Origin of the sequence: Streptomyces sp. NPDC059224 (genome assembly GCF_042754285.1) — a bacterium.
Taxonomy (GTDB): Bacteria; Actinomycetota; Actinomycetes; order Streptomycetales; family Streptomycetaceae; genus Streptomyces.
Map to the genome: position 1 here is coordinate 1 of NZ_JBHZAN010000036.1, position 56,534 is coordinate 56,534.

54 protein-coding genes, 1 tRNA gene and 1 pseudogene are annotated in these 56,534 nt (G+C 69.6%); 29 read left to right on the top strand and 27 right to left on the bottom strand.

The features are described 5' to 3' along the window. Window positions 1-71: 71 nt before the first annotated feature. On the bottom strand, window positions 72-539 hold the full coding sequence (locus ACFXI4_RS33820; RefSeq protein ID WP_362728745.1) for a GatB/YqeY domain-containing protein: 468 nt from the start codon (window positions 537-539) through the stop codon (window positions 72-74). Between the two features lie 113 nt (window positions 540-652). Here ACFXI4_RS33820 and ACFXI4_RS33825 point away from each other — a divergent pair, with 113 nt between their 5' ends. The 5 genes from ACFXI4_RS33825 to ACFXI4_RS33845 all read left to right on the top strand — a co-directional run bounded on the left by ACFXI4_RS33825 (window position 653) and on the right by ACFXI4_RS33845 (window position 4,399). Then, window positions 653-1,591: a metallophosphoesterase gene (locus ACFXI4_RS33825; RefSeq protein ID WP_384998156.1), complete on the top strand. Its 939-nt coding sequence runs from the start codon at window positions 653-655 to the stop codon at window positions 1,589-1,591. 55 nt (window positions 1,592-1,646) lie between these two features. Then, a complete protein-coding gene (locus ACFXI4_RS33830; RefSeq protein ID WP_384998159.1) occupies window positions 1,647-2,405 on the top strand; it encodes a Pr6Pr family membrane protein in 759 nt (252 codons plus the stop codon). A gap of 74 nt (window positions 2,406-2,479) precedes the next feature. After that, a tRNA-Pro gene (locus tag ACFXI4_RS33835) sits at window positions 2,480-2,553 on the top strand. 243 nt (window positions 2,554-2,796) lie between these two features. After that, window positions 2,797-3,477 (top strand): DUF488 family protein, encoded by a 681-nt coding sequence (locus ACFXI4_RS33840; protein WP_384998162.1) that lies wholly within the window; start codon window positions 2,797-2,799, stop codon window positions 3,475-3,477. 130 nt (window positions 3,478-3,607) lie between these two features. After that, a complete protein-coding gene (locus ACFXI4_RS33845; protein WP_384998165.1) occupies window positions 3,608-4,399 on the top strand; it encodes a hypothetical protein in 792 nt (263 codons plus the stop codon). A gap of 224 nt (window positions 4,400-4,623) precedes the next feature. Here ACFXI4_RS33845 and ACFXI4_RS33850 read toward each other — a convergent pair whose 3' ends face one another. The 4 genes from ACFXI4_RS33850 to ACFXI4_RS33865 form a co-directional block, all read right to left on the bottom strand. Further along, window positions 4,624-5,499 (bottom strand): DUF4238 domain-containing protein, encoded by an 876-nt coding sequence (locus tag ACFXI4_RS33850; RefSeq protein WP_384998168.1) that lies wholly within the window; start codon window positions 5,497-5,499, stop codon window positions 4,624-4,626. A gap of 289 nt (window positions 5,500-5,788) precedes the next feature. After that, window positions 5,789-7,303 carry a LacI family DNA-binding transcriptional regulator gene (locus ACFXI4_RS33855; protein WP_384998171.1) on the bottom strand — a complete coding sequence of 505 codons (1,515 nt, stop codon included), beginning with the start codon at window positions 7,301-7,303 and terminating at the stop codon, window positions 5,789-5,791. Between the two features lie 32 nt (window positions 7,304-7,335). Continuing rightward, the gene (locus ACFXI4_RS33860; protein ID WP_382283232.1) at window positions 7,336-7,713 is read right to left on the bottom strand and encodes a helix-turn-helix domain-containing protein; all 378 of its coding nucleotides are present in this window, start codon (window positions 7,711-7,713) and stop codon (window positions 7,336-7,338) included. Window positions 7,714-7,838: 125 nt separating this feature from the next. Next, entirely contained in the window at window positions 7,839-8,351 is a 513-nt protein-coding gene (locus tag ACFXI4_RS33865) for a helix-turn-helix domain-containing protein (RefSeq protein WP_384998174.1), read from the bottom strand. Between the two features lie 294 nt (window positions 8,352-8,645). Between ACFXI4_RS33865 and ACFXI4_RS33870 the strand changes: the two genes are divergently transcribed. The 4 genes from ACFXI4_RS33870 (at window position 8,646) to ACFXI4_RS33885 (ending at window position 13,451) form a co-directional block, all read left to right on the top strand. Continuing rightward, window positions 8,646-9,929: a DUF3631 domain-containing protein gene (locus ACFXI4_RS33870; protein ID WP_384998177.1), complete on the top strand. Its 1,284-nt coding sequence runs from the start codon at window positions 8,646-8,648 to the stop codon at window positions 9,927-9,929. A 214-nt stretch (window positions 9,930-10,143) separates the two neighbouring features. After that, window positions 10,144-10,998, top strand: coding sequence for a DUF2637 domain-containing protein (locus ACFXI4_RS33875; protein ID WP_384998180.1), 855 nt, complete (start codon window positions 10,144-10,146; stop codon window positions 10,996-10,998). Between the two features lie 90 nt (window positions 10,999-11,088). Continuing rightward, a complete protein-coding gene (gene mobC / locus ACFXI4_RS33880; RefSeq protein ID WP_384998182.1) occupies window positions 11,089-11,742 on the top strand; it encodes a plasmid mobilization relaxosome protein MobC in 654 nt (217 codons plus the stop codon). Next, on the top strand, window positions 11,739-13,451 hold the full coding sequence (locus tag ACFXI4_RS33885; RefSeq protein ID WP_384998184.1) for a relaxase/mobilization nuclease domain-containing protein: 1,713 nt from the start codon (window positions 11,739-11,741) through the stop codon (window positions 13,449-13,451). Before mobC ends, ACFXI4_RS33885 begins: the two co-directional genes overlap by 4 nt. Here ACFXI4_RS33885 and ACFXI4_RS33890 read toward each other — a convergent pair whose 3' ends face one another. The 5 genes from ACFXI4_RS33890 to ACFXI4_RS33910 all read right to left on the bottom strand — a co-directional run bounded on the left by ACFXI4_RS33890 (window position 13,452) and on the right by ACFXI4_RS33910 (window position 17,542). After that, a complete protein-coding gene (locus tag ACFXI4_RS33890) occupies window positions 13,452-13,997 on the bottom strand; it encodes a flavoprotein (protein ID WP_384998187.1) in 546 nt (181 codons plus the stop codon). It abuts the gene before it with no gap. Window positions 13,998-14,206: 209 nt separating this feature from the next. Next, complete coding sequence (locus tag ACFXI4_RS33895; protein WP_384998190.1) at window positions 14,207-14,758, bottom strand: SMI1/KNR4 family protein; 552 nt, start codon at window positions 14,756-14,758, stop codon at window positions 14,207-14,209. 135 nt (window positions 14,759-14,893) lie between these two features. Beyond that, window positions 14,894-15,367, bottom strand: a complete 474-nt coding sequence (locus tag ACFXI4_RS33900; protein WP_384998193.1) for a hypothetical protein — start codon at window positions 15,365-15,367, stop codon at window positions 14,894-14,896. A 31-nt stretch (window positions 15,368-15,398) separates the two neighbouring features. Beyond that, window positions 15,399-16,067 (bottom strand): hypothetical protein, encoded by a 669-nt coding sequence (locus ACFXI4_RS33905; RefSeq protein ID WP_384998196.1) that lies wholly within the window; start codon window positions 16,065-16,067, stop codon window positions 15,399-15,401. A gap of 203 nt (window positions 16,068-16,270) precedes the next feature. Continuing rightward, window positions 16,271-17,542 (bottom strand): helix-turn-helix domain-containing protein, encoded by a 1,272-nt coding sequence (locus ACFXI4_RS33910; protein WP_384998392.1) that lies wholly within the window; start codon window positions 17,540-17,542, stop codon window positions 16,271-16,273. Between the two features lie 176 nt (window positions 17,543-17,718). On the opposite strand from ACFXI4_RS33910, the gene ACFXI4_RS33915 reads away from it, so the two are divergent. The 8 genes from ACFXI4_RS33915 to ACFXI4_RS33950 all read left to right on the top strand — a co-directional run bounded on the left by ACFXI4_RS33915 (window position 17,719) and on the right by ACFXI4_RS33950 (window position 24,813). Then, entirely contained in the window at window positions 17,719-18,177 is a 459-nt protein-coding gene (locus ACFXI4_RS33915) for an ATP-binding protein (RefSeq protein WP_384998199.1), read from the top strand. Next, the gene (locus tag ACFXI4_RS33920; protein WP_384998202.1) at window positions 18,177-19,493 is read left to right on the top strand and encodes a UDP-N-acetylglucosamine 1-carboxyvinyltransferase; all 1,317 of its coding nucleotides are present in this window, start codon (window positions 18,177-18,179) and stop codon (window positions 19,491-19,493) included. The genes ACFXI4_RS33915 and ACFXI4_RS33920 overlap by 1 nt, the downstream gene beginning before the upstream one ends. Further along, window positions 19,490-20,719 (top strand): bifunctional metallophosphatase/5'-nucleotidase, encoded by a 1,230-nt coding sequence (locus ACFXI4_RS33925; protein ID WP_384998205.1) that lies wholly within the window; start codon window positions 19,490-19,492, stop codon window positions 20,717-20,719. The genes ACFXI4_RS33920 and ACFXI4_RS33925 overlap by 4 nt, the downstream gene beginning before the upstream one ends. Then, a complete protein-coding gene (gene dcd, locus ACFXI4_RS33930) occupies window positions 20,716-21,255 on the top strand; it encodes a dCTP deaminase (RefSeq protein WP_384998208.1) in 540 nt (179 codons plus the stop codon). The genes ACFXI4_RS33925 and dcd overlap by 4 nt, the downstream gene beginning before the upstream one ends. Beyond that, complete coding sequence (locus tag ACFXI4_RS33935) at window positions 21,252-21,788, top strand: deoxycytidine triphosphate deaminase (RefSeq protein ID WP_384998211.1); 537 nt, start codon at window positions 21,252-21,254, stop codon at window positions 21,786-21,788. The genes dcd and ACFXI4_RS33935 overlap by 4 nt, the downstream gene beginning before the upstream one ends. Beyond that, window positions 21,785-22,900 (top strand): glycosyltransferase family 4 protein, encoded by a 1,116-nt coding sequence (locus tag ACFXI4_RS33940; RefSeq protein ID WP_384998214.1) that lies wholly within the window; start codon window positions 21,785-21,787, stop codon window positions 22,898-22,900. Before ACFXI4_RS33935 ends, ACFXI4_RS33940 begins: the two co-directional genes overlap by 4 nt. 93 nt (window positions 22,901-22,993) lie before the next feature. After that, window positions 22,994-24,037 (top strand): serine hydrolase domain-containing protein, encoded by a 1,044-nt coding sequence (locus ACFXI4_RS33945; RefSeq protein ID WP_384998217.1) that lies wholly within the window; start codon window positions 22,994-22,996, stop codon window positions 24,035-24,037. Window positions 24,038-24,534: 497 nt separating this feature from the next. Continuing rightward, window positions 24,535-24,813: a hypothetical protein gene (locus ACFXI4_RS33950; RefSeq protein ID WP_384998220.1), complete on the top strand. Its 279-nt coding sequence runs from the start codon at window positions 24,535-24,537 to the stop codon at window positions 24,811-24,813. 121 nt (window positions 24,814-24,934) lie between these two features. Here ACFXI4_RS33950 and ACFXI4_RS33955 read toward each other — a convergent pair whose 3' ends face one another. Next, the gene (locus ACFXI4_RS33955) at window positions 24,935-25,450 is read right to left on the bottom strand and encodes a hypothetical protein (RefSeq protein WP_384998223.1); all 516 of its coding nucleotides are present in this window, start codon (window positions 25,448-25,450) and stop codon (window positions 24,935-24,937) included. A gap of 133 nt (window positions 25,451-25,583) precedes the next feature. On the opposite strand from ACFXI4_RS33955, the gene ACFXI4_RS33960 reads away from it, so the two are divergent. From ACFXI4_RS33960 to ACFXI4_RS33975, 4 genes are all read left to right on the top strand, one after another. After that, complete coding sequence (locus ACFXI4_RS33960; RefSeq protein WP_384998226.1) at window positions 25,584-26,453, top strand: barstar family protein; 870 nt, start codon at window positions 25,584-25,586, stop codon at window positions 26,451-26,453. Between the two features lie 349 nt (window positions 26,454-26,802). After that, complete coding sequence (locus ACFXI4_RS33965) at window positions 26,803-27,228, top strand: DUF4259 domain-containing protein (protein ID WP_384998229.1); 426 nt, start codon at window positions 26,803-26,805, stop codon at window positions 27,226-27,228. 41 nt (window positions 27,229-27,269) lie between these two features. Further along, complete coding sequence (locus ACFXI4_RS33970; RefSeq protein WP_384998232.1) at window positions 27,270-27,677, top strand: hypothetical protein; 408 nt, start codon at window positions 27,270-27,272, stop codon at window positions 27,675-27,677. A 10-nt stretch (window positions 27,678-27,687) separates the two neighbouring features. Further along, the gene (locus tag ACFXI4_RS33975) at window positions 27,688-28,188 is read left to right on the top strand and encodes a hypothetical protein (RefSeq protein ID WP_384998235.1); all 501 of its coding nucleotides are present in this window, start codon (window positions 27,688-27,690) and stop codon (window positions 28,186-28,188) included. An 833-nt stretch (window positions 28,189-29,021) separates the two neighbouring features. Here ACFXI4_RS33975 and ACFXI4_RS33980 read toward each other — a convergent pair. The 6 genes and pseudogenes from ACFXI4_RS33980 to ACFXI4_RS34005 form a co-directional block, all read right to left on the bottom strand. Next, a pseudogene (locus ACFXI4_RS33980) lies at window positions 29,022-29,330 on the bottom strand (NAD(P)H-dependent oxidoreductase); the annotation flags it as partial. A 123-nt stretch (window positions 29,331-29,453) separates the two neighbouring features. After that, a complete protein-coding gene (locus ACFXI4_RS33985; protein WP_384998238.1) occupies window positions 29,454-30,035 on the bottom strand; it encodes a TerD family protein in 582 nt (193 codons plus the stop codon). 132 nt (window positions 30,036-30,167) lie between these two features. Further along, window positions 30,168-30,908, bottom strand: coding sequence for a class I SAM-dependent methyltransferase (locus ACFXI4_RS33990; protein ID WP_384998241.1), 741 nt, complete (start codon window positions 30,906-30,908; stop codon window positions 30,168-30,170). Beyond that, window positions 30,905-31,393: a hypothetical protein gene (locus ACFXI4_RS33995; RefSeq protein WP_384998244.1), complete on the bottom strand. Its 489-nt coding sequence runs from the start codon at window positions 31,391-31,393 to the stop codon at window positions 30,905-30,907. The genes ACFXI4_RS33990 and ACFXI4_RS33995 overlap by 4 nt, the downstream gene beginning before the upstream one ends. Further along, complete coding sequence (locus tag ACFXI4_RS34000) at window positions 31,390-32,439, bottom strand: hypothetical protein (RefSeq protein ID WP_384998247.1); 1,050 nt, start codon at window positions 32,437-32,439, stop codon at window positions 31,390-31,392. The genes ACFXI4_RS33995 and ACFXI4_RS34000 overlap by 4 nt, the downstream gene beginning before the upstream one ends. A gap of 229 nt (window positions 32,440-32,668) precedes the next feature. Further along, on the bottom strand, window positions 32,669-33,223 hold the full coding sequence (locus ACFXI4_RS34005) for a hypothetical protein (RefSeq protein ID WP_384998250.1): 555 nt from the start codon (window positions 33,221-33,223) through the stop codon (window positions 32,669-32,671). 167 nt (window positions 33,224-33,390) lie between these two features. On the opposite strand from ACFXI4_RS34005, the gene ACFXI4_RS34010 reads away from it, so the two are divergent. From ACFXI4_RS34010 to ACFXI4_RS34025, 4 genes are all read left to right on the top strand, one after another. After that, window positions 33,391-34,272, top strand: coding sequence for a helicase associated domain-containing protein (locus ACFXI4_RS34010; RefSeq protein ID WP_384998253.1), 882 nt, complete (start codon window positions 33,391-33,393; stop codon window positions 34,270-34,272). 2 nt (window positions 34,273-34,274) lie between these two features. Next, window positions 34,275-34,442 carry a hypothetical protein gene (locus ACFXI4_RS34015; protein ID WP_384998256.1) on the top strand — a complete coding sequence of 56 codons (168 nt, stop codon included), beginning with the start codon at window positions 34,275-34,277 and terminating at the stop codon, window positions 34,440-34,442. 740 nt (window positions 34,443-35,182) lie between these two features. Beyond that, a complete protein-coding gene (locus tag ACFXI4_RS34020; RefSeq protein ID WP_384998259.1) occupies window positions 35,183-35,686 on the top strand; it encodes a tetratricopeptide repeat protein in 504 nt (167 codons plus the stop codon). Further along, window positions 35,683-36,957: a glycosyltransferase gene (locus ACFXI4_RS34025; RefSeq protein ID WP_384998262.1), complete on the top strand. Its 1,275-nt coding sequence runs from the start codon at window positions 35,683-35,685 to the stop codon at window positions 36,955-36,957. Before ACFXI4_RS34020 ends, ACFXI4_RS34025 begins: the two co-directional genes overlap by 4 nt. A gap of 108 nt (window positions 36,958-37,065) precedes the next feature. Here the strand turns inward: ACFXI4_RS34025 and ACFXI4_RS34030 are convergent, their stop codons facing one another. The 3 genes from ACFXI4_RS34030 to ACFXI4_RS34040 form a co-directional block, all read right to left on the bottom strand. Then, window positions 37,066-37,743 (bottom strand): SDR family oxidoreductase, encoded by a 678-nt coding sequence (locus ACFXI4_RS34030; protein ID WP_384998265.1) that lies wholly within the window; start codon window positions 37,741-37,743, stop codon window positions 37,066-37,068. Window positions 37,744-37,821: 78 nt separating this feature from the next. Then, complete coding sequence (gene rfbB, locus ACFXI4_RS34035; protein WP_384998268.1) at window positions 37,822-38,796, bottom strand: dTDP-glucose 4,6-dehydratase; 975 nt, start codon at window positions 38,794-38,796, stop codon at window positions 37,822-37,824. Window positions 38,797-39,012: 216 nt separating this feature from the next. Next, entirely contained in the window at window positions 39,013-39,819 is an 807-nt protein-coding gene (locus ACFXI4_RS34040) for a hypothetical protein (RefSeq protein WP_384998271.1), read from the bottom strand. Window positions 39,820-40,531: 712 nt separating this feature from the next. Here ACFXI4_RS34040 and ACFXI4_RS34045 point away from each other — a divergent pair. Continuing rightward, window positions 40,532-40,879, top strand: coding sequence for a hypothetical protein (locus ACFXI4_RS34045; protein ID WP_384998273.1), 348 nt, complete (start codon window positions 40,532-40,534; stop codon window positions 40,877-40,879). A 605-nt stretch (window positions 40,880-41,484) separates the two neighbouring features. Here the strand turns inward: ACFXI4_RS34045 and rfbA are convergent. Then, a complete protein-coding gene (gene rfbA, locus ACFXI4_RS34050) occupies window positions 41,485-42,456 on the bottom strand; it encodes a glucose-1-phosphate thymidylyltransferase RfbA (RefSeq protein ID WP_384998276.1) in 972 nt (323 codons plus the stop codon). A gap of 491 nt (window positions 42,457-42,947) precedes the next feature. Between rfbA and ACFXI4_RS34055 the strand changes: the two genes are divergently transcribed. Then, window positions 42,948-43,499 (top strand): hypothetical protein, encoded by a 552-nt coding sequence (locus tag ACFXI4_RS34055; RefSeq protein ID WP_384998279.1) that lies wholly within the window; start codon window positions 42,948-42,950, stop codon window positions 43,497-43,499. Between the two features lie 1,243 nt (window positions 43,500-44,742). On the opposite strand, the gene ACFXI4_RS34060 is transcribed toward ACFXI4_RS34055, so the two are convergent. After that, window positions 44,743-44,949 carry a hypothetical protein gene (locus ACFXI4_RS34060; protein WP_384998281.1) on the bottom strand — a complete coding sequence of 69 codons (207 nt, stop codon included), beginning with the start codon at window positions 44,947-44,949 and terminating at the stop codon, window positions 44,743-44,745. 154 nt (window positions 44,950-45,103) lie between these two features. Next, window positions 45,104-45,379: a hypothetical protein gene (locus ACFXI4_RS34065; protein WP_384998284.1), complete on the bottom strand. Its 276-nt coding sequence runs from the start codon at window positions 45,377-45,379 to the stop codon at window positions 45,104-45,106. A gap of 291 nt (window positions 45,380-45,670) precedes the next feature. On the opposite strand from ACFXI4_RS34065, the gene ACFXI4_RS34070 reads away from it, so the two are divergent. Then, the gene (locus tag ACFXI4_RS34070) at window positions 45,671-46,738 is read left to right on the top strand and encodes a PucR family transcriptional regulator (protein ID WP_384998286.1); all 1,068 of its coding nucleotides are present in this window, start codon (window positions 45,671-45,673) and stop codon (window positions 46,736-46,738) included. On the opposite strand, the gene ACFXI4_RS34075 is transcribed toward ACFXI4_RS34070, so the two are convergent. The 4 genes from ACFXI4_RS34075 to ACFXI4_RS34090 all read right to left on the bottom strand — a co-directional run bounded on the left by ACFXI4_RS34075 (window position 46,720) and on the right by ACFXI4_RS34090 (window position 55,027). After that, on the bottom strand, window positions 46,720-51,507 hold the full coding sequence (locus ACFXI4_RS34075) for a DNA repair ATPase (protein WP_384998289.1): 4,788 nt from the start codon (window positions 51,505-51,507) through the stop codon (window positions 46,720-46,722). The two genes, ACFXI4_RS34070 and ACFXI4_RS34075, sit on opposite strands and share 19 nt — an antisense overlap. A 112-nt stretch (window positions 51,508-51,619) precedes the next feature. Further along, on the bottom strand, window positions 51,620-53,647 hold the full coding sequence (locus tag ACFXI4_RS34080) for a flotillin family protein (protein WP_384998292.1): 2,028 nt from the start codon (window positions 53,645-53,647) through the stop codon (window positions 51,620-51,622). A gap of 90 nt (window positions 53,648-53,737) precedes the next feature. Continuing rightward, on the bottom strand, window positions 53,738-54,382 hold the full coding sequence (locus tag ACFXI4_RS34085) for a hypothetical protein (RefSeq protein WP_362727145.1): 645 nt from the start codon (window positions 54,380-54,382) through the stop codon (window positions 53,738-53,740). 177 nt (window positions 54,383-54,559) lie between these two features. Next, complete coding sequence (locus ACFXI4_RS34090) at window positions 54,560-55,027, bottom strand: hypothetical protein (RefSeq protein ID WP_384998296.1); 468 nt, start codon at window positions 55,025-55,027, stop codon at window positions 54,560-54,562. A gap of 178 nt (window positions 55,028-55,205) precedes the next feature. On the opposite strand from ACFXI4_RS34090, the gene ACFXI4_RS34095 reads away from it, so the two are divergent. Continuing rightward, window positions 55,206-56,102, top strand: coding sequence for a hypothetical protein (locus ACFXI4_RS34095; protein WP_384998299.1), 897 nt, complete (start codon window positions 55,206-55,208; stop codon window positions 56,100-56,102). Window positions 56,103-56,534: the final 432 nt, after the last annotated feature.

Below are 56,534 nucleotides of genomic sequence, written 5' to 3' on the forward strand. Positions count from 1 at the left end.
CCTCGTGACAGAGGTGCGGCCCCGCCGTCGTACCGCCCGAGGCCTCCGGTGCTCCCCGGTGGCTCCCGGTGTCAGCCCTGGAGCCGCTGCTTCACCGCGGCGGCGACGCGGCCGCCCTCGGCCAGCCCGGCCACCTTCGGGTTCACGATCTTCATCACGGCGCCCATGGCCCGCGGCCCCTCGGCACCCGCCGCCTTCGCCTCCTCGACGGCCGCGGCGACGATCCCCGCCAGCTCCTCGTCGGTGAGCTGCTTGGGCAGGTACTCGTCGAGGAGCTCGCCCTCCGCCTTCTCCCGCTCGGCGCTCTCGGTGCGGCCGCCCTGGGCGAAGGCCTCGGCCGCCTCCCGGCGCTTCTTCGCCTCCTTGGCGATCACCTTGAGCACCTCGTCGTCGGAGAGCTCGCGCTTCTCCTTGCCTGCGACCTCCTCCTTGGTGATCGCGGCGAGCGTCAGCCGGAGCGTCGAGGAGCGGAGCTCGTCGCGTGCCTTGATCGCGGAGTTGAGGTCGTCGTGCAGCTTCGACTTGAGCGTGGTGGTCATGGGTCCGATTGTCGCAGGTGCCCCGTGCGGATGGCCCGCCGTTTTACCCGCCCCGGCCGCCGGTGGCCGGCGGCCGGTCATGAGCCCCGCCGCGGGTCTGACACGATGGTCGTATGCGCGCTCGATACGGAGTACCCCTGGGAATCGCGGCGTTCGGCGCCGCCGGTGTGTTGTACGCGGCCGGTTTCGAGGTCCGTTCCTTCCGCCTGCGCCGGGTGACGGTCCCGGTCCTCCCGCCGGGGATGCGTCCGCTGCGCATCCTCCAGGTCTCCGACATCCACATGGTCAGCGGGCAGCGAAAGAAGCAGCGCTGGCTGCAGTCGCTGGCGGGCCTGCGCCCGGACTTCGTGATCAACACCGGCGACAACCTGTCCGACCCGGAGGGTATCCCCGAGGTCCTGGACGCGCTCGGCCCCCTGATGGACTTCCCCGGCGCGTACGTCTTCGGATCCAACGACTACTACGGTCCCAAGCCCCGCAACCCCGCCCGCTATTTGCTGGAGAAGGTGAACGGCAAGCACGGCCTCAACGGCAATCCGCCGGTGGTCGGCGCGATCCACCTGCCGTGGGAGGACCTGCGGGACGCGTTCGACGGGGCGGGCTGGCTGAACCTGACGAACACCCGCGGCGTCCTGAAGGTCGACGGCGTCTCGGTGGAGCTGACGGGGCTGGACGACCCGCACATCAAGCGCGACCGGTACGTGCAGGTGGCGGGCGGGCCGTCCGGTACGGCGGACTTCTCGATGGGCGTGGTCCACGCCCCGTACCTGCGCGTCCTGGACGCCTTCACGGCCGACGGCTACCCCCTGGTCCTGGCCGGCCACACGCACGGCGGCCAGATCTGCGTCCCCTTCTACGGCGCCCTGGTCACCAACTGCGACCTGGACGCGGACCGCGTGAAGGGCCTCTCCCGGCACACGGCGGAGGGCCGCACCTCGTACCTCCACGTCTCGGCGGGCTGTGGCACCAACCGCTACACCCCGGTCCGCTTCGCCTGCCCGCCGGAGGCGACGCTGCTGACGCTGGTGGGCCGGGAGCAGCCGTTGCCGTAACCCACACGGCGTAGAACAACATGCCGCACATGCCCCTTGTTCATACTTTGGGGGCATGACGGCTCCCATACCCCGGGACATCCCGGACCTCCCCGCGGTCCCGGGCACGCCCGTGCTGCTGCCCGGCTACGTTCCGGCGACGGCGGTGGTGGCCCCCACCCGTCGCCCCCTGACCGCGGTGTTCCGCCTCCTGACGGCCGCGGTGGCGGCGGCGGGCGTGGCCCTGGAGCTGCTGCTGGGCAGCCCGGCCCAGGTCATGAGCTACTTCGGCACCCAGGCGGCGGCGATTCTCACCCTGGTCAGCCTGGCCTCGGCGCGGCGCGCCTGGCAGGCGTCCCGCCCGCTGCCCTCGTCCCTGACGGGCGCGGCGCTGCTCTACATCGTGATCTCGGGCCTCGTCTACCACCTGCTCCTGGGCCACACCACACCCCCCTTCTCCATGACGGGCTCGGCCCACCCGCCGGTGGCCTGGCACGGCCAGTGGCTGGCCCTCCAGCTCCTCTACACGGCGGCACCCCTGGCGGCCCTCGTGGACTGGCTGATCCTCACGCCGCCGAGCCGTCTCCACCTGCGCCAGACCGCGGGCTGGATGCTCTACCCCCTCGCCTACCTGGCGTTCTTCCTCACCCGAGCGGAGCTGTCACTGCCCGGCACACCGGGCCGCTACCTCTACCCCTTCCTGGACGCCGAGCAGCACGGCTACCGCGGCGCCCTCGCCAACGCCCTCCTCCTCGGCCTGGCCTGCTACGCCCTCGCGGTCCTCCTGGTGGCCCTGGACCACGCCCGCCCGAACCCGGTCGGCCGCCGCCCCTAAACCGGATTTCGTCTCCGGCCACCGGTGGGCTAAAGTAAACGACGTCGCCGCAGCAAGCAGGACAGCGGCGACATCGGGGTGTAGCGCAGCTTGGCAGCGCGCTTCGTTCGGGACGAAGAGGTCGTGGGTTCAAATCCCGCCACCCCGACAGTGAAGTACCAGGTCAGGGGCCTGATCCGCAGTGCGGGTCGGGCCCCTGATTGGTTCCTGGAGATCGCTTGGGAGAAATCTGGGAGAAGATCTTGATCGGCCTCTCCCAGGAGCAGTCTCCAGTGCCGCAGGATGAGCGGCGCTCAAGCGCCCTCGGACCTGCGCGTTCGCGAATCCAGGGCTCGTAGCTGACCAGGAACACCGCGGCGGGCCGCCCCAACGGTCGTTAGGAACACCGCACATGGCAGGTCATCGCTCAGCGCCTCCCCACGACCACGCCTGTGCACTAGCCCGGCGGGTGCGGGCGTTGCGGGAGAACCGCGGGTGGACACGTGAACGGCTGGCCAAGGAAGCAGGCATCGCCGTTGGAACGCTGAGCCGTCTGGAGAGCGAGGGAGCAATCCAGCCAGGTTTCTTCACCGTGGGCGCGGTGGCCGAGGCTCTTGCGGTCTCCCTCGATGATCTTTTCCGGGCGGCCCATGTCCCGCCCGGTCTCTGGTCAGCCGGATACGAAGGGCGGGACATCGAATCGTTCGTCGCCTCGCTCCTCGACAGCCGCATCGGTGTCGTGGCGGATGTACGGCTCACACCGATCAGCCGCAAGAAGGGCTTCAGCAAGACCCGCCTCGGGGAGGCTCTGGCCGAAGCTGGCATCGAGTACACGCACCTACGTGGCCTGGGCAATCCGAAGGACAATCGAGAGCCCTTCTGGGACGGCCGCGTGGAAGTAGGGTGCGCGCGCTTCCGTGGCCTGCTGCGGTCCGAAGAGGCCCAGGCCGACCTTGACCGGCTCACGGAGCACGCCCAAGCGTCCCGGGTCGCGGTGCTGTGCTTCGAGAAGGATGAGAGTCGCTGTCACCGGCAGGTTGTCTTGGAGGCGGTCAGCAGCCGGGTCCAGGTGCCAGTGAATCCCTTGGCCTGACTTCACCCCCGACTTTCGCACGCGCCCTTGCCTGCGCTACTTGCCTCCCTTCCAATCAGATCGGGGAGATCGACGGAGGGGGCAGGTCATGGCGTCATCGGCATTCGGGAGACGGCAGCGCGCACGGATCATGATCACGGTCAAGACGTATCCGGAGCTTTCCAACAAGTACCGCGAGACCAGTTGCGTGGCTGGTATACGCCTCGACCAGGGCAAGCCGCAGCACGTGCGGCTCTTCCCTGTGCCCTTCCGACTCCTGAGCGAGGCTGCTCAGTTCTCCAAGTACTCGATCATCGAAGTCGACGTTGAACCGCACCGTACGGAGCGTGACTCCCGCCCGGAGAGTCTTCGACCCGACCTCGACACATTGGAGATCGTGGGTGAAGTACCTTCCGACGACGGCTGGAAGAAGCGGTACCGGTACGTGGAGCCACTGGTCGTCCCGTCGCTCTGCGCCATCAAGCGGGATCAGGAGAAGCGCGGAACGTCCCTTGGCATTTTCCGACCCGCCGAGATCACCCGCTTCCGGCTGGAGCCGGCGGAGCCATGGTCCGTCTCCAAAGCCGCGCTGGCCGACCAACTCGACCTATTCGAACAGGAGCTGAACCCTCTGGAGTGGGTGCCACTCGACCTCCGCTACAGCTTCCGCTGTGCCGATGACGACTGCCCGACCCACGACATGGGGCTGAAGGATTGGGAAGCCGGCCAGTCGTACCGCAACTTCCTCCGCAAGTACGGGGAGAAGGGGGTGCGAGATGCTCTGCGTGAAAGGTGGTACGAGCGGATGTGCGCTCCAAATCGGGCTGTTCACTTCTTCGTCGGCAACATCTCGGCCCACCCCAAGACCTTCATGCTGCTGGCCGTGTTCTACCCGGAGCGGAGAGTCGTCGACTACGTGCAGCACAGCCTGTTCGACGAATGACGCATTCTGCGGGAAAGAGACCCACGCAGCGTCAGCGGACGCTAGCCCTCTAGCGCGCACACCAACACGAATTGCAGCGCCTGAGATCAGGGTTACACCGACAGGACTACCGGGCTGGTTGATCACTATCGCCCGAATCCACCAGCGTTCTCGGCCCGCACGCTGGGCGGACGGGCCATCTGCCGGCGAGGGGACAGCACAAGCCCCTCTATGGATTGTGACACTCATTCCGCGATCGACGGCGTGTTAGGATCTACCCCCATTGTCTTCAAAAACTCCCGTTCAAAAGAAAAGGACTTTCGACTAGAGACTATGAACCGAGAGGCCATGAAGACTTGTGCAGAATTTTCACTCTGCACCATACCCTCGGTCATCAGCACCGGCGAAATTTGACAGTCAAATCGAGAGACATTCGAGTCGCGCCATACACCTTCATCGGGATAGCAGTACATGATCACATCTGGGGCGAGTGGGTATACCACATAGGCATCTCTGCCGAGATTCCCCGGTTTCACCCAAGCCCGACTGTCAGACGTCCTGAAAGCCAATGGATTGTCCGACGTGACGAAAGGAACCGACGTCAAATTCAAGGCGAAAAGCCATGTACATCGACTCATGCGATCAGCATAGGCGGAGACGAGCTCGTCATCCCATAGCACCGCAGCATGGAGGGCTCTAGCGTCCTCTTCAGATTCGGCTTGGTACCCGCGCAATGCCGAAAAGGCTACCAATATCGCGCGAGCGTCGGCCGTCCGCAGAGACTGGAGAGCCAGGAATAAGCTGATTGCTTCTCGGTTTTCTTCAGGCATGGGCAGCGAATCGCCCGGATGCCCGCACCGAACCCAGTCGAGCCATTGACCTGTAATGGCGGCCGCTTGGCCCTCCAGGTCCGCAAACTGCTTTTCCATTTCCATCGGACTATGGCCATGATCAACCAACTGAGGAAGCGTATAGAAGTTCGATTCTGCAGCCACTGCCTTCGGTTGAGTTCGGAACACCCTATCGTTAGTCCTGTCCCAGACCCATAGGCGTTCTGCCGAGTCAGTAAACCGACGCAAGTAGAATTGCGGAACATAATGGTGAAGCTTTGGATCAGCCACGCCGCTCCCCCTCGGCCCGTCGACGCAAGTCAGCACGATGGTAGGAGCCGCGTCCGGCGTACGGCAACGCCATATGACCTGCCGTAGGGAGCGCTGAGAAATAGGGGGGCAATGGGTGAGCCCGAGCGGCCTCAATGGACCCACGTCACGCACTCTCGAAGGGAGACGAGCACGATGTCGGAGTTGTGCGTCAGTGGCTGCTGCGGTCACTTCTGGCGGTGACCGCAGCAGCCTTGCGTGGGAGCCTTTGACACGCTCCCATGCCACCGTTACTAGACCGCCTGCGCCACTACGTGGTGGTGAAGCGGTCCCGCAAAAGCTGGTTGAGGACCCGGACCGGCGAGGTAGGCGACATGGCGAGCCGAGCGTCGAGCGCCGCTTCCCACTGCTCCGTCAGGCCGAGGATGAGGCGCCTACGCATGCCAGTGGTGACGTGGGCGTAACGCGCGGAGACTGAGCCATCGATGTGGCCCATGCGGTCGTCCATGAGCACCTTCTCGGTGCCGAGGTCCTCCATCATCGTGCGGTGGGTGTGGCGGAGGCCGTGGGGTGTCAGGCCCGTGGCGATCGGGAGCCAGCAGGCATCAGCCCGAGCAGCAGCGCCGCGGCCTCGGGCCGGTACGCCGGGCCACGGCTCGCCGAGGATCGGTACCGGGCGGGCCTCCTGCGGGGCCTTCTTCGGGTACCAGCCGGAGACCGCCGGGGTGAACAGCCAGGTGGCGAAGCCGTTTCGGCGCCAGTGGGCCGCGTGCTCCGACGTGGTGCCGCCTCGTACGAACCCGAGCTCTGCGACGGAGAGTTCGACCCGGACTCGGGTGTCCTCGCGTACACGGTCCGGATGGTTAAGGACGTTCGAGACCGTGCCCGTAGAGACTCCGGCGCGGCGAGCGACGTCGACGAGCTTTGCCCCATGGTGGCTGCCGGTGCGGGCCGCGCCCTGGCCCCGGAAAACGTACGTCCTGTCGTGGCACGCGCAGGGCGTCGGCTTCGTACGGGCGATGTGGTTGAAGACCAGGGCGGACAGCCAGTCCATCGAGTCGATGGTGCGGTAACTGTCGTCCTTGGGCGGGCAGCGCACCAGCTCGCCGGTGTCGAGCTCGTACAGCTGCCACTCGACGCGGAAGGCGTCAGGTCGGACAAAATCCGTTTCCAGGCCGACAATTTCGCCCCAGCGCTTGCCCGTGTAGCCCTTGAGGACCGTGGCGACGAACTCGTCGTCGCGACCGGACAGCAGGGCCGCCCGCTCGGCAGTCAGCAGGATGCCGAGCGCGTCGGTGACGACCTTCTCCGGGCCTCGGTCGCGGGAGCGGCCGGCGCGCTTGCCACGTCCGCGCCTCCTGGCCGCAGGATTCGACGTGAGCAGGCCCTCGTCGATCGCGTCCTCGAAGATCAGGTGGAGTGTCGAGCGCCAGGTTTTGACGCTGGAGGCCGCGTACGAGGCCCGTTCCTTCTTCTCCCAGGCTTCGACATCCGTGCGGAGGATGCCTACGAGCGCCTTTTCCTCGAAGTCGGGGAGCAGGTGCTCCTCAATGTGGCGCTTGTAGTTCTGCATCGTCGAGGCGGCCAAGTCCTGGGCGGCGTACCAGCGGCTCGCGTAGTCGCCGAAGGTCTCCTGCCCGAGGCTCGGGTCGCGCCACTGACCGCGCCGAATGGTCACCTCTTCCGCGTCTGCGGCCTGCTTGGCCTCGCGCTTGGTGGCAAACTTGACCACGACGCCTGCTGAATTGGCGACGGTGCCGTACTTGCCGTCCTCGATCTTGTATCGGCCACGCCAGTAGCCGCTGCGCTTCTCCGCGTACCCCACGGATTTCCCTCCCTGCTGTCGTGTGGGGTGCGTTAAGCAGCGGTTCCGAACTGGGACTTGGACATCCGACGTGGCGGGCGGGCCTTGAGACGGACCGTGGGGGCAGCCGTCTCGGGCTGCTGCTGGCTGCGGGGCTTCCGGGTCGACACCGGGACGAAGCCAGAGCGCTGGGGCGTCGGGGCCGGACGCTCTTCGTGCATGCGGATGATCTCGGCAAGGTGCTCGTCCGAGAAGCGGTAGGCGCGGCCGACGCGGGTGAACGGGATGAGCCGTCGGCGGGCGCGATCCTTGACCCACCATGTGGAGCAACCGAGTACGGCGGCGACTTCCTCGGGGACGTAGAGGCGTGGCAGCTCGGCCTCGGCATGTGGAGTCGGTGCAGAGGCAGGGGTTATCGCGGGTTGGCGCACGGGGTGGGTCCTCTTCTCGCGGGCATGGGCGCGGCAACGCCGACCCGCCGGTCGATCGCTAGGGATGGGGGTGAGGTGCCCGTGCTGGGGGTTTGCGGGCCCAGGACGGGAACGGGAGCCGAGGGCTATGCCTCGGCGGCAGGGTCGGCGTCGCCGCCACCCGGCGGAGGTCCGTGCATCTTCAGCATAGTCTTGCCGGCCTCTTCGGCCATGGCGTTGGAAACTATGACATCGGCTTCCTCACGCACGTCGGGGTGCTCGGCGAGGTAGGCGTCGAGGGCCTCGCGCGCCTTGGTGAAGGCCATGTTGGCGCGCTGGGTCGCGCGGAACGCGTCGAGGATCTCGTCGATGAGCTCCATGGCGCGGGCCTTGGCAGCCAACTGCGGGGGGCCGACGAGGTTGCGCAGGTCGAGGCCGAAGACCTCGGCGAAGCCGATGGTCTCGTCGAGGTTGATGCGGCGCTTGCCGTTTTCGATCCGCCAGACCGCGGACGGGTTCATCTCGAAGCCGGCCTCGTTCATGCGGTCGGACAGGGCGTTGGTGCTCCAGCCGCGCGCCTCGCGTTCCAGCTTGATGCGCACCGCGACGTTGCCCTCGCCACTGAGCAGAACGCCCTGCGGCGGGTCTTCATCCGCCATGGCCGCCTCCTTCCGTTCGTAGCGGCGCCCTGCCATTTGCAAGGACCCCATAACAGTAACATGCCCACTGCGAGACGCAGAGCACTTCTGCGATCTGCAATTCGTGTGGCATAGTGGTGGCACCCACCCCGCCAACCCCAGGAGTCCCGCACGACCGCACGTGACATGAAAGAAGCCCCCGGCGATGCCGGGGGCTCAAGCGCAAACCTCTCAACCGCCATCCCTAGCGATCAACCTGCGGACACCGGGATTGCCGTCCCATATGGCCCGCAAGCAGAGGAGCTGATTCCCAGTATGACCGATCCCCAGCCGAGTACGCCATCCCTTCGCGACGACGCCACCCCGCCATGGCCGCCGGTTGCCGTACCCGGCCAACCGGCCGGCTCTGCCACGCCTCCCGCCAACGAGGGCCCCGACGGCGATCCCGAAACTGTGCCCGCGTCCGAGGGAGCGCAGATCCTGGACGATCTGCGGGCGCAGATCGAGCGGTACGTGGCGATGCCGAGCGAGGAGGCCGTGACGGCGGTGGCGCTGTGGGTCGCGGCGACGCATCTGCAGCGTGCGTGGCAGCACGCGCCGCGGCTGGCGATCGTCGCTCCGGAGAAGCGGTGCGGGAAGTCCAGGCTGCTGGACGTGGTGACCGAGACGGTCCACAAGCGTCTGATCACGGTGAACGCCAGTGCGGCGGCGATCTTCCGGTCGATCGACGGGGACGACCCGCCGACCCTACTGGTCGACGAGGCCGACACCATGTTCGCCACCGGCAAGGCGGCGGAGAAGAACGAGGAGGTGCGCGGCCTGATCAACGCCGGGCACCAGCGTGGCCGGCCGACGCTGCGGGTGTCCGGGCCGGAGCACGACGTGCACGAGTTCGCGACCTTCGCCATGGCGGCGCTGGCCGGGATCGGCGACCTGCCCGACACGATCATGGACCGGGCGGTGGTCATCCGGATGCGCCGTCGCGCAGTCGGCGAGAAGGTGGCGTCCTTCCGCACCGGCCGGGACACCCCGGCCCTGCACGCGATCCGCGAACGCCTGCGCGCCTGGCTCCACCCACTCCACGCGCAGGCCCTGGAGATGGAGCCGCCGATGCCGGTCGAGGACCGCGCGGCGGACACCTGGGAGCCCTTGGTCGTCGTCGCCGATCTCGCGGGAGGCGACTGGCCGGCGCTCGCCCGTTCCGCCTGCCGCTCCATGACCGACTACGAGACAGGCCAGAACCAGGAGGGCGATCTGCGTACCCGCCTCCTGGTCCACATCCGCAGCGCCTTCACCGCCATCGGTGACCCTGCCCTGCTGAGCACCAGGCACCTGCTGGAGGCGCTCAACGCGGACAAGGAAGGTCCCTGGGCGGAGTACAAGGGCAGTGACAAGGGCCTGACTCCGCGATACCTGCAACTGCTGTTGAAGCCCTACGGCATCAACGCGACCAACCGCCGTTTCCCCGGCGGCGCCCAGGCCAGGGGCTACGCGCGCACCCAGTTCCTCGACACCTGGGCCCGGTACTGCCCCGAGCCGGAGCCTGCCACCGAGCCCGCCCAGGCGGCTGGCGAGCCGCTGTCCGACACCGCAGCCTGACCCGTCTCCACCCGCATCACCCGTCCCTGCGCAGGTCAGCCCAGGGACGGGTGAGCAGCCCGCGACGAGTCGTCCCGCATCTTCACGCCCACCCGTACCTGCTCTGAGCAGGCATGCGACGGGTGTTACGAGTCCCAGCACCCCACGGCGGCCACCCCACCCTGCCCCCTGCTGCACCGTGGCCGCCGCCCCGAACCATCTGGAGCGCCTCCGCTTGTCCGCCCGCATCGCCGCCCTGCGCGGCACCGAACTGATCCGTCTCGGTATCGCCCTGCTCGCCGTGTTCGCCTTCGCCCTCTCCTACGACGCCCTGCGGCAGATGGGCGTCGCCATCCACATCCGCGGCCTTCTGACCTACGCCTTCCCGCTCGTGATCGACGGGTTCATCGCCGTCGGCGTCGGCGCCCTGCTCATGCTGCGCACCGCGCCCTGGTACTCCCGGCTGTACGTGTGGCTGCTCGTCGGTGCGGCCACTATGACGAGCATCTGGGCCAACGCCATCCACGCTGTCCGCCTCAACCAGCAGGCCCGCCAAGGCAACGGACTCCGTCTCGACGACCTCACCGTCGGCGGCCTGTCCGCCATCGCCCCGCTCGCCCTGGCCGGCGCGGTCCACCTCTACATCGTCATCCACCACCACCCCGCACCCGACCCGTCCGGCCCTCAAGCCACCGACGGCTCCGAGATGCCCGCCCCTCAGCTTGCCGACCTGGAGCGAATTACATCCGGCGGCGTCGGCGGTGCGCACCTCGACGTGAGGGAGCCAACTGGCGCCCAGGTGGCTGACCGTCCGAACGATGTGGCTCCGACAACGGACGTTGTGGCTCGCTCCGCCGAGCCACAACAGCCCGAGCCGGACGATGTCGATCCCGAACGGCTCGCCCTCGCCCGCAGCGCACCTCTCGGGCGCCAGGGTCGAGCCTCCCGACGCCATATCGAGGACACCTTCCGAGACGGCGGGCTCACCATCGGCCGCAAGGAAGCAGAGCGGCTGAAGGACCTCGTCCAAGCCGAGCGGGACGACGCTGAGCAGCAGGCAGACCGCACGGTCAGCGCCGACGCCGCCTGATCCCACGTCCCCCGTGTCCTCGCGTACAGCGACGCGAGGACACGGGGCACGCAGCCGACCCCCTTCACCAGCACGTTCGGAGCCCCACCCATGCACGAACAGCACCACGAACTCCCCACCACGCAGCAGCAGATGACCACCCACCTGAACAGCGCAGCAAGGTATCCCGCTGGACCGTCCACGGGCCGGTCCAGCGGGGAAGCCTCCGCCCCGGGTGCGGCGGAGGCACTCGGGCACCAGGGGGTGCCCGAGGAGGAACAGCCGGTCGGCGCCGTCGCGCACCCGCCGCTCCCGCGCGCCGCCGAGGCCGCCGCCCTGCACCGTGTCGCCCGACGCCGTCGGCGCGATCCGAACGGTCAGCGCAAGCAACGTGTCGACGCCCGCTACAGCGTCGACGAGAAGGCCGACATCCTGCGCGTGGCCCGGTCGCTGAACATCGCCGGCGCCCACTACGTCGGCGCCGTCGTCATGGCTCACGTCCACGGCGACCTGGCCCTGCCCGGCCAGCGCACCGCGCTCGACGACTACATCGACGAGCTGACCGCCCTGCGTGGCGAGGTCGCCCGGATCGGCCACAACGTCAACCAGATCGCCAAGAAGCTCAATTCCGGCGGACATCCACACCCTGGGGACAGCAAGCTTCTCGCCCACACCGAGCAGACCCTGGCATCGGTCGGCGCCACCGTCCGCCACATCTCCGCCGCCACGAACCAGGCCGTGTCCACCACGAAGGTCCCCCGGTGATCGCGAAGATCAGCGGCGGCAAGGACACCGCGGGCCTGATCCGCTATCTGTTTGACACCGCCAGGGCCAAGGACCACACCGACCCCCACCTCGTCGCCTCCTGGGACGGCTTCGCCCCCGACCCCGGCCGCGCCGACGACATCGACGCCACGAGGAAGCTCCTCGTGGCGGATCTCGACCTCCACGTCAAGCAGGCCAGGCGCCTGGGCCGTGCCCCCGAGCGCCACGTGTGGCACTGCTCGGTCCGCGCCGCGCCCGAAGACCGCATCCTCGACGACGAGGAGTGGGCCGGCATCGCCCGCCAGATCGTCGCCGCCACCGGCATCGCGCCCGAAGGCGACCCGGACGGCTGCCGCTGGGTCGCCGTGCGCCACGCCCCCGACCACATCCACATCGCCGCCACCAAGGTCCGCGCCGACCTGCGCACCGCCCGCCACTGGAACGACTACCTCACCGCCGACCGCGAACTCGCCGCCATCGAGAAGGAACACGGCCTCTTCCAGGTCGTCCGCGGGGACCGCACGGCCGCCAAGCGACCCACCCGTGCCGAACAGGAGAAGGCCCGCCGCGCTGGCCACGACAAGACCGCCCCCGAACGCCTGCGCGCCCTCGTCCGCACCGCCGTGGCCGCCGCAACCGGCATGGAGGAGTTCATTCAGTTCCTCAGCCACACCGAGGGCGTGCTCGCCGAGGTCGTGTACTTCCCCTCCGGCGACGTACGCGGCTACAAGGTCGCCCTCGCCGACGGCGCCGACGCACCGATCTGGTACTCGGGTTCCAAGCTCGCCCCGGACCTCTCCTTTCCCAAGATCCAAGAACGCCTGACCAACACCGCCTCGCAGCCCACCATCCAGCCGGGCGTGCGCCGGAGCAACCCCTGGCACCAGGCCACCGCCGCCACCGAACGCATACCCCACCATCTCGCCCAGGACGACGACCAAGCCTCCCAGGCCCATCTCGCCGCCTTCGGTGAAGCCCTCGACGCCCTCCCCCTCCTCGCTCCCCACTCCCTGAAGTCCCAACTCCGCGAAGCGGCGTTCCTGTTCGAGCGCGCTACCCGCTCCCGCATCCACGCCGAACACCACCGCGCCCGCACCCTGCGCGGCGCCGTCCGCGCCATGCTCCGCGAGCCCGCACCCCAGGACGGCACCACGCTGGCGATGCTCCTCGACGCCGCGATCCTCGTCGTCATCGCCGCCTCGCACTGGCACCAGCTCCGCCACCACGACCAGCAGGTCGCCGCAGCCCAGCGGGCACTGCTCCACCTGCAGACCGCCTACGAGCAAGCCGCACCCGCTCCCCTGGCCGCGCTCGCCCAGCACCGGCCACCAGCGGCGACCACAGACCGACACATCCGCCGCCTCCACGAGACGCTGCCCGAGCACGCCGAGCAGATCATCGAGGACCCCGCCTTCGACGCCCTCAGCGCCGCCCTCGCCCACGCGGAAGCAGCAGGCCACAACCCGGACGATCTCCTACGCCAGGCGACCGACCAGCGCGCCCTCCACGACGCCCACCACCCCGCACGGGTACTGACCTGGCGCGTCCAGCGCCTCAGCGAGCGGCCGGCCCCGAGCGCACGAGCCCGCGCAGCACAAGCCCGCAGCACAGTGACCCAGCGGACCACGCCCCAGCACCCCACCACCCCGGCCCCCGAAACGACCGCCGCGATCACAGCCCCGCAGCAACCACGCCCACGGCAGCGCTGATCACGACCGCGCGGACACCCTGGGAGCAAGCAACTCCAGCACTTCCTCCCAGCGGTACCGGTCGGCCCCGCCCCCGGCCTTCGGCGGGTGAGGCTCGTACGAGCCGACCAGGACGCCCATCTCCCGCAGCCGCTCAAGGCTCTGCAGGTAAGCGGGATGGGCGGCCTGGGCGGAGTTCAGGTACGGCAGCACGGCCACCGGGACACCCATGGCCGGCGCCTCGCACAGGATGCCCAGCGCGAGATTGTCGGAGATCCCCGCAGCCCACTTGTTGACCGTGTTGAACGTGGCCGGAGCGACCGCGATCACGTCCGCGGGGCGCGTCGGACGCGGTTCGCCAGGTGCCCGCCAGGCCGATCGGACGGGACGGCCGGTCTGCGTCTCGATCGCCTCCACGTCCAGGAAGCCGAGCCCGTCCGGGGTGGCGATGACAGCCACATCCCAGTGCCGTTCCTGCGCCGCGGTAATCAGCCGACCGACGTCGGCGGCGACCCCGGCCGCGCAGACCACGATCTGAAGCACGGGTTCATCAGACTGATCGTTCACTGAACGCTTCCTTTCGGGTGCAAGATCAATGCAGTCAACGCGGTGGGCTCGCAGGAGTCCGCGCGACTGAGCGATTACCTTGGCCAGCCAAGCGCTCGCACCGACAAACAGTCAGGTCTGGCTCCCGCCGCCTGCGGTACGGCTCAGCACTGCGTGGAGCGGTCTGCGCCGAAGGACGGCAGGTTGGCCCCGGACGGCGTGAAGTGCGCTTACGGGCTCTCCAGCCACTCGGTGTACCAGGCGCGGAAGCCGGCACTCAGCGGCACGAAACCTCCCCAATCCGGATCAATCTGCCAAATCTCGCCCGCTCGCGGTCCGTTCAGGACCAGGCGGGTGAAGACGCCGCAGCCCTGTTCGGACAGCGTGAGCGTGCCTCGAGTCAGTGCGTCGACCGTTGCGCCGACTCGGCCGGGGAGGGGATCGGTGAGAGGGAACGGCTCGGCGAGTCGGCCCGCGAGTCGGTCTTCCTGCCACTCGCCGTCCACGGCCCACTCCCCGCCGGCCTCCGGTCGGGGGACGGTCAACGGCAACAATCCGTAACTGGGACCGGCGGGGCCGTTGCCCACCTCCGCGACGAAGGACCGGTACTCCATCGGCAGATGGACACCGTGGGATTCCTCGAACGCTCGGATCTCTGCCTCCGGGAGCCGCGGTATCAGCTCGTACCGGTGCGTGTCCGCCCCGAAACGCTCCCGCCCGGGATCCCGTGCCGCCTTCTCCTGTATCCGTGCGCGTACGTCGCCCTCGTCCCAGCTGGTCATCCAGCGACAGTAGCAACGGCATCCGCTCCCTGGTCCGCCGCGCCTTCGCGCTACGCGGCTTTCGATGGCGGGCAGCTTGACCGCCGACCAGGGCACTCGGACTTGGTTCCTGCGGAGTAGTGGACAGGCCAACCATCAGTCCCAGAACTTGAAGAGTGTCGCGCCAAGGGTCTCCGGCTGCCAGTACCTGATCTGCTTCCGCTCGGCTGCAGACAGGGCGGTGCTGTCCGCCCCCGTCAGCGGTGACAGAAGAAGCGACGCACCCAAGACGGTGAAGCCGAACTCGCCGAGGGCGACCGCCCAGGCCGGGGGCTCCTGGAACTCCGCGGTGTACCACTGGCGCCGGTCCCCCACGAAGGCGATCAGCAGGTACTGGGCGTGGAACAGTCCGAAATGTGTGCCGTCTCGATCGTTGATCGTGCCGGTGTGAAAATTCTGCGGGTACTGCTTCTCCGTAAAGTCCCTGACCTGCCCACGAGCGGCCCGGGCTGCGGCGTACCAGGCGGCACGGCACGCCCTGGAATCGGTCTCCGGCACGGGTGGGTCGCTGAGGCTACGAAACCCCGTCGAGCCGCGCTGCAAGCAGAAAACAGTCTGCGAACCGTCCATCTTCACCCCCGTCCTGAACAGGCCCTGGCTCCTACTTTGGCTGCGGATAGCCGATCTCGGCGATGTCCTGAGCCAGGTCTTTCAGGCTGACCTCAGGGTTCAGCAGCGACACAAGCTTCTGACTCAGCGGCCGCAGGGCAACCACATGGCTCACCGCCGCCAGGTCCACGGAGACCTCGTAATAGTCCTCGGCGAAGCGCTGGAACGCCTCCGGCGTGCGGTCGACCAGGAGCTCGAACAGGCTCGTCGCCCCATCGGGATCGACAGCACTCTCGGGGAACTCGATCACGCCGTGACACCACCGATCATCCGTCGCGCCCCGCCACAAGCAGGCTGTCACGACCGGTACGCCGTCCTCATCGGTGAACGCCGGCTCCTCGACGAAGGATTTGAAGAGCTCGGGGACTTCGTCGATCACTCCCGGCCACGGCTCGCCATCGTTGCCGTACGGACTCATCGGAGACTCATGGCAGAAGCCGCGCACATAGACCCCGGCCGTCGAGAACACGATGGAGTACTCGTCCCCCGACCCGTTGCGCATCGAGGCCATCTCCTCGCCGTCGGCCCAACCAGCGTTGAAGGAGTAGTACCGGCCTTCCCAATCCGGACTCAAGATCGCATCGAGCATCGCCAGTGAACGGCACAGGTCCCGCAGGTCGGCGATGGAGGGGAGGTGGCGGGCCACGTCATAGACAGTCACGTGCTCATCCAACCCGATGCCACCGACACCGCCCGGAGACCGGAGCCACCCGACGAGCCCCCACCCGCTGCTACGGTCGCGTCCACTGCCCTCCCGTTCTCCGCCGTTCAGGACCTTGCTCTACGGGTGTAGCCGACCGACACCGACGGCGAATCCGGCCGCGCAGACCACGATCTGGAGAAGCGCCGTGTCGTGCTGATCGCTCACGCGGGCACTCCCAGTTGGCGGCTGAAGTGGTGCAGCTCGGGCAGTGCCCCGCGGCGGTCGCGGGCTGCCATGTCGGCGACCAGTTCACGTACGGCCGGGCGGCGGACGTCCTGTGCCGCGCAGCTCTCGGCGATGCGCAGCGCCTGGTAGCCGTCGGCGAGTCTGCCCTGCTGGCTGTAGGCGCGGGCGGCGTCCACCCAGAGCGCGGCCCGGCGCTCGGGTACGGGGATGTGCCGTCGCATGAGGGGACGGGCGGTGTGCAGGGCGATGCCTGCGTCGCCGAAGGAGACGGCCGCGCTGACCTCGTGCAGGGCGACGTTGGTGGGGCTGAAGTTGGCCCAGGCGTCCGGCTGGTCGAAGGCGACGTAGCGTGCCACCTCCTTGGCTTCGTGGAGGAAGTCCTGGGTGCTGTCGCGGTCACCGTTTCTGCTGGCGGCAGTGGCCCCGCGGAGCAACAGCAGGCCGACCGCCGCCAGATACCGGGGCGACCGCTGATCGTAGGAGCCACCGAGCTGGTCGGCGGTGTGGCGGATCAGGTTCACGGCCTGGGCCGTGTGCTTCTCCCGCAGAAGAACGTGTGCGTGGACGCGGACACTGGCGGCGAGCACGACGGGGTCTGCGGACCGTTCCGCCTCGGCCATGGCGCGGCCGGCCGCGAGCCAGGCGTTGCCCTGGTCCGCTCGCTTCAACAGCAGGCTCACCGACGTCTGGTAGGCGGTTGCCAGCAGTCCGGACGCCTCCGCCGAGCCGGACGAGCCGGCGGCGGCCTGGCGCAGGTCGGCGATCAGACCCGGCAGGGTCTGCTCCAGCTCCGTGTAGTCGCACACCCCGAACAACCGGCGAACGGCCCGGACCCGGTCCCGTAGTACATCGATACCGAGGGCCTGACCGGTGGCGGCGGGAAGCGTACCCGGCAACAGGGCCTGGATCAGGTCGAGATGTGCTGCGGTCGGCGACGGTGGAGTCGCGAGCGCGGCAACGCTCGCGGCAAGGAAGGTACGGCGGTGCATGTCCTCGGTTCCGGGTTCGGCGAAGCTCGCGGCGGGGGTGGCGGCAAGGCCGAGACGGTGCGGTGAAATGTCCAGCGCGGCGGCGATCTCGCGCAGCACGCGCACGTCCTCCGTGCCTCTGCCGCTCTCCAGGCGGCTCACTTTCGACTGGTGATAACCCAGCGCGGCAGCGACGTCCTTCTGCGAACGCCGCTGTAACACGCGTGTCTGACGGATCACTTCGCCGATCCGTCTCGCTTCACTCTGTGCGTCGGCCATCTGTGCCACGGCCCCTCCTGCCGCCGCCGATCCTGCCTGCTCAACCGAGCGTAGCCGAGCGGTGATCGGCCGCGATGCAGCTCCCGCATAAGTCATGCAGCACCGGCACACGCCGTGGCCGCGCCTGCCTCCGGTGCGGTTGCGTGAAGCAGCCGCACCGAACCAGGAGACAGCTTGTGACAGTGCACCAGTTCGCTCTCTCCGTACCCGCCACCCCGACCGCGGTCACCGCCGTCCGGCACCAGGCTGCGGACGCGATGGAGGGCTGGGATGCGGGACTCACCACCGGGGTGGTGCACACCGCCAAGGTCGTGATCAGCGAGTTGGTCACCAACGCGGTCCGGCACGCCGGCGCTGATCCGGTCTCGCTGACCGTCCGCCTCGACGAGGCCGCGTTGCGGATCGAGGTCTGCGACGTCTGCCCGGTGCTGCCCCGGACCGGTCTGCCGGATCCGTACAGCGAAAGCGGCAGGGGGCTGTTCCTCGTCGCCGTTCTCACGGACCGGTACGGCGCCGAGCCGACGGAGGTCGGCAAACGCTGCTGGGCCGAGATCGACGTGAACACCGGCATCGGCGTGACCACCGGCGCGGATCCGGAGATCTCCTTCCCTTTCCCTTCGCAGAGGAGTTGCTGATGACGATGACCCGCGCCCCTGGAACGGCCGCCGAAGTGATCGCCGTACGCCCCGGCCCGCCGCTCGCGGGCACGGTGGCCGTCGACGGCTCCAAGAACGCGGCCCTCCCCCTGCTGGCCGCAGCAGCAGCCCTCAACCGTCCGGTGAGGCTGAGCAACGTCCCGGCCAACACGGACATCCGCATCATGCTGACGCTGCTGCAGCAGTCAGGCTGGCACGTCGCGCAGCCCGTCGACGAGTCGGCCTCTGTCGTGATCCTGCCCGCCAAGGCCGGGCACTTCCCTCCCGACCTTGCTCAGGCCGCCCGTATCCGGGCCTCGTACTACCTGGTGTCCTCCCTCCTCGCTCGGCATGGCGAGGCGCGACTGCCGTGGCCGGGCGGCTGCAGGATCGGCGCACGCGGAATGGAACTGCACTTCAAGGTGTACGAGGCGTTCGGCGACCGCAGCGTCGTGGACGACACCGGCTACCGCGTCAAGGCCGCGGCGCCCCGCACCGGCACGGTTTCCCTGGTACTGCCGTTCCGCTCGCGCGGTGCGACAGTGGCCGCCCTGCTCAGGGCCGTCACGACCGGACGGCCTCTCCGGCTGGGCGAACCCAACCTCTCGCCGGAAGTGCTGTACGTGCTGGAAGCGCTCCGCGCGGCGGGCTGGGAGAGCCGGGCCGGCGAACGCCTGCTCATCCTCTCGCCGCCTTCCTCGACGCCGAACGACATCGCGTGGACGGTGCCGGGCGACAAGGTCGAAGCCGGGACGCTGGCCTGCGCAGTCGCCGCCACTGGCGGAAGCGCACACATCGAGGGCGCACGTGCCGACGACCTCGCCCCTCTCGTGGCCGCTCTGCTCCAGCTGGGTATCTGCGCCGGAAGCGAGGCGAACGCCCTGACCGTGAGCGCCCAGGACGGCCGCGAGACCGGCCGCCCCCTGCGGGCCGTCGCCTCGCTCAGCCCCGGCGGCCTGGACGCCGACTTCGAACCACCGCTCATGGCACTGGCCCTCCGCCGCCCAGGCACCCACCTGTTCGCCGACGCGATCAACCCCGGCCGCCACAGCAATCTGCTCCCTCAGCTGTCGCGCCTCGGCGCGGCCATCCAGGAGGTCTCCCCCACCGAGTGCCGCCTGACGGGTCCCCAGCGACTGACCGGGACGGGAGTCGAGGCCACCGACATCCGCACCGGCTCCGCCCTCATGGTCGCCGGCCTCACCGCCCGAGGCGTCACCACCCTTGGCGGCCTCGACCAGCTCCGCCGCGGACACGCCGACCTCCCCGGCAAGCTCCACGCCCTGGGCGCCGACATCTGCGAGGTCACTCCATGACCGGAACCGGTACCCGCGCCCTGCGCCAGATCGTGGCCACCACCGACGTCCACTCCACCCTGGACAACGCCGCGCCCTTCCTGACCCACCTCCACGCTCTCCGCCGCACCTCACTCGTCGTCGACTGCGGCGACTTCTTCGAAGGTTCCGGCTACTACGCCCTCGCCGGCGGCGCGATCGAGCGCGAGATCCTGCTCAAGCTGTATGACGTGCTGGCCCCCGGCAACCACGGCTGGCCCCACCACTTCGAACCCGAGCTCCACCGGATCACCGTCTGCGCAAACGCGGTCCACACCGAAACCGGCGACGCGCTCTTCCACCGCCTGCACATCGCCGACATCGGCGACCGTCGTGTCGCGGTGACCGCCGTGATCGGGCAACAGGCGTTCCACTCGATCCCCGCCGCGCAGCGAGCCGGCCACCGCGTCACCGACCCCGTTCAGTCCCTGCGCGAGCTGATGCTCGCCTTCCACCACGAGGTGGACGGCTGGGTCCTGCTCAGCCATTCCGGGTTCGAGGAGGACCGCCAGATCGCCTCGGCCTGCCCGTTCCTCGACGTGGTCTTCGCCGGACACTGTCACAGCGACCAGTACGGACCCTTCCGCGTTGGGGACACCCTTGTGGTCAAGGGCCGCGAACTCGCTGACGGCTACGCGCTCGCCACGCCTGTCGGCGCGGGCTGGGGTGCAGGCACCACCCGTTTCCCGGACCGCACGCCAGGCGCTGTTCCCCTGGACCTCGCGGAGGTGACGGGACTCATCGACGAAGTCCGGGAGCGACTGCGTGCGGTGCTCGGTCCGGTCCGTACGGCCTTCCGTCATCAGACGCTCGACCGGCGCGACGTGCTCCACGACCTCACCGCCCGCCTGCACACAGCGCTCGGCGCAGACACGGTCGTCCTCAACGAGACCGCACTGCGCAACGTCCCTCTCGGCGACACCCTCACCCTGGGCGACCTGCTCTCCATCGAGCCGTTCGCCAACCAGCTGGTCCACGCCCACGTCCCGGAACCGAACCGCCGCGACCTCCCCGGACTGCTGAACCGTCTGGCCGCCCAGGCAGGCCCGCTCGTCACCGCCCCCGATCCCCTGCCCGACGCCGTCACCACCGTGCTGACCACCGACTACCTCGCCGACACCTACCTAGGCGGACGCACTCAGGAAGCCGGCCTGCGCATGGACCAGGCCCTCCAGCACGTCCTCACCACGGACGGAGGCAACGCGTGATCCTCACCGGCCCCGAGATCGAGGCAGCGGCCCACGACGGCCGAGTCCGCATCGCCCCCTTCGCCGCCGACCAGGTCAACCCCAACAGCTACAACGTCCGTCTCGGCCCCACCCTGCTCACGTACACCGACAAGGCTCTGGACGCCCACCGCCCCAACCCCACCCGCGAAACCACCATCGACCCGGACGGCCACGTCCTCCAGCCCGACGAGCTCTACCTCGGCCACACCCTCGAAGAAGTCGGCTCCGACACCTACGTCCCACTGCTCTTCGGCCGCTCCTCCGTCGGCCGCCTCGGCCTGTTTGTCGAGATCACCGCCCCCATCGGCGACATCGGCTTCCACGGCCAGTGGACCCTCATGCTCGCCCCGACCCGCCCGCTACGGGTGTACGCGGGCATGAAGATCGGACAGATCATGTTCTTCGTCTCCACCGGCCCCATCGACCTCTACCGCGGCAAGTACCAGGCCGCCACCGGCCCACAGCCCTCGGCCTACTGGCGCGACGTCGCGGGACTTCGGGCGGTTGCCTCGTGATCCTCACCGGCCCCGCCATCGCCTCCGCCGTCCAATCCGGCGACATCACGATCGACCCGTACAACCCCGGTCGCCTCTCCGCCAACGCCTACGACTGGCGCCTCGGCGACACCCTCCGCATCTGCGTCGGCGACCTCGACGCCGCCACCCCCACCGCGTTCACCGAGCAGCCCATCCCCGCCACCGGCCTGGTCCTGCATCCCAGAGCGCTCTACCTCGGCGTCACGCTGGAGAGGACCGGCTCGGAGACGTACGCCCAGATGCTCAACGGCGACCGCACCATCGGATCCCTCGGCATCTGGGTCCACGTCTCGGCCCCGCTCGGGCACCAGGGCCACGCCATCCGCTGGACGCTGGAGATCCGCGCGGCCCGGCCCGTGCGGGTCTATGCGGGGATGACCTTCGGCAAGCTCGTCTTCCTGAGCCCCTTCGGCGCCCCGGCCAGCTACCAGCAGCAACGCGCCAAGTACGCGGCGACGGACGGCATCGACATCTCCCGCCTCTACGAGGAGATGCCCGGGGGAATCCAGTGATCCCCCGTCAGGCCGACGGGCCGCTCGCGGCGACCTTCCTCGACCTGCCCGCCGAAAGCCCAGGCGGCAGCGTCGAACTCTTCCTCGACCTCTACACTGGCGACCACCCGCTCATCCCCGCCCGCGCGTTCATGCTGGGACCATCCCGCCCCGGACACCACGTACCTGCCGGGCTCGGCCTGCTGGCCGTTGCCGGAAAGTGCCTGGAAGGGCCGGCCTTCGCCCGCTACGTCGCAACCCTGCGAACGGCTCTCGCAACAGCGATCGACCCAGCCCAGATCAGCGTCCTGCACCTGCAGCACCTCACCTTCGGCGCCACCCCCGCCCTGATCCGCGCCCTGCCTCGACACCCCCGCATCGCCCTGGTCCACGGCACGGACCTGATCTTCGCCGAAACACACCGCGACCAGCTCCAGATCCTGCGCGAGACCGCCCGAGCCGCAGACGTCATCGTGGTGCCCACGGGCGCCATGGCTGACCATCTCCTCACACTGGCCCCGCAGACCGACCAACGCAAGATCAACCACATCCCGTGGGGCATACCCGACCACCTGCTCACCGACCCGCCGGCCCGCCCCACCCGCACGTCGACCAGTCACCTACGACTGCTGTACGCGGGACGCCTGACCGCGGAGAAGGGAGCCGAGAACCTGATCAAGAGCCTGGCGCCCGCGCGGGGCGTCGAGCTCAGCATCGCCGCCCCCAGAGCACAGTTCCATGCCCTGGCCCCACTGCTTCAACGGGCCGGCCTGCGGGCCCGCTACCTCGGCTGGCTCCGCCGCCCACAACTGTGGAGGGCGTTCACGGAACACGACGTTCTGGTCATGCCGTCCACCACGTTGGAGGCGATGGGCCTGGTTGCCCTGGAGGCCCAAGCCTGCGGACTGCCCGTCCTCTACCAACCCGTACCGGGCCTCAGCGAAGCCCTCGGCACCACCGGCGTGGCCACCGACTTCACCCACTCAGCAACTCTGGTTCGCGAGCTCGACCGGCTACGCACCTCCCGTGGCCTGCTGTCCGCCGTACGGCGAGCAGGCTCCGCGAACGCGGCACGCTACCCGCTCTCGGCGACGGCACAAGCCCTGACCGACCTCGGCCGCCAACTCGCGTGAACTGCCTTCCCGGTAGCCTGCCGCGCCGCTGCCCGGCCCACTCCGTCAACGTCACTACGCTCACCGGGGGATAGCCCGGCGAAGAGGGAGACCATGGCCTACGACAGCGACCGCATCGAAGCCCTGCTCGATCAAGGCGTCCGCGACAAGGTGTATCCAGGCGCCGTATGGGCCGTCGGCGACGCCACCGGCATCCGCGCCCAGGGGACGTGCGGCGTCCTCGACCCCGACGAGCCGGAAGTGCCGATGCGCACCGATACCGTCTTCGACGCCGCCAGCCTCACCAAGATCCTCGCCGTGTGGTCGTCCATCGGCGCCCTATGGGAAGACGGCGCCCTCGACCTCGACCAGCCGCTCGGCACCTTCTGGCCCGAGGTCACCGGCCACCCCCTCGACGCAGTGACCGCCCGCCAACTGCTCACGCACACCGCCGGTCTCCCCCTACGGGCCCAACTGAAAAACCTCTACGGCACCGACCCGGACGAAATCCGCCGAGGCGTGCTGCACGAGCAGCTCCACCGGCCACCAGGCGAAGCAGTCGAGTACACCGACCGGGCCGCCCTCATCCTCGGCTACCTCGCCGAAGACCTCTCCGGCCGGCCCTTGGACCAGCTGGCCACCACCCGCGTCTGGCGCCCCCTGGGCATGCATACCACCCGCTTCGGCCCACTCCCCGCCGAGATCGCGGCCCGCTGCGCCCCGACCGAACTCGACCAGGACACCGACGCTCATCTCAAGGGAACCGCCCACGACTTCTCCGCACGCCTACTGGACGGCGTCTGCGGCATCGCCGGCGCCTTCACCGTCCTCGATGACCTCGCTGCCTTCTTGCGCTACATGCTGGACACCGGCACCGCACCGGAACGACACGGCTTCGGCTCCGGTTGGACCGCAACGTCACTGACCGTGCAGACCGGCGACTTGACACCTGTGCGCGGCCTGTTCTGGCACACCGCTCCCGAAACCGCCCCGGCCAACGACGTGTGGGTCCACTATGGCTTCACCGGCACCGGCATGTGGATCTCACCCCAACAGAGTCGATGGACGGTGCTGCTGACCAACAAGCTCTACTACACCCGCGATCGACAGCCTCTGACCGATATTCGCAACGCCTTCTGCGGACTCGCCTTCAGCTGAGAGCCGCGTCCAGAAGGTCGCCGCATGCGCGTTGCCCCACCAGGCGCCAGGGCGTTGCGCTCCCTGTCCCGAGTCGGGACAGGAGGCTTGTCCCGACTCGGGACAGGTTCGTGGCCCGTGGTCGCTCTCTGTCGTACCTCGGCCCCGTCGGCGCATTCTTCCCTGCGGGTCCGTGGCGGCCTGCACGAGGCGCTCCGATCCGCCGTCGACGCACCCCCGCTCCACGATGCGCCGATAGACGGCGGACGTGCTGGGAGCCAAGGAGAAGCAGCAGGTGCGACCCCAGTGGCACTTCGAGGTTGGCCGCGGGACCGACGAGTGGTGGAGCGCCTGACCTCTGCGGGACCTCCTCCGAGTGGCACCACCCGCTGAGGCCGGTCCGGGAGGTGCTGTGAACACCGGGTGAGCTGCACGGCTCGGAGAACGTACGGCTCGTCGTCTGGTTCGATTGACCAGCAAGCTATCGGAGGCCGACAGCGGTGGGTCAGGATGAGCCGATGACGAGATGGTTCCGCAGCTACTGGGACGAAGAGAACACCTGGTTCTACTTCGAGGTCAGCGACGACGGATGGGTGAACCGTCAGGTCGAACTCGAAGGACCCGCGCTACGCCCCATCGTGGCCGCGTCGGCCGAAGATGACGACACCCGCTACGGCTTCACTGCGGAGTCACCCGTCAACGATTGGGAAGGGCACGTCGAGGAACCGCTGACCCGCCCGGACTTCGAAGAAGTCTGGGCCGAAGCTCGGCGGCACCTCACGGCACCCGAAGCCTGACATGCCAACCGCTGGCATTCTGACCGGCTGAGCCGCGAACAACTTCGCAGGAAACCTGAGCTCCTGCACCTGCACGACTGTTCTTGAGTTCGCTCGGGAATGGTTGACGAGATCCCGCCGATCACGATGATCGGTCGGGATCTTTGTCGCTTCCGGGGGCTGTTCGACAATCGTGTCCGCCGCCAAGGCCCATGACGTTCAGCACGGGCTCCTCACCCTCGGGGATCTCGAAGGTGAAATTCGCCCCTGTCGGGATCGCCACGAGCGAGCACTGATCTCCGAAGGTCAGCGACGGATAGGGCTCCCAGGAACAGCCGGCCTTGTCCAAGGCAGACACGACGTCCGCGTAGGTGAGCCCTGCCGGGAACGTCTCCGTCCCCTCGGCAACCGACGGGGGGAGTTCCACGACTTCGCGCCAGGTCTGGACGCAGATGAGAGTCACCTTGCTGCAGCGGCAGACACTCAGCTCAAGATCTCCATAGGCGAAGAGCCTCGGCCACTTCCTGTTCCGGCTCATCGTTCCGATGTCCCATGGCTCGCCGAGAGCCGCGGTCACATCGCTCCAGTCGGCTCCGCTGAACACCGAGCCCAGCTGGCCCGTCTTCGCCATGTCGGCCAGGACATCGAGAATCTTCACGAGGCGGAGCCTGACAGGTGCCCTGACCAGCAGTCCAGCGGATTCAGGCGGTCAGCCTGCTGCGACCCGTTCGGCCTGGGTAGTAGCCGCACTCGATCGTCTTACGACCATTCCCCCGCCGTAGGCTCAGCGCATGCCGACCGAGAACCACCCCCAAAACGCTGTAAAACACTGGCAGGACTGCACGGACGTGTACGACTTCCTGGACCGGATCCGTCTCCGGCCCGGCATGTGGGTGCCCGGCGGCTCACTCCGTGATCTGCAGACAATGCTGATCGGCTACCAGGTAGCCCTCGGTGTGCACTCCATCGATGACCCCTGCGATTTCTGGCCCGGTGGAGCCTTCAGCCAGTGGCTCGGAACACGTCTCGGCGACACCAGCGCACTCGGTTGGGCAGCCGACATCGAGCGCAACACCCCCGACGGCTCAACTCCCGTCGAAGAGTTCTTCCGCCTGCTCGACACCTATCGAAGCGATGCGGCATGGTCCGCCGCGACGACTCGGCATCCTGGCATCGAGTACATGATCAACACCTTCGTCACCCTCTTCTGGCGCAAGAGCCTCTTCACACAGGCGGCGGACCGTCTTGAGGAAAGCAACTTCCGCGTCATCCGTCTGGAAGCCGGCCAGTGGAGCACGGAACAGGACATGCACCGCGCCATCGCCGCGGCCCTGGACTTTCCCGACTACTACGGGCACAACCTGGACGCGCTCAACGACTGCCTCGGCGACGTGGTCTGCTACGGCGGCTACGACGACGCTCCCGAAGGCGCCGGACTGGTCCTTGCCTTCACCGATTACGACCACTTTGCGGGGATCTGCCCCAGGGCGGCACAGGTTGTGCTGGACATCATCGCCGACCAGGCCCGCCAGGCAGCCGTACTTCGGCGCCGTCTGATCTGCCTGATCCAGAGCAACGACCCTCAGATCCGGTTCGAGCCCATCGGCGCCACGAGCGTCCTCTGGAACAATGACGAAGCACTCGACGCCCGTCGCCGCTGAGTAGGAAGCTCCCTCGAATACAGGAGCAATGGCATCGGGGACGGTGTCAGCACGGCCGTACCAGTGCTCCTCCTCGCGCATCCAACCCTTCACCACAGTGCTCATCACGGCAGCCGTCCCCGGCGCTCACACCGTTGCCGTGGCCCGTCATGAGGCGGTGACGGCAACTGACAGCCGAAGGACGCTGGGTCCGCCGACAAGACCGGGAAGGCTAGCCGCCAATCCGGGAAGCGCTCTTGCTCTCATCTGGGCTTCATCAGAGGCACTCGTGGACATCGCCCGGCCCGCGCGGACGTTGTCAGTGGCCTCTGCCAGGATGCCTCGGTCAACACCACGATCTGGAGAGACCATGGGCACTTGGGACGTCGGCCCGTTCGACAATGACACCGCAGCGGACTTCTGCGGCGACCTCGACGAGGCAGCCGCAGACGAACGAGAGGGCATGATCCGCAGCGCTCTCACCCGCGTGATCGATACCGAGAACTACATCGAAGCACCCGAATCCGACGTCGCGGTGGCCGCAGCTGCCCTCGTTGCCGCGCAATGCCCACAGGGCCCGGCCACCGACTCCGTCTATGGGCCGGAAGAGCCCCTTCCTGACCTCGCCGGCCTGAGGAACCTCGCCCACCAGGCACTCGACCGTGTCATGACCGAGCCATCCGAACTGCTCGAACTCTGGGACGGAACCCAGGGCGGCGTTTGGCGCGCAGAGATCCACCGGCTGCAGAACGTGCTCCTGCCGCAACCTCTCGGAGCACAGCTCCGACTGGCCTGAACAGTCTGCTGACACCGTTCACCCACCACTGGAAGGACGCCATGAGCTGGGACGTGCTCTTGCTCCGCCTGCCCGACGACATCACCTCGGTCCAGCAACTCCCCGATGCATACGAGCCGGCTCCGCTCGGCCGCTTGGGCGATGTCCTCGCGACCATCACGCGGGCCGTCCCCGAAGCCGATCTTTCCGACCCCACCTGGGGGGAGATCCTCGGGCCCACCTGGTCGATGGAACTCAACATCGGATCAGACGACCCCGTGGACTCGATCATGCTCCACATCCGCGGCTCCGGCGACGATGTTCTCACGGCCGTCTTCAGCCTCGCCGAAGCCCTGCACTGCGAGGTCCTCGACTGCGCGGAAGGAGACGTCATCACTCCACAACAGACATCAGGCTGGCACGCCTTCCAGCAGTACCGCGACCAGGCACTCGGCCCAACAGTCCGGTAGAACGGCCGACATGACGGTCTTCTACTGTGCGAAGTGCGGTGCTCAGCTGACCCGCGACCTTCAGGAGCTCCAGGAAGTCCCCGACGCCCGCGTAGCCGACGCAGACCGCGACCACGAAACCCGGTTGGCACCTTCGACCGTGCCTTTGGGGTCCTATGCCATCGACCTCAAGCCATGGGGCGCACCATTTGTGCGACCGTCGGCGCACGCCCCCGAGCTTGATGGATCCGACAATCGCGCTCTTCTTATGCCGCCCGAGCTGGACGGAGCGGTCTCCACCGGCCCCAGGAACTCGGTGATCGTGCATCCGAAGGACGTGCCGAGCCTCCGTCTGGCCCGCGTGACGGGTACACACCGCGGGTGCTGCGGACCGTTGGGAACGGGAGGCCGCAACATGGCGTGCGCCTGCGGCGCACGCGTAGCAACCCTTGCCGCAGACTGTCTCGGGCCCCATGAACTGCACCTCGACCCCATCCGTGTGTACGCCTACAACACCGAACCCAAGGCGTGACCTCAGATCCCTCGTCACCCTCGGCCTCACCCCCTGCGGCACTGACTCCCGTGCTGGCCCAAGGGCCAGTCGCCCGGCAGAAACGGGGAACGATCACCGTCCGACTGGGGAACGATCTTCAGCTCGCTCCGCAACCCCAGGCCAGGCTGATTCGTGAACACCCCCTGCACCTGCACGCAAACTTGCTCGTGCAATGAAACCCAAGAGCGAGATCACGTCCCGAGAGCACCTAAGGTTGGGAGAAATCTGGGAGATGATCTTCGATCAGAGGCCCACCGAGGCCACTCGAGACCAAGTCACTCCAAGCCCCTGACCAGCACCGACACCCATTCACCCTGGTGAGGATCTTGGTCGAACCTCATTCGGGACGAAGAGGTCGTGGGTTCAAATCCCGCCACCCCGACGCTGGTCAGAGGCCAGGTAGTAAATTTACTACCTGGCCTTTGTCGTACCCGGGGGGCCAAACAATCGAGCGTCCGGCCTCTTCCCGGTAGAGGAGTTGTTCGGCAGGTGCGGCAGCGGTGGTCATGCGGCGCGGTTCCGGGAGCGGTGGCCCCGTTCCTGTCAGGTCCACTACCTCCGCTGGCTGCCTTATCAGGGGCATGATCGAGGTAGCGGAGAGGGGTAGCGGCAGCGGGTCTGATGCATGCCGGTTGGATGGGGGCGTGCCGAAGAGCGATGACTACGAGAGAACCAGCGTCAGACTGACCACGTGGGGATGCCTTGCTGGATTCGTGCTGGCTCTCGCCGTTCCAGTGGGGATCTTCACTGCTGTCGTGCTCTTCGGGATGCCGACCCCGTAGGCCGCTGCCGACCTCGGCCGTCGGGGCGCGGACCCTGCCGTAATAGGCGTACTGGCCGGCGTCGTTGAGCAGGCTGGAGCAGGCGTAGAGGCGTTCGATCACCCGCTTCATCACGGAGCTGTTGTCGCCCAGCCAGATCGGGCCGGCGAGCACGAGGACGTCGGCCGCCAGGTCCTGCCGGTACAGGTCCGGCCAGGCGTCCGTCTCCCAGCCGTGTTCCGTCATGTCGGGCCAGACCCCGGTGGCGATGTCGTGGTCCACCGCCCGGACGACGTCGACTCGCACCCCCTGCGCGTCCATGACGGCGGTGCTGCGGTCGATCAGGCGTTGCGTGCCGCTCGCGCCAGCGGCACCCGGTTGCTCGTCACGAACGCGGACGAACCCGCCCGGTCGATCCTGGATCAGCTGGGTATCGCCCGCGTACTGGCAACCCGGCCGGCCGGCGGAACCTGATCGGCGCGGTCAGACCGGACGCCCTCCGGCCGGGCGGTCCTCCGGGGTGTGGCCGCTGCGAGGCCGGGGCACGCTGCCCATCTCCAGGGTGAAGGGCACCGGGTCGCTGTCGGATCCCCGGACCATCGCGTGCATCTCCCACACGCCGGAGCCGTCTCGGACGAACTCGGCCACGGTGGTGGCGGTGGAGTCGGCGACCTGCGTGAAGTCGTCCGCCAGCAGTTCGGTGTAGTGCTGGACGACCAGCACCCCGGCGTTGTGGATGTCGGCGAAGGTCCGGCGGCCGCCGTCCTGGTGGATGACCACCCCCACCACGACCCGTCCGTAGGCGGCCGCGAGGCGGTCGAACTCCAGCACCATCACCTCGACGTAGCCGAAGCCCTGGCCGGTCTGACTGTGCCGGGTCATGTTGATGGTGCCGTCGGGTGACCGGCTGTCGTAGTGGACGATGTACTCCGGCCGCCCGTGGGAATCGTCTGCGGAATAGGTCGCGGCGACGATGTCGAGATGCCGGGGCGGTTCCCCGAAGGGACTCGGGTCCCATTTCAACCGCACCTCGACCTTGCCGAGTCCCCCGCCGACGCTGCTCACCGGATGTCGCCTCCCGCACCGGACCACTGGGAACCCAGTCGGCCCCCACCCGTGAAGTATGGCCTGTGACCAGCGACTTGATGCTTCCTTGACGCCTTTCTCGAGGAGCGGTGTGAAGGGGTGGGACATGGCTCACCCGTGACATGACGTCGGACGACCGCCGTCCTGCTGTCCCGCGCCACCGGGGGGCCACGTCAGGGTGGTCGCAGGATGGTCCCTGGTGGGTGAGAGGGCGGCAAAGCAGCGGTGTCCGCTCGTCCACTGGTCCGTGACGGTGAGGGCGACGTCGGCGGTGATCCTTTGGAGCGCCGGTCGTCCGAGCCGCGCCCAGGGAAAAGCTGGACCGCCCTGGCCGTGCACGTTCTCGAACCGGGCGGTGCACTGCTCCTCCACGTCATGGGGGTCGACCTCGACGACGAGGCACCCGGTGGGGACGATCAGGTCGCCGCAGCGACGCAGCAGGCCACGTGGGTCGCCTCCGATGCCGATGTTGCCGTCGATGAGCAGCACCGTCCGCCAGCTTCTCTCGGCCGGCAGCCGCTCGAAGACCGACCGGTGCAGTGCGAGCCCGCCCAGGGCGGTGGTCAGGGCGACCGCACGAGGTGTGATGTCGACACCGAGGGCGAAGACTCCCTGGCGCAGGAGCGCTCTGCACATGCGGCCCGGCCCGCAGCCGATGTCGAGAACCGGGCCCGCGCAGCGTTCCAGCACGGTCCTGTCGGCCCCCGTGGGCTGTTCGTGCCAGCGGTGGACCGGCACCCGGATGCGGCGCCCGTCGTCCAGCCGCAGGTAGACCGGTTCCCGGCCGGGCCGCAGGGCGAGGGCGTAGGGGTCCTCCTCGGCGTCGTACAGCTCCTCCTCGTCGGTTGTCACGCGACTGTTCCGTGTCCGGCCGGGAGTCGGCCCTCGTCGTCGCCGGGCCGGTGCGTACGGCGCAGTCGGACGGCCAGGGCGACCGCGGAGGCCGCGAAGAGCACGCCGGTGATCGCCGGCCGCCGGCCGGGGGAGACGCCGTCGGACAGACCGGTTCCACCGGGGTAGGGCGCCGCCAGACGGAGGAGGAGCGGGAACCAGACCAGCAGGAGCGGACCGGACAGGAACGCGGGAACCCGCGGGTGGTTGATCCACCGCACCACCGGTCTGTCGGCGGCGTCGGCTCGGTGCCGCAGTACGGAGAGGGCCGACAGGTCGGCCAGCGAGTACAGGGGCAGCGGGATGAGGCCGTGGAGGACGGCCGCGCCGGCGAACCAGATCGCCACCGCCCGGGGCTGGACGGCGAACAACCGCACCATGGCGTAGCCGGTCAGGACGAGCAGGTGCAGAGGTCCTGAGCCGTACCAGCGGACGAATCGTGTCATGGCCACGTCCTGAAGGTGAGCCGATGGACCCACTCGGTGTTGTTCACGCCTGGCTGCTGGGACATCGCCAGGAGCTGCTCGCGGGTGAGGATCCACGGCGCTCCGCGTCCGTGCACCTCCAGCCGCCGGGCAGGTCCGGCGAGGGCGGGGGTGATGCCGGCCTTCGCCGCCGCCTTGTTGATCCGGAAGGCGTTCGGGCCGCTGCCGGGGTCGCGGGTGTGCGGCGCGAGCAGCACGGCGGCGCGCAGCCGCCCGCCGATGCTCTGCCCTGCGGTCGCGACCCGGAGCAGCAGTGATCCCGCACTCATCATGCCGCGTGCGCCGCGGCGGGTCATCGTCGGCAGCGCGGGGGCGGCCGCCACCAGGCCGTCGGGGTCGGGCGGTTCGGGCACGGTGCGGGCGAGGTCGGTGCGCAGTTCGGTCCGCAGGCTGCGCGAGCGCAGGGTCCGCGTCAACCGGCCGAGTCTCAGGCACACGTGGACGGCGAAGGCGGCGATGAACACCCAGGCGCCGTAGAGGTGCAGACGGTAGAACGGGCCCGGGAAGACGTAGTACAGCTCGATGTTGAGGATGCCGGTGACGAACTCGAAGATGACGCCGCCGACCAGCATCAGCAGGGACAGCCGCTGCAGGCCGTGGGCGACGGAGCGGGCCGGCAGCCATGCGAACAGCTTCGGGATCACCGACCACAGCTTGGCAAGCGGCACCGGGACGAGGACCACGCCCAAGGTCACGTGCACGCTCTGGAGCAGCCGGTAGGGCCAGGAGGGATGTGTGGGCGAGGCGAAGAGGCAGAAGCCCAGGACGCCCTTGTCGGGGGTCTCGTCGTTGAGGGTGCTCAGGTCGGAATTGCAGGCGGCGCAGGAGAGCATTCCGGTGATGAACAGCACCGGAACACCCATCAGTAGGACCAGGCCGAACACCGAGGTCAGCCAGGGTCCGCGGATCGGGCCGCGCCGGAATCCGGGGCGGAACGGCCCCGGAGGCGGCGGCAGCCGGCCGACACGCTGTGCCGTCGCACGAGCCCGGGCACGACCCGCGGCCACGCCGGCGACCGTGGCGACACGTACGCGCTTCAGCCGCTTCAGCCGCTTCAGCTCCGACCTCTCGTCCGGTCTCCTTCGCCGCGGCCCATCGGCCGGGGCCGGACCCGACGGCCGTCCGCCACCTGTCATCGGCCGTCGCCTCCAGTCTTCGAGCCGCATGCGCAAAGGGACGGCCCTGAATGCCGTGACCCGTGCCGGAACAGACAGGACACCTACAAGCTGGCACAGCTCAGGCGGGCTGTCCGGGCCCGGGGTGCCAACGGGTGTCCGTCTCCAGCCGAACGGCGGAACCACCGCCTCGCTGACCTCCGGGCACCCGCGACTCGTGGCCGGGCAGCGGCTCGGAGACGTCGTCGGCTTGAGGGAGATCCCGGAGGGGATCCCGGTCCGCTTCTCCCCTACCTGAGTGGCAGTGCGGTCGCCGGTGTCCGTGGCGGCGCGTCACCCCGAGGAGCAGACCGGGCGTGTGGACCACGACGTGCCGCCTGCGCCCGTTGATCAGCTTTCCGCCGTCGAAGCGACGGCTGTCGGAGCCGACGGCCACGTCCGCCTTGACGGACCGCGAGTCGACCGCGCCGGCCGTGTGCTCCGTGTCGCGCCCCTCCCTCGCGCGGATTCCTGCGCGCGGACGGTCACGGCACTCCTTGACGGGCCAATGGTCGCGCCGGCGGCGGAAGAACGCGTGGACACGGTCCCACGGCGGGCAGTCGGCGGGCATCGCCGGCCGCTTGATGCCGTTGTCGACGAGATGGCCGATCACGTCCTCGACCGGTAGCAGTAACACTTGCAAAGGCCCTCGGAGCTCTGCGGGCCCACGACACGCACACGCTCGAGGCCCTCGCCGACCCCAACGTCCCCGACGTTCGCCTGCGGGTTGAACCGGACGACGACGGTGGGCAGTTGCCCGAAGACACCCCCGGCCAGAGGCACGATGAGGAGGACTCCGCGCGTGTGAGCGAGCGAGCGGCTGGAGTGCTGCGGCTCCTGGGGGAACGCGATCCGGCCGTCGTCGCCCAGTTCGTCAGGTTGGCGGTCATCGACTCCGGGGGCACCTGCTGGCGGCGCGGCATCGAAGCCGCCACGCGGTGGCGGCTCGAGACCGGCGGCCCCGAACTGCGGGTGCCCTACACCTTTGTCACACCCGCATACTGGCAGGGGATCGGCAACCACCCCTTGGGAGTACGGGCCGCAGATGAGCGCCGCTCCTGTGCCGCGGGAACGCTGCAGCCGGAGCGTGTGGCCGGACTCCGGGCGCTGGGCGTGGTGTGGCCGGTGCACGACACCGCGTGGGAAGAGGGCCTGATCGTGGCCCGCGCATACGCGGCCGCGTCCGGCTGGATGCCGCTCCCGCCGACCTCCGCAGTGTGGAAGGGCTGCCCGATCGGGACATGGGTCGAGAACCAGCGCGCCGCCGCCCGCAAGGCACGGGAGAACACCGAACGACGCGCAGCGGGTGAGACCGTCTTCTACGCCGGGGAACTGCCACAGGACCGGCTGGGGGCCTGTACGCGATCGATCCAGGGTGTGCCCCTCCTGGGACGTCGGCCGGCAACGCTGCTTTTGTGCCTCGCCCATGCCGACGTGAAGGCCGGCGGGACACTGTCGGCGCCCGCAGACCAGGTCATCGTCCAGGGCGAGGAGCTGGGAGCCTGGGCAGCCGCGCAGCGGCACGGTTGGGACAGACTCCTCCCCGCCCAGCAATGGCTGCCGAGCAACGCACTTGGAGTGGAGCCGGCGGCCGGGGAAAAGCGGTCCGCGGGCCGCTCCCGGAGCACCGCGTGGGCGCGGAACATCGCTGCCGCCCGGCAGTTCGGTCCCGCCAGGGGTATCTGACCGTGCCCCGCACGCACATCGAGGACGTCGAGGGCGACCCCGTGAAACCGGGCGCGTTCATCAGCAACGTCCGCCGCCGCGCCACGAGGCTGAGTGCCCAGCGACGCGCCCACCTCGACGAACTCGGGATGAAGTGGTGGCCGGATTCAGCATCCAGGGGTGATCCATGAGCCGCCGCGCAATCCCCACCGCGGCGGCGGGCGGCGAGGCGGGGGAACTCTCGCCACCGGGCAGCGATCTGTGCCCAGGAACCCCCGGAAGAGCTCGCCCACGTCGGCCCGGCCAAAGCCCCCTGCCGGCCTCTTCCTTGACGTGCGCGTCCAGGACCGCGTCCTGGGCTCCCTGGCGACGGCCTGGTTCACGGGGCGCGTGACTCCTCGTCCGCAGCGTGCACGGCGCCCCCGGCGCCGACACGGATATCAAACAGCGGTGAGCGTGATGCGCGACGATTGTTGCATTTACTGCAACTCGAAGTCACTATCACGCCGATGGATGGCGCGCGCCGCAACTGATCACCCCTGGACAGGCGTTGACGCTCGCCCTCGACGCTCGCCCCGATTCCTCACCCATCCCCTTCGCCTCGCCGGGCTTTGATGCCTGCATTCGGGTGGACTGCACGCCGCAAATACCTGCCGAACGGCCGCACCCTCACAAAGAACTCGTAACGTCAGCGGAAATGACGGTGGTTCGGACTCCGGCACCGTCGGCACCGCCGTGGTCTTTTCGGTGTCGACCACCTGCCCGGGATCAGCCACATCCTTGATCCTTCACTATTTATGCGAGATGTGAAAAAATGAAACGCAGGCGATTGTGGGCGGGGATCGGCGGTGCGGCGGCGATTGCGGCCGGGGTGATCACCTGGGCGGTTCAGTCCCACTCCGCAACAGCACCTGAATCCGAGTCCAATTTGGTGACCAAACGGACTCAGGATGCCAATACGCTTTTCCAGGCCGCCCTGCTGCAGGAGAAGTACCAGGACCTCCAAGGTGCAGCCAGAACCTATCAGCGGGTGCTGGAGCTCGAACCCAACAACAAGCTGGCCTGGTACAACCTGGGCGTCCTCGCGCAACGGGACGGCAGGACGGCCGTGGCTCGTGACGCCTACGACAAGGCGCTGAAGATCGACCCGAAGTACGCCTCGGCCCTCTACAACGAGGCGGTCCTGCTGAAGGCGAGCGACACCGACCACGCCGTCAGACTCCTGAAGCGCGCCATCGCCGCCAGTCCCCGGGCCGCCACGGCCCACCTCCAGCTGGGCTGGATCCTGACGCAGAAGAAGCACGACGACGAGGCCGAGGACGAGTTCCGCAGCGCCGTCGCGGCCGACCCCTCGCTGTACTCCCAGGTCCCGGAACAGTTCCAGGACGACGTAACCCCCACTCCGACTTCGAGTCAGGCAGGTACCAACGGATGACATCGACCGCGACGCCCAGGTTCTCCGTCTTCACCCCCAGCCACCAGCCCCGCTTCCTCGACGAGTGCCTCAAGTCCCTTCAGGCGCAGACCTGTGCGGACTGGGAGTGGATCGTCGTGCTCAACAACGGCGCCCGGTGGCGACCCGAACGGCACGACGAACGGGTCCGGATCGAGATCGCGGACAGCATCCGCGGCGTCGGGGCGGCGAAGCGCAGGGCCTGCGAACTCGCGCGCGGTGAGATCCTCGTCGAACTCGACCACGACGACCTCCTGGCGAAGGCATGCCTTGCGGAACTGGCCAAGGCGTTCGACGCGCATCCCGAGGCCGTCCTCGTGTACAGCAACACCGCGCAGATCACCGAGGACGGCAAGCGGGACGAGAGCCGCTTCAACGAGGCGCACGGCTGGAAGTACGAGGATGTCCGCGTCGACGGCCGCAAGCTGCTCCAGTCGCTCGCCATGGACCCGACGCCGCACAACGTCTCCTACATCTGGTACGCGCCGAACCACGTGCGGGCATTCCGTAAGGAGAGCTACGAGAAGGCCGGCGGGTACGACGCCACGCGTACGGTGCTGGACGACCAGGACCTGATGTGCCGGCTGTTCCACCTCGGCGACTTCCACCGCATCCCCCGCTGTCTGTACCTGCAGCGGATGCACCCCGCGAACACCCAGCGCGACCCGGAGATCAACGCACACATCCAGCGCGAGACGGTCGCCCTGTACGACAAGTACATCGAGGCCAACGCGCTGGCCTGGACGCACCGGCGTGAACTGCTCGCACTGGACCTCGGCGCGGCGCACCGCAAGCCGCCCGGCTACCTCGGCGTGGACCAGTACCCCGGTGAGGGCGTTGACATCGTCGCGACCCTGCCCGGAAAACTCGACCTTCCCGACAACTCGGTCGGTCTGCTGCGGGCGGTGGACTTCCTCGAGCACGTGCCGGCGAAAGTGCCGCTGATCAACGAGCTGTACCGGCTGCTGGCACCCGGCGGCATGCTCCTCACCATGACGCCCAGCTCCGACGGCCGCGGCGCGTACCAGGACCCGACCCACCTCGCTTACTACAACGAGAACTCGTTCTGGTACTACACGGACAACCAGTACCGCGCCTTCGTGCCCGAGATCGAGGCCAGGTTCCAGTCGTCACGTCTGGTCACCTACTTCCCCACCGAGTGGCACTCCCGGAACAACATCTCCTATGTCGTCGCCAACCTCATCGCGATGAAGGACGGCGCCGAGCGGTGCGGAGGACCGCTGCTGGTCTGACGCCGGTGCACGCGAAAAGGCGCCCTGCGGACCGTCAGGTCCGCAGGGCGCCTTTCCTTTCTCTCCGTCCGGGAGTCGCTCGGCAATCAGGCCGGCGGCCGTGGGCCGTTACTGCGCGTCGCTTCGGCCGGAGCGGCGAAGGGGTGCTCGGCGAGGGCCGCGGCCGGCTGGTCGTCCCATCGCGCGAGGCCGGCGAGTGCGCAACGGGCCCGGTCGCCGTGGCCCAAGACCCCGAACGCCGGGCGGGCCGCACGGCGCGGAACGCCTCCGAGCCGACGGGCGGAGCCGTTCCGGGGCGAGGCCCGCGAGGCGGAAGGTCTCCCGCGCCAGGCCGTACCACGTGGTGCGGCCGTCCGCCGTGCCGTGGTGGATGCCCGCAGGCGTCCGCCCGGCCAGGGCCGCACGGCCGAGCGCGGCCAGCTGCCGGGCGAGCGCGCGGGACCAGGTGGGCCGGCCGTGCTGGTCGGCCACCACGTCCGCCAGCTTGCTGCGCCCGTAGGCGTTGACAGGACCTGCCGGCGCGTCCTCGGAGCAGGACTCACGGCTGTCGTCCGGGAACACGTGGTCGGTGGAGACGTGCAGCAGGAGCGCACCGCTGTCCGCACAGGCCAGCGCCAGGTGGCGGACAGCGGTGCCGTTCACGGCCGTGGCCGCCGCCCCGGACCGCTCGGCGCCGTCGACGTCCGTCCAGGCGGCACAGCCGACGACCACACGATGGCCCCTGACGAGCGCGCGGACGGCGGTCGGGTCGGTGATGTTCAGCTCGGCACGACCCGCATCAGTCACCACGGCGTCCGGACGGGCGGCGAGTCCGGCCGGCCTGTCCTGCCCGTCCGCGGGCGCCGGTCACCAGCCATCCGGTGCTCACCGCGGCCCCGCGCTCTCCTTGAGCGGCGCCCACCAGGAGCGGTTTTCGCGGTACCAGGAGACCGTGGCGGCCAGGCCCGCGGCGAAGTCCACTTGCGGCTCGTACCCGAGCTCTTCGCGGATCTTGCCGTCGTCCAGCGAGTAGCGCAGGTCGTGGCCCTTCCGGTCGGCCACCTGCTCGACCCGGTCCCAGCCCGCGCCGACCGCGTCCAGCAACAGACCGGTGAGCTTGTGGTTGCTCAGCTCGGTCCCGCCGCCGATGTGATAGACGTCCCCGGCCCTGCCGCCCTGCAGGACCAGGTCGATGCCCCGGCAGTGGTCGGATACGTGCAGCCAGTCGCGGATGTTGCGGCCGTCGCCGTACAGAGGGACCTGCTTCCCGTCGAGCAGGTTGGTGATGAAGAGCGGGATGACCTTCTCGGGGAACTGGTAGGGCCCGTAGTTGTTGGTGCACCGGGTGACGACGACGTCCAGGCCGTGGGTCCGGTGGTAGGCGAGCGCCAGCATGTCGGAGCCGGCCTTCGACGCGGAGTACGGGGAGTTCGGCGCGAGCGGCCACGTCTCGGGCCAGGAGCCCTCGCCGATGGAGCCGTACACCTCGTCGGTGGAGACGTGGACGAAGCGGCCGACGCGGTGTCGGTGGGCCGCGTCCAGGAGCACCTGGGTGCCCACCACGTTCGTACGGACGAACGGGCCCGCACCGTGGATGGACCGGTCCACATGCGACTCGGCGGCGAAATGGACCACCGCGTCCTGGGCCGCCATCACCTGGTCGACCACGTCCGGGTCACAGATGTCGCCCTGGAAAAACGTGAAACCCGGGTGCCCCGCCACGGGAGCCAGGTTGGCCTCGACCCCTGAGTACGTGAGTTTGTCGAGGACGGTGATCCGTGTCCCCGGCTCGGACTTCAGCCGTCGGCGGACGTACTCCGAACCGATGAATCCGGCGCCGCCGGTCACGAGAATGCGCATGGCTGTCTGTCTTTCTCGCCGTCCGGAGTGCGGCGCGTTCCTGGCAAGCCGGACCGGCTGAGGTCGGTGTCGTAGGACTCGGCGTCGAGCGCGGGGCGGCGCCGGAAACGGGGGCGGAACGCGCCGGCGCCCCGAGGCCGAAGCCTTGGGGCACCGAAGCTCGTCCGAACCGGGGTGGGCGGTGGTACGCGTGTACCACCGCTCACCTTGCGGTGGTCACGGACTGCAGATCACGTACGCCGTGAGCGTCGAGCCGTCGTTGCTGGTGGCCTGCCATCCCGTGGCGGGGGAGCCACCGATCGGGGCACTCTGGCTCGCGGCGGAGGTGGCCGTGGCGTCCTGATATCCACCGCCGAGAGCCGACTGGCCGACAGGGCAGGTGGCGGTCGACTGTGCTCCCTGGGCTCCGGTCACGACGGTGGTGCTGACCGCTCCCTGGGCGCCTTGCGTACCCTGAGGGCCCTGCGAACCGGTGGCACCGGTGCCACCCTGCGGGCCCGTGGGGCCAGTGGCACCCGTGGTGCCGGTGGCACCCTGAGAACCCTGCGGGCCGGTGGCGCCGGTCAGGCCGGTCGCACCCGTGGCACCCTGCGCGCCGGTGGGGCCAGTCGCACCCGTGGCACCCGTGGCGCCCGTGGTGCCCTGGAAGCCCTGCGGACCCTGGACACCCGGGTCGCCCTGCGAGCCCTGAGGACCAGTGGCCCCGGTCTCACCCTGGAAGCCCTGGAAGCCCTGGAAGCCCTGGGAACCCTGCGAGCCCTGCGAACCCTGCGAGCCCTGAGGACCAGTGTCCCCCGTCGCACCCTGGAAGCCCTGGAAGCCCTGCGTACCCTGGAAGCCCTGGGAACCCTGGACACCCGTGTCACCCTGCGGGCCCTGAGGACCAATGTCCCCCGTCGCACCCTGGAAGCCCTGGAAGCCCTGGAAGCCCTGCGAACCCTGGACACCCGTGGCACCCTGCGAGCCCTGAGGGCCGGTGGCCCCGGTCAGACCGGTCGACCCCGTGGCACCCTGCGGGCCCATGGGACCAGTCGCACCCGTGGCACCGGTGGCTCCCGTGTCACCCTGCGAGCCCTGAGGACCAGTGGCCCCGGTCAGGCCGGTCGACCCCGTGGCACCCTGCGAGCCCTGAGGGCCGGTGGCCCCGGTCAGACCGGTCGACCCTGTGACACCCTGCGGGCCCATGGGACCAGTCGCACCCGTGGCACCGGTGGCTCCCGTGTCACCCTGCGAACCCTGAGGACCAGTGGCCCCGTTGTTGCCCTGGAAGCCCTGCGGACCCTGGACACCCGTGTCACCCTGCGAGCCCTGAGGGCCAGTGTCCCCGGTGTTGCCCTGGAAGCCCTGGAAGCCCTGGGAACCCTGGGAACCCTGGGAACCAGTAGCCCCGGTGTCGCCCTGGAAACCCTGGAAGCCCTGGGAACCCTGGGAACCCTGGGAACCAGTAGCCCCGGTGTCGCCCTGGAAGCCCTGCGAACCCTGGGAACCCTGCGAACCAGTAGCCCCGGTGTCGCCCTGGAAGCCCTGCGAACCCTGAGAGCCCTGCGAACCCTGAGAACCAGTGGCCCCGGTGTTGCCCTGCGAGCCCTGAGAGCCCTGCGAACCCTGAGGACCAGTGGCCCCGGTGCTGCCCTGGACACCCTGCGAGCCCTGGACACCCTGTGGGCCCTGCGGGCCCTGCGGGCCCCTGTCGCCACGCTGCCCTTGCGGCCCACGGTCATGATCCTGGGAGCTCGTGCCCGACTTCAGCTGCCCCTTGCCGTGGTCGGCGCTCACGGCACCGTTCGGGCCGGGCAGCCCCGCACTGCTGCTCGTGCCGGACCGATGGATCGCATCGGTGATGGCCGCGGCGCTCGGAGCAATATTGAGCACGACGGCAAGCGCGCCCACCGAAACCAGGGTTGCGGATTTCACGCGCGAACTTCGCATTGTTCTGCGGCTCACTGAGAACCTTCCTCGCGAAACTTGGGAAATGGCCACGCCGTATACGCGTGCATCGAGCGCGCTCACCAAACGGCGGCCATCGACAGCGCCATTGTTCACTTCGGGCGATGAAGTAAACAGGAATGAGACCCCGACATAGCCCAACATCACCCGGGTGGCCGCAACGAGTCGAATTAGTTCAAGGCGTCATAAATTCCGACTCGATGCGCCCCGTTGGCCGCGGGACTTCCGCGATACACCCTGCCGACCTCGAACGAAGTCGGCACGCCCGGGTGTCGTCGGGCCAGGCACCGCCGGCGACAGGACGAGTGGACCGGCCCCGAACTCCCGCTGCGGCACGTACCCTTCCAAACCCTGAGCGGCGACGGCGGAACTGACCTCCAGCGCCATGAAGACGTGGCCCCGGACGTTCCGGGAGGCACGCGTAGCGGTACGTGGTGCCGTCCAGCCGGACCGCTCCCATTTCCCGGAGCGGGGGAAACCAATACGGATGTCTACCACGACCTCCAGTACGGCGCCGCCGACGCATGTCACATCCTTGGCCCGTCCCAGCGGAACAACGCGTAGCGAATATCGCGGCGATAACCGCAGGCGGTGAGCACCGCAGGCGTGTCGACCCAGGTCCCTTCAACCCCCACCGGTCACACGAAAACAACGTCCTGCCGTGCAACCTTTCCCACCACACTCACCAACCGCGCCTTCGGGACACCCGCCGCGCGACTTCGGTCAGGAGAGGGGATGCCGTCAGACAGAACCCACGGCCCGGTGCGCGGCATGTGGACCGGTGCGCAGCATCTTCTCGCCGCGCGGTCCGGTGTCCCCGCTGCCTCGTGGGGATACCACGAGATACCGGGATTCCTCCAGCAGACCCAGCAGGTAATCGCCGTATCCGCTCGCGAGCAGCGGCCGGGCCAGCTCCCGGAGCCGGCCGTCGTCGATCAGTCCGGCCCGCCAGGCCGCCTCCTCGACACAGCCGACCTTGAAGCCCTGGCGCTGCTCGATCACCCGGACGAACTCCGACGCCTCGACCATGGAGGAGAAGGTCCCCGTGTCCAGCCAGGCGGTGCCCCGGTCGAGCCGGGTGACGCTCAGTTCCCCGGACTCCAGATAGACACGGTTGAGGTCGGTGATCTCCAACTCGCCCCTGGCGCTGGGCCTGAGGCCGTGCGCGAACTCCACCCCCCGGCTGTCGTAGAAATACAGGCCGGGCACGGCGTACCGCGACTTCGGGCGGGCCGGTTTCTCCTCGAGGGACAGTACCCGTCCCTCCTCGTCGAACTCCACGACACCGTAGGCCGAGGGGTTGGCGACCTGGTAGGCGAAGACTCTTCCGCCTTTCAGGTCGCCGTAGCAGGACAGCTGTGTGCCCAGTCCGGTGCCGTGGAAGATGTTGTCGCCCAGGATCAGCGCAACCGGCTCGCCGCCGATGAAGTCAGCCCCGAGGACGAGGGCATGGGCGATTCCCTTCGGGCGCTCCTGTGCCACGTATTCCAGCCGCAGGCCCAGCTGGCCGCCGTCGCCGAGCAACCGGCGGAACTGATCCTGATCTTGCGGGGTGGTGACGATCAGGATCTCCCGAATGCCCGCCATCAGCAGTGTGGAGAGCGGGTAGTAGACCATCGGTTTGTCGAAGACCGGCAGGAGTTGTTTGGACACCGAGCGGGTCAACGGCCACAGTCTCGAGCCGGTGCCTCCGGCCAGCAGAATTCCGCGCACGGCATCACCATAGGCGAACTGCCCGCAGATGCACCTTTTCTGCCACGCGTGGCGCACCGGCCGATGTCTTCGGCGACACGAGCGGGGCCCTTTCGCGGCTGCTGTCACGGCGGCCGGCCGAGGCGAAGATCCTCGAACCGGAAGTCTCCGCCCACCCGGACGCGGCGAACGCGGCGGCACCGCCACCGAGGAAGGACACCCCCGTCCGGGAACCGAGGGGCGCCGGCCACCGAGAGCACGCCCAGCACCAGACCGCGGACCCACTCGGCCCGGACAAGTGGTGGCCCCCACCCGGCGCGACTGCGGCACTCGCTTGATCCACCCAGGCAGCCCCGTGCTCTCAACAGGTGATGATTCCGATATATGACTTATCGCAAGACTGTGCTGGTAATGATCGGCTATGTCCGAGTGTGCAACCTCTGCTCGGCAGAGCTCCCCTAGGCGAACCGCCGGGTCGGCGTCGCACACCCTCAGAGAATGGAGACACGCGAATGAAGTACGGTTCGAGAGCCCTGTTCGCGGTGACCGGAGTGGTCGCCGCCGGGGCACTCTTCGCCTCGCCCGCGGTCGCCCAGAACGCCACTCACGCGGCGGCTGGAGCCAAGTACTCCACTCCCGGAGTCTCGTCCGGGAAGTCGGCGAACCAGAGCGGCCTCAAGAAGGGGCCGGTCGGTACACGCTGCCGCGAGGACGAGCGTGGCTTCGACACCGACATCGTGACCCTCGGAACCTTCGCGAACACCGAGTTCCGCCTGGCGACGAACGGCAAGGGGAAGGCTTTCCTCAACGACAGCCGCACCCCTGGGGTATGGGCGGACATCGATGCCGTCGCCAACGCCCCGAAGTGCGTGATCGACGCCTCCGTGTCCGTCACCGACAGCAGTGCGCCCAACCCCAACAAGCTCTTCCTCAATGTGGAAACCGACAAGGGGGCGATCTACGAGGCCGTATGCAACATCACCGCGACTCCGTTCAGCGCGTCGAACCTGGGAGCCAGCTGCGGCGCAGGCTTCACTGAACTTCCGGGGACCCCGCTGCCATAACACACCCGTGCCGACCCCGGTTCTTCCGCCCCGGGGTCGGCACACACGATCTGCACGATCTTGGACACGGCGCCCGTGACGCTGTCCCGTCACAGGGAGTCGAGGCCGTTGCGGCAACGCGCCACGTACCATTCTGCGGGCCCTGCTTCACCGACGATCGCGGCTCCGGTGGGAGCCCGGCAGAAGTGGGCGACCTGTTCAGCCATGGCAGGGAACGCCACATTGTTTCAGGCCGAGGGAATCCTGACGGCACCGGAGTGACATGCGCCGAACGTCGCCAGGGGCGGAGCATGCCTGCAGTCGACCCTTCTGCGGGCGCCGCCAGAATTCCAACCGCCCTGTGAGGGCACCATGGCAGCTCAATGGCCGTCATCTGCGAAGTGATCAAGACTGCAGAACGGCGTCTACGCGCCGCGCCCCGAGATCTGACCGAAGCGGCTCACCAGCCGCTCGTACCGACGAAAAGATCCCCCTACAGAGATCTTTTCCGGAAACCCGATACGACTTTTCGCTTCACTCTATTTTATTCTCCCTGTCATATGGCTTTCAGACAGGCCGGCCGCCGGGTCTTCAGCGGTATGCGACACCAGAGAGCGCAACCAATGGGGTTCCTCGGATGTACAGGCAGGCGCCACGAAGTCTGTACCATGGCGTGTCGTGAGGATTGCCCTGGAGTCACCCCGCACACACGCGGTGGAAATGTCGTATCTGCAGTATGTCCTTGAAGGGGACCGGGTCGAGAGAAGGAGGCTGGAGAAGGAATATCCGAATCTCTCCGCCGGCATTGCCGCGCTAGGACTGAAAGCGGTGGACGAGGTCGCGCTCCCCGCCGCTCGGCAAAACGCAGACGTCCGCAAAGAGAAGAGCATCCTAAATTCGCGTCAGATTCTCACCACGCGGAAGCGCGTACCCCCTCGGATGTTTACTCGGTTGCAGACTCGAATGCTGGCCCTCCTGGTGCTGCGCCTTATCAGTTCGAAACACACTGCCATTGGTTCCTCTCGTAGAGAAGAACGACTATTCGACAGAGCCCAACGCGCTCAGAGGCTTCGAGACCTGGCCGGAAAGTGATTGCCGGTGCGGGACACGCCACCTCTGGATCCGTCATCTTGGGCTCGGACAGGTTTTGGGATGACCTGTCCCAGGCGGGCCCGGCTTCGAAACGGTCGCGGGCCGTGGACCCGGCGGTGGACCGGGTGTCGTCACTCCGCCTCGCCGGGTTGCCCGCCCGCGTGATGACCGGTCAGGTGATCGCGGGGTTGGTCCCGTCAGGCAGCTCGCAGGCCTCGCCTGCGTAAGGGCGCGAGACGATGTGTCCGCCGGCGGCCGTGCAGTCGTTCCGGGAGATGTCGGGAGACGAGGCGGCCGCGGCGCCGACAGCGCCTACGGCGCTCGCGCCGGCGAGGGTCGCCGCGGCCAGGGCGAGGCCCAGGATCCTTCGTACGCGCATGACGTCCTCCTCCTCTCAGGCGCCTGCGTCCGGCCTTCGCGAAGGAGCGGGTCTGACGACGGCGCCCTGCTCATCCAGCATGGACGCTGCGCCTGAGGCACGCGAGGCGAGGCGCAGGGCTCCCGAGCGGCATGCGGCCGTGCCACCAACGCCTCTAACGCGGTTCGTGGGCCGCCGCCCGGCAGGCACCGGTCGCGGCGCCGCCCGCCACTCCGGCCCCGGTCAGCCCGGTGACGCAGCCCTGCAGGTCTCCGGCCACGCCACGGCCGCAGGCCGCCGTGACCGAGTCGGAAGCGCCGGCGCCGGCCAGTTCGGCCATCCGCGTGCAGGTGGGGATGTCCGCCCGGGCCGCGGGAGCGGCGAGGACCGCACCGCCGAGGGTGAGGGTCAGGCCGGTGAGGGCACCGGCGATACGGGTCGACGTGCGCATGGGAACGCACCTGCCTTCCGGGCTGGTCGCGCGGTCCTGGTCGCGGCGGACCGGATCCACGCGGTGAGGCCGCCCGGCGACGCTCGGACCGCCGGGCCGAGGACGCACTCGGGCCTCCACCCGCGGGGCCCTCACTCCAGCGTCGCATCCCCTCCCCCGCCCGTCCTGCGCACCCGGGACGCTGCGCCGGGTCACCGCGGCCGTGCGAAAGACGCTGCCGCGGGTGTCGTGTGTCCGTGGTGCGGCGTACGCTGGCGCGTTGCTGTCGGGGTGTGGGGGAGGAAGCGGGAGTTGGGTACGGGCAGAGCTGTTTCGGGGGTGTCCGCGGCGGCCGAGGACGGTTCGTGGACGCGGCTGCTGGAGGACGTGGCCAGGAGCGGACGGCGGCTGCGACGGGCGGAGTTGGAGGCGCTGCGCGACTACGGCGACCGGGCCGCCGAGGCGGGGCGGGGGCTTGCCGAGCTGGTGGACGAGCGGCTTGCCGCCACCGGCAGGGTGTGGGAGGGGCAGCCTGTGGACGCCGCCTCGATGGTGGCGCTGCGGGCCGCGGTGGCCGCGCTCGCCACGGGTCACGGCCGGGCCTACCGGGAGCGGCTGCGCCGGGAGGAGGCCGGGCGGCGGGAGTTCGTCGCGGACCTGCTGAGCAGCCGTAGTGATCTGGGGCGGCTCGCCGAACATGCCGAGCGGTTCGGGCTGAACCTGGCCTGTGCGCATGTCGTCGCGGTCGCCGAGGGCGACGGTTACGACCTGGAGGATCCCCAGGTGCGGGCGCTGGAGCGGCAGTTGCTCGGCCGCTTCGGCGAGGAGGAGGTCCTGCTCGCCGTGAAGCACGGACGGCTGGTGTGCATCGTGCCCTCCGGCCCGGGCGAGGCCGCGGCGGTCAGGGCGTTCGCGGAGCTGACGCAGGGGCGGCGGGTCGTGGTGGGCCGTCCGCACAGCGGGCCCGGCGGTGTCGTGCACTCCTACGAGGAGGCGCGGAACGCACTGGAGCAGGCGGCCCAGCTGGGGCTGGACGGGAAGCTGCTGAACGCGGCCGATCTGCTGGTCCTGCCGGTGCTGTTGCGGGACCGGGAGGCCTTGGAGGAGCTGGTGCACGGGGTCCTGGGTCCGTTGCGCAAGGCGCGTGGCGGGGCTCAGCTGCTGCTGGAGACCCTGACCGCCTACGCGGAGTCGCGCTACGTCGCGGCGGAGGCGGCGCGGCGGCTCGGGCTGAGTGTGCGCGCGCTCGCGTACCGCATCGCGCACATCGTCCGGCTCACCGGCCTGGATCCGGATGACGCGCTGCAGCGCTACACCCTGGAGACGGCGGTGTTCGGTGCGCGGCTGCTGGGATGGCCGGATCAGTCGGCGGACGGGTAGGCGGCGCACAACGCACGCCACCGGGATTCCTGTTCGGGTGTGGCCCGGCCGCGGAGCCGGGCGAGGGCGAGCAGGTTCGCCTCGGCGGCGCTGCCGAGGGTCCGCGCCTCGGCGAGGTAGTGGTCGTCGAGCAGGGCCTCCACCTCGCTGTCGCTCTGGACGGGGTCGATCCGGGCGGCGAGCTGGGCCATGGTGCGGTAGGAGCCCTGGAGCAGGAACGGCGGTCCGAGGCGGTCGGTGTCCTGCTGGGCGGCGGAGGCGATGTAGGCGCTGTTGACGGCCAGCACGGTCCGCTGGACGCGGCGCAGCCGGGTGAGCGTGGCCAGCACCCGGTCCAGGTCCGGCACCGGGTGGGAGAGCTGGTCGGCCTGTGCGCCCGGTTCGCCGTCGGCCAGGGCGACCAGCAGGCCCAGGTCGGCCGGTCCGGTGCCGGCGAGGGGGGCCAGCACCGGGTTGGCGGCGAGGGCGTTCTCCAGGAAGGAGAGGGCGAACAGGTCGCGGTGGCCGGAGAGCACCTCGCCGAGGTTCCAGACGTCGGCGCGGTTGGCGAGCATGTCGGGGATCCGGAAGCGCCGTCCGTTCGCGGTGTAGGGGTTTCCCGCGAGGCAGACGGCGAAACGGCGGCCACGCAGGTCGAAGCTGCGGGCGACGCCCTCGCTGACGGCCTCGACCCGGCGTTGCGCGTCGCACAGCGGGATGAACTTCTCGAGCAGTTCGGCGGAGACGTGCTGGATGTCGTCCAGGTGGAGCAGGACGTTGCTGCCCGCTTCCAGGGCGAACACGATCTTCTCGACCTCGCGGCGGGCCGCCGCGTCGGGGGCGTGGCCGGGATCGAGTGAGGTGGTGCCGGTACCGAGGGCCGGGCCGTCGACGCGGACCATGAGGAGGCCCAGGCGGTCGGCGACGTACTCCAGCAGGGTGGTCTTGCCGTAGCCGGGCGGGGACAGGAGCAGCAGCAGGCCGCTGCGGTCGGCGGGGCCGGCGGTGTCGGCCGTGCCGAGCTGCTTGGCGAGGTTGTCGCCGACGAGGGGGAGACAGACCTGGTCGATGAGCTGGTTGCGGACGAAGCCGGCGAGCGGGCGGGGGCGGTGGTCGTCCAGGCGCAACCGGGCCCGCTCGGCGGCCAGCACGTCCGCGCGCCGGCGTTGGAAGGCGCGGAAGGCCGGGGCCCGCTCCTCGCGGAACACCCGTGCCCGGTGGGGGAGTTCGTCGATGCGTACGGTCAGCCGCCCGTCGCGGACGCGGGGGTGGGTGCCGAGGAGTCCGTCGACCGTCTCGCCGACGGGGGCGGTGATCTCGTAACGCGGCAGATCGGGCGCGCACAGGTGCGCCACGGCCTCCGGCACGCCCTCGCCGTCGGCGCCCGCCACGTGGACGGCCGCGTACGACTCGAGCCAGGCGGAGGCGAGTTGGTGCCGTGCGAGCAGGTCGGTGCCGAGCGCGTCCAGGTCCGTGGCGAGGACGGGGGCGGCGTCGGTGTGGCGGAAGCCGTCCAGCAGGGTGCGTGCGGCGATGCCGGTGGCGAATCCCCCGTGCGGGTCGGCGAGTTCCTCCTGGAGGTAGTCGCCCGCCCGTGTCACCGGCGGCAGTCCGGTGGCGGCGGTGAACTCGGACACCGCGTCGGTGAGTTCGGCCGCCAGCTCGTGGGAGGCGGTCGCCGCGGCGCCCGGTCCGAAGTGGCTTCGTGCCAGCGCCAGGGACCGGGCGCGGCGCCGCCAGGCGGCCCGCTGGACGTCGGATGCGCCATGGGCCCAGAACAGCTGGGCGGTGGCGCGCACCCCGGCGGGGTGCCGCAGCAGGCCGGCACCGGCTCGCAGCCGCAGCAGCGCGCCGAGGACGGCGGCGGCGTCGTGGTCGTGGACGCCGCGCTCGTACCCCTCGTCGTAGCCCCGTTCGGCCGCGCGGCGGACCTGGTCGAGCAGCGCTTCACCCGGTGTGCCGCCGGCCGTGGACGGTGGTGTGGCCGTGGACAGCAGTGCGGCGGCCAGGTACTCGGCGCGGTAGAGCGTCGGTGACTCGCTCACCAGGGGCTGTGTCCAGAACTCACGGCCGGCGAGCAGCTCGGGGACGCCCGCGGGCCGGCGGTAGCCGGTCCCGGTGACGACGAAGGCCAGGCCGTCGCCGTCCGGCTGGAGGGTGAGTTCCACCGGCTCGCGGCGGACGGCGAAGCGGTGCCGGCCCAGGCGGACGGTGGCGCCGCCGTCCTCGGACAGGTCGGCCCGGTCGCGCAGCTCACGCAGCGCGGTGCGGACGGCCCCGAGCAGGCCGTCCTCCAGTTCCTGGGCGCGTACCCGGTCGTCGAGGCCGCGCAGTTCCCCGGCGGCGGCGCGGACGCGCAGCGCCATCGGGTCGGTGGCCTGGGCGGCGTGGATGTCGGCCGCGGATCCGAGCCCGGCCAGTCTGCGGCTCAGCGTCCGCAGGGCGCGCCGGGCGGAGGCGGCGGCCCGGTCGGCGCGGGCGGCGGCCTCGTCCAGCAGGGTCTGGCGGCGGACCGCGAACGCCTGCCGGATCTCCTCCCGGCGCAGGGCCAGGTCGGCGGCGAGGTCCTCGGCCTCGGCGAAGCGGGCCTCCAGCGCGTCCACCCGCAGCAGCAGGCGGGCGAGTTGGTCGTCGCAGACGGCCGGGGTGTCGGCGGCGGACAGGGCGGCGGTGGTCGCCTGGGCGAGGAGCGCCGACTCCGCGGCGTGCGCGGAGCGGTGCTCGGCGTCGAGCAGGGCGCGGCGGCGGGTGGTCAGCACCGCCCGGGCGCGGTTGACCGCTGCCAGCACCTCGCCGACGGCCAGCAGTACGGCCGTTCCCGCGCTCGGGTCGGCATCGGCCGCGCCGGTGACCAGGTCCGTGACGGTGGCCAGGGCGTCAGCCTGTTCGGTGAGGCGGTCGGCGAGCCGCGCCGCTTCGGCGGCGGTGGCGATCGAGGCGGCTTGTCCGGCCGCGAGCCGCGCCGCGGCGAGGGGCGCGGTGAAGGCGTCGGGGCCGGCGAAGAAGGCGAAGGCACGCTCGGTCGCCGCCGCGAGCTCGGCGGCCAGCTCGCCCTCGACCCGGTCCAGTGCGGCCAGGTCGAGCTGTGGCAGGTCGCGCAGGGTCCGGGTACGGCCCTGGGCCCGGCGCAGTTCGGCGAGGAGTGCGGTCCAGGTGTCCGCGTCGGCGGGCGGTTCGCCGTGGGAGCGGCGGACCAGCGCGGCGGCCTCGGCGTGCGCCTGGTCCAGGGCCTGTGCGGCGCGCTGGGCGAGCCGGCGGATCCTGGCCTGCTCTGCGGCCAGTTGCGCGGCGGCGTCCCGCAGTTCGGCCAGGGGTGCGAGCAGGCCGGTGTCGGCCAGCCAGTAGTGGCGGTCCGTCGCCTTGGCGCAGGAGTCGAGGATCAGCTCCGGGGTCGCCGCCGTCCGGTTCTCCTGTGCGGCGGCGGTCGCGCCACGGACCACGTCGAGGCAGTCGGCGATGCCCGCGACCAGGTCGGCGTTGCCGATCCGTGCCAGCGGGCCGTCCCCGACCTGTTGTGCGGCGGCATGGTCGGCGGACTGGAAGGGGGTCTGCCACAGCTGGAGTTCGTGCGTGCGCACCGGCTCGTGGTCCGGTTTCAGGAGGATGAGGGTGCCGTCCGGCAACAGGGTGTAGGCGGCGCCGTGCAGGGCGCTCGCTGCCTCGCGGCGGACGGTGTTCCACGGCAGCAGCAGGACCTGGGCGCGGCCCGGCCGGCGCAGGACGTAGAGCAGGTCCTCCCCGTTGGGCGAGGGAAGCACCGTGTCGAAGCGCAGCTCGTCCGCGGCGGACCCGTCGGCCGCCGCACCGGCGCCCGTACCCGTGCCCGCACCGGCGGCACCGCCCGCGCCGCCGTCGACGCGGAAGGCCCGGTGACTGCCGTCCGCCAGTTCGTAGCCGCCGGGGAAGATCAGGCCCTGTTCGGCCGGCAGCAGCCTGGCGCCGCGGCCGAGGGAGTCCTGGCGGCGCACCGAACCGGTACGCGTGTTGACGACCAGGTAGCGGTCCGCCGGTTCGTTGTAGGGGCGGATCCGCAGGAGCAGCAGGGGGCCGGTCGCCGCGTAGGAGACCGTGGCGTCGGCCAGACTCTGCAGCGGCTCGTCGACCGCTTCCCGGAACAGCAGCCGGTCGCCGGGGTGCGCCCGGACCGTGAGGCTGCCGCCGGTGGTGGCGACCGAGACCGCGCTCTCGCCGCTCTCGCCGCCTTCGATCAGGATCCTTCCGTCCGCGTGGTGCTCACGTCCGGTCGTCGTCCACGGCAGCTCGGAGGCGGGCGGCTGCGGCAGGTCGCGTTCACCGTGGTTGCCCAGGTACTCGACCCGGTCCGCCCTCAACCGCCAGCTCAGGACCCGCAGATCGCCCTCGTTGCCGCCGGTGCGGAACACGGCGAGCAGCCGCCCCGACGCCGTACGCCGCAGATCGGTCAGGCGGGCGTCGCGGTAGTAGCGCAGCAGTTCGGCCAGGTCACGGTGGAACCGTTCGTCGTCGAGCAGGCCGGGCACCTTCTCGGCCCCGAGGGCCGAACCGTCCACCGCGTGCAGCGACAGCAGCCCCGCGTCGAGGTCGGGCGCCGAGGTCCCGAGGAGGAGGACGTCGGGCCCTACGGCGACCACGCCACGGGCGGTGGCCTCGCCGGCGGTGCGGGGGCGGGCCGAGCCCGCCAGTTGCAGCGGGCGGGAGCCGAAGGCGTCCTGCCGGCGGGCGTTCAGCTCGGCGGCCCGTCGGCCGAGTTCCGCGGCGCGGTCGGCGAGCCTCGCCCGCAGGATCTGGTAGGTGCCGTCCTCGACGCCCATGACTGCTTCCCGTTCCCTCTCGCCCGAGCGTTGAAAGTGCCGCGTTGCGCCGTCGGTCGTCCGCGGCGCCGTCCCGGCTGGTCGCGCAGTTCCCCGGCCCCTTCGGGGGGCGTTACTTCGCCGTGCCGTTGGCGAGTCGTACCGGGTCGGCCGGAGTGGTGTCGGTGTCCGTCCGGCCGCCCAGCAGCTTCATCAGCAGGGCCAGGTTCCACGGGCCCCCGGCCGCCAGCGAGCGCAGCACCTCCGTGGCGTCGCCGCTGAAGCTCTTCTCGCCGTTCAGCCAGTCCGCCCCGAGGGCCTGCACCGTCTGGGAGCCCTGCACCGCGCCGTCGATCGCCTTGCCGAAGGACACCGCGCCGACCAGCCGCTCCAGGAACACGCTGTCGCCGCCGACGATGTCGATGTCCGCGCTCTCGAGCCCGGCGGCCAGCACTGCCGCCTGGGCCTCGGCCACCTTGCTCTGGACCTCCAGCGCGGCCATCCGGACCTCCTTGTCCGCGGCCAGACGGAGCCGGAACTCCTCGTGGGCCCGGGACACCTCGTCCAGCGCGGCCATCGCCGCCGCCTTCTCCTTGAGACCGGCGGCCTCACCGAGGAGCCGCTCCCGGATACCCGCCGCCTCCGCGTTCGCCTTGCTCTGCGCGACCGCGGCCTCGGCGCGCCCGACCTTCTCGATGGCGTCCGCCTTCTCCTTCAGGCCCGCGGCCTCACCCTCCAGCCGGGCCCGCACGCCGGCCGCCTCCGCCATGGCCTGCCGCTCCGCGACCTCGGCCTGGGCCAGGCCGGCCGCCCCGGCCAGGGCGCGTTCGCCCTCCGCCCGGCGCACGTTGGCGGCGGCCTCCAGCTCCGCGCGCTTCTGCCCGGCCTCGGCCAGCACCAGCTGCTCCTTGGCCCGCAGGTGCGCGGCCTGCTCGGCCGCCTCGGCCGCCTTGATGTCCTTGACCAGCTGCTCCTGCGCCTCCGCCTCGGCGGCGATGATCACGGTCTGCCGGGTGCGTTCTGCCTCCTGGACGACCCTGACCCGCTTGATCTCCTCTTCCTGCTCCGCGACCGTGCGGTCCACCGCGACGCGCTCGCGCACCACATCGGCCACGCTCCGGCGCTCCACCTCGACCTGCTTCTCCTTCTCCGCCCTGGCGAGCTCCACCTCCCGCTCCCGGTTGACGACCTCCAGCAGGCGGTCCTTCTCGATGCGCTCGCTCTCCACCGCGAGAACGCGCTCGCGGTTCTTCTCGGCGACCGCGATCTCGCGCACCTGGTTCTCCCGCTGGACGCCGAGCAGTTCCTCGGTCCGCAGCAGCGCGCTGTGCGCCTTGAGCCGCTCCTCCTCCTGGACCTGCGCGGTGGCCGCCTCCTCCTGGGCACGCAGGGTCTCGATCCCCTTGCGCTGCCTGATCTCCGCCTCCGCGCGCCGCCGTTCCAGCTCCAGGACGGCCTCGCGGGCGTCCACGTCCTGGCGGGTGATCTCCATCTCCTCGTTGCGCTGGAAGTCGTTGGTGCGGATGTGCTCCAGCGCCGTCAGTTCGGTGATCTTCCGGATGCCCTGGGCGTCCAGGATGTTGGACGCGTCGAGCTGGCCCAGCGGGGTCTGTTCGAGGTGGTCGATCGCGGCGTCCTCGAGGTGGTAGCCGTTCAGGTCGGTGCCGATGGCCGCGACGATGCGGTCCCTGAACTCCTCGCGCTTGGTGTAGAGGTCGGCGAAGTCGAGCTGCTTGCCCACCGTCCGCAGCGCCTCGGCGAACTTCGCGCTGAACAGGTTCTGCAGCGTCTCCTGATGGCTCGCGCGCTCCGTGCCGATCGCCTGGGCCACCTTGACGACGTCCTCCACCGTCTTGTTGACCCGGACGAAGAACGTGATCTGGATGTCGGCGCGGATGTTGTCCTTGCAGATCATGCCCTCCCGCCCGGTGCGGGAGATCTCGATGGTCTTCACCGAGATGTCCATGACCTCCGCCCGGTGCATCATCGGCAGCACCAGGGCACCGGTGAAGGTGACGTCGACGCTCTTGGGCCGGGAGACGATCAGCGCCTCGCCCTGGACGACCTTGCGGAACAGCCGGCCGAAGAGCAGCAGGGTGCCCAGACCGATGAGCAGCAGGACGGCGACGAGTACGCCGATTCCGATGGTGACGACAGACATGGCTGTTCCCTTGGACGACCTTGCCGCGGATGGATGAGTGAACGACGGACGTGCGCGACGCCCGGACGGACGACCGGAGATGAGGTGGCGTCAGCCGGTGGCCGGCACGGCGGGCATGACCCAGAAGTATTCGCCCGCGTCGTCGTAGTCGTAGATGAGTGCCGACGCCCCGGCGCGGAGCAGGCCGCCCGGCCCGGCCGCGTCGTCGAGGCTCTGCCGGACCTGTACGACGGCGCAGGAGCCGTCGGCCGCACGGACCTCGGCCTGTCCGAAGTCGGGGCCGACCCGGCCGGTGCGGATCACGCAACCGAGGCCGACGAAGTCGCGGCGCGACGGCGGAGGGGCGGGGGCGGGCATCAGCCGCCGCAGCGGCCACGCCAGCACCCTCGCTCCCGCCCAGCCGCCGGCCAGGGCGGCCGGCAGCAGGACTCCCCCGTGTCCGCTGCCGAGTACGACCCGGCCGCTGAGCGCGCTGAACCAGGCGAAGGCGACCACCAGCGACACCGCCACGGTGATCGGCACCCCGCCCAGGCCCAGCACCTTCTGCAGTCCCCCGTGGCCATGGCGTCCCCCGCCGTGGCCGTGGCCGTGCCCGTGGCCGTGGTGTCCTCCGCGCGCCCCGTGGAAGTGGGCGCCCCCCAGGAGCACCAGCAGCCAGTAGACCGCCACCACGACGAGCGCGAAGGTGAAGACCACGGTCGGAAACGCCGTGACCGCCCCCAGGAAGTCCCCCACTGCACTCGCCGCCTCTGCAGATCCCCCGACGGCCACGCTTCGTGTGCCGCACGGGCAAGGGTGACACCGCGTCAACGGCCGCACAGTGCATGATCCCGGAAGTCTTGACGGCCCCTTCACATCCCGGTTCAGCTCACAATTGCCGATACCGGAGGCGTCGGTCCGAAGGGCTGCGGATCACGGTGCTCCCGGCCGGGGCTCCTCGCCGTCGTAGGCGGCCAGTGCGGTCTGGCGGCACTCCAGCAGGGTGCCGAGGATCTCGGGGGTCAGCTGCTCCCGCGCCAGTGCCACCGTGGCCCTGGCCTCGACGGAGGCCCAGGCGTGCCGGGCGCGCTTGTTGGCGCGGCGCCGGGTGTCGCTGCGCATGAAGCCCGCGCCCGCCGCGAACCCGGCGGAGGCCAGAGCGGCGAAGGCGGCGGGAACCCGCGCGTCCGGCGAGGCCATTCCCGCCGTGCCGGCCGTGCCGGCGAGCAGGGCCGCGGGGAAACCGAGGGCGATGTCCATCTTGGTCCAGAACTCCGCGCGGCGGTGGGCGAGCGTCCTCTGGTGCGTCGCCTCGTCTCTCAGCCGCTCGATCTCGGCACGCAGGCGGCGCTCGGGCTCGTCCGGACTCAGGTGGGTGGTTCCGTCAGCGGGAGTGGCCATGGAGAAATTCCAACATGCGTGCGCCAAAAGGTACTTGGAGAATCCGTACAGGCTTCGGACGCGGCGAACGTGAGCTTCCCACCAGTCACCGCCACTCGGCCCCGACCGGAACCACGGGGGCCACCGGGCCGGTTGGCTTCCCGATCGCTAGCATCGCGGCAGTCTCCAAGGGGGAAGCATGGGCTACTCGGGCGATTTCGTGCTGGCGCGGAGCGGTTCTTCGTTGGCGGAGCTGCCGGTGTTCGACGACCCGGGGTGGTGTGCCGATGAGCATGCCGGTCGGTTCCACCCGTGCCGGTCACGCCTCGGGGGCTGGCAGACGCTGCAGGCCGACGACTGGCTTCCGGAGAACGACGACGACCGGTGGCTGCACCGCCTGGTCACGGCAACCGGCTCACCCGTCATGATCGCAAGCGTCGTCGACAGTGATGTCTGCTACGTCCGCGGTCTCACTCCGTCCGGGGCGGCCTGGTCGGCCTTCCTCGATCCGGTGATGGCCGCGGAGTACGAGGTGTCGGTGCCGCTGTCTTCGCAGGACGAGGCGCCTCCGGGGGAGACCGACGGCGACAGGAGGGTCCGCCGGATGCTCGCGGAGGTGCCCGGGACGGTGGAGCGGATAGCGGACTGGGCGGCCGAGGCCGGGTTCACCGCGGATCGTGAAGCACTTCGTGCCGTCCTGACCAAGAGGGCGGACCCGCTCGTGGAAGACCTCTTCATGGAACTGGTCGACGCCTGCGGACTGCCGCCGGCCGAGCCCGCCCGGGACGATCCCGCAGCCGTGGCCCCAGCTGCCCACCCGGGCCACCGCCCCGAGCACGGCTGCCCGCGCGGCGCCCGGCTGGAGGCGGCGGTGCTGAACCTCCCCCGGGACGGTCACCTCGTGCTCCGGTGCGCCGCGGAGGCGCACTGCTACGCCCAGGTGTGGCTCCGCCCTGACGGCACCTACCAGCTCGAACACCGTGATCGCAGTCCCGCCGAGCACTATCGGACACGGACCGTCTCCGCGGACAAGGTCATCGCGGCCCTGGCGGCCTGGGCAGCGGGCGGGACCGCCTGGCGGGACGCCTTCCAGTGACCCCGATCGGCTCCTGGTTCAGCGAGTCCTAGACGTCGTCCGGCCGTCCGCGGCAAGGGCGGCGCGACCTGCGCCGGGTGATCACGCGGAACTCCGGGCCGGGGGGATCCAGCCCGGCGTCCGCGGTGCGCTTGTCACGGTCTGCGCGCCGGCGCCGCTGACACCCACGAGGCCGGCACCGCTCATGAACGCGACCGCAACGGCAATCCTGCGGAAACCCTTCATTTCTCCTCTTCGGAACAAGTGGAGCGCACTACCGGAAAATACACTCAGCGCTCTTTTCGGAGACTAGATGGACATCGTGCCCGGCGCGCTCCGGGTTTTCGGCACGGCCATGGCCGCGGCGGGTTGCGCCGCGCAACTCCGGTCTCTCGTAGGGGTTTTCGCCCGACCGGGCTCTGAGCGCCGGGCGGGTGCCGCGGCCCGGGGGGC

Bases quoted from the DNA above. Each gene is read 5' to 3' on its own strand.
- ACFXI4_RS34095 (WP_384998299.1), top strand. From the start codon at position 55,206: ATGGGCTACTCGGGCGATTTCGTGCTGGCGCGGAGCGGTTCTTCGTTG.
- ACFXI4_RS33825 (WP_384998156.1), top strand. From the start codon at position 653: ATGCGCGCTCGATACGGAGTACCCCTGGGAATCGCGGCGTTCGGCGCC.
- ACFXI4_RS33845 (WP_384998165.1), top strand. From the start codon at position 3,608: ATGATCACGGTCAAGACGTATCCGGAGCTTTCCAACAAGTACCGCGAG.
- ACFXI4_RS33895 (WP_384998190.1), bottom strand. From the start codon at position 14,758: ATGACCAGCTGGGACGAGGGCGACGTACGCGCACGGATACAGGAGAAG.
- ACFXI4_RS33970 (WP_384998232.1), top strand. From the start codon at position 27,270: ATGAGCTGGGACGTGCTCTTGCTCCGCCTGCCCGACGACATCACCTCG.
- ACFXI4_RS33920 (WP_384998202.1), top strand. From the start codon at position 18,177: ATGACGATGACCCGCGCCCCTGGAACGGCCGCCGAAGTGATCGCCGTA.
- ACFXI4_RS34090 (WP_384998296.1), bottom strand. From the start codon at position 55,027: ATGGCCACTCCCGCTGACGGAACCACCCACCTGAGTCCGGACGAGCCC.
- ACFXI4_RS33830 (WP_384998159.1), top strand. From the start codon at position 1,647: ATGACGGCTCCCATACCCCGGGACATCCCGGACCTCCCCGCGGTCCCG.
- ACFXI4_RS34075 (WP_384998289.1), bottom strand. From the start codon at position 51,507: ATGGGCGTCGAGGACGGCACCTACCAGATCCTGCGGGCGAGGCTCGCC.
- mobC (WP_384998182.1), top strand. From the start codon at position 11,089: ATGCACGAACAGCACCACGAACTCCCCACCACGCAGCAGCAGATGACC.
- ACFXI4_RS33820 (WP_362728745.1), bottom strand. From the start codon at position 539: ATGACCACCACGCTCAAGTCGAAGCTGCACGACGACCTCAACTCCGCG.
- ACFXI4_RS34040 (WP_384998271.1), bottom strand. From the start codon at position 39,819: ATGGGCCCGCAGGGTGCCACGGGGTCGACCGGTCTGACCGGGGCCACC.
- ACFXI4_RS33925 (WP_384998205.1), top strand. From the start codon at position 19,490: ATGACCGGAACCGGTACCCGCGCCCTGCGCCAGATCGTGGCCACCACC.
- ACFXI4_RS33945 (WP_384998217.1), top strand. From the start codon at position 22,994: ATGGCCTACGACAGCGACCGCATCGAAGCCCTGCTCGATCAAGGCGTC.
- ACFXI4_RS34025 (WP_384998262.1), top strand. From the start codon at position 35,683: ATGACATCGACCGCGACGCCCAGGTTCTCCGTCTTCACCCCCAGCCAC.
- ACFXI4_RS34060 (WP_384998281.1), bottom strand. From the start codon at position 44,949: ATGCGCGTACGAAGGATCCTGGGCCTCGCCCTGGCCGCGGCGACCCTC.
- ACFXI4_RS33975 (WP_384998235.1), top strand. From the start codon at position 27,688: ATGACGGTCTTCTACTGTGCGAAGTGCGGTGCTCAGCTGACCCGCGAC.
- ACFXI4_RS33900 (WP_384998193.1), bottom strand. From the start codon at position 15,367: ATGGACGGTTCGCAGACTGTTTTCTGCTTGCAGCGCGGCTCGACGGGG.
- ACFXI4_RS33965 (WP_384998229.1), top strand. From the start codon at position 26,803: ATGGGCACTTGGGACGTCGGCCCGTTCGACAATGACACCGCAGCGGAC.
- rfbB (WP_384998268.1), bottom strand. From the start codon at position 38,796: ATGCGCATTCTCGTGACCGGCGGCGCCGGATTCATCGGTTCGGAGTAC.
- ACFXI4_RS34055 (WP_384998279.1), top strand. From the start codon at position 42,948: ATGAAGTACGGTTCGAGAGCCCTGTTCGCGGTGACCGGAGTGGTCGCC.
- ACFXI4_RS33870 (WP_384998177.1), top strand. From the start codon at position 8,646: ATGACCGATCCCCAGCCGAGTACGCCATCCCTTCGCGACGACGCCACC.
- ACFXI4_RS33995 (WP_384998244.1), bottom strand. From the start codon at position 31,393: ATGACACGATTCGTCCGCTGGTACGGCTCAGGACCTCTGCACCTGCTC.
- ACFXI4_RS33865 (WP_384998174.1), bottom strand. From the start codon at position 8,351: ATGGCGGATGAAGACCCGCCGCAGGGCGTTCTGCTCAGTGGCGAGGGC.
- ACFXI4_RS33960 (WP_384998226.1), top strand. From the start codon at position 25,584: ATGCCGACCGAGAACCACCCCCAAAACGCTGTAAAACACTGGCAGGAC.
- ACFXI4_RS33910 (WP_384998392.1), bottom strand. From the start codon at position 17,542: ATGGCCGACGCACAGAGTGAAGCGAGACGGATCGGCGAAGTGATCCGT.
- ACFXI4_RS33840 (WP_384998162.1), top strand. From the start codon at position 2,797: ATGGCAGGTCATCGCTCAGCGCCTCCCCACGACCACGCCTGTGCACTA.
- ACFXI4_RS34080 (WP_384998292.1), bottom strand. From the start codon at position 53,647: ATGTCTGTCGTCACCATCGGAATCGGCGTACTCGTCGCCGTCCTGCTG.
- ACFXI4_RS33950 (WP_384998220.1), top strand. From the start codon at position 24,535: ATGACGAGATGGTTCCGCAGCTACTGGGACGAAGAGAACACCTGGTTC.
- ACFXI4_RS34065 (WP_384998284.1), bottom strand. From the start codon at position 45,379: ATGCGCACGTCGACCCGTATCGCCGGTGCCCTCACCGGCCTGACCCTC.